The organism is Anaerobacillus alkaliphilus, from assembly GCF_004116265.1.
GTDB lineage: Bacteria > Bacillota > Bacilli > Bacillales > Anaerobacillaceae > Anaerobacillus > Anaerobacillus alkaliphilus.
This window is the reverse complement of record NZ_QOUX01000032.1, coordinates 1-57,671: the sequence shown is the minus strand read 5'-3', so window position 1 is coordinate 57,671 and position 57,671 is coordinate 1. Positions and strand designations below refer to the sequence as shown.

59 protein-coding genes, 1 pseudogene and 3 riboswitches (1 of these 63 running past the window's edge) are annotated in these 57,671 nt (G+C 37.3%); of the genes and pseudogenes, 31 read left to right on the top strand and 29 right to left on the bottom strand.

Translation table 11 applies throughout. The features are described 5' to 3' along the window. The 5 genes in view from DS745_RS09280 to DS745_RS09260 are tightly spaced (at most 15 nt apart) and all read right to left on the bottom strand, a layout consistent with a single transcriptional unit that may run on beyond the window. Nucleotides 1-260, bottom strand: the 5' end (the start) of a protein-coding gene (locus tag DS745_RS09280) for a hypothetical protein (RefSeq protein WP_129077974.1). Its footprint begins 1,726 nt before the window's first position; the window shows 260 of its 1,986 coding nt (coding positions 1-260); it begins with the start codon at nucleotides 258-260; its stop codon lies off the left edge, out of view. Between the two features lie 15 nt (nucleotides 261-275). After that, a complete protein-coding gene (locus DS745_RS09275; RefSeq protein WP_129077973.1) occupies nucleotides 276-2,606 on the bottom strand; it encodes a glycosyltransferase family protein in 2,331 nt (776 codons plus the stop codon). Next, nucleotides 2,593-2,817, bottom strand: coding sequence for a hypothetical protein (locus DS745_RS09270; protein ID WP_241657774.1), 225 nt, complete (start codon nucleotides 2,815-2,817; stop codon nucleotides 2,593-2,595). Before DS745_RS09270 ends, DS745_RS09275 begins: the two co-directional genes overlap by 14 nt. Next, a complete protein-coding gene (locus DS745_RS09265) occupies nucleotides 2,817-4,085 on the bottom strand; it encodes a glycosyltransferase (RefSeq protein ID WP_129077972.1) in 1,269 nt (422 codons plus the stop codon). Before DS745_RS09265 ends, DS745_RS09270 begins: the two co-directional genes overlap by 1 nt. After that, nucleotides 4,082-5,302 (bottom strand): glycosyltransferase family 4 protein, encoded by a 1,221-nt coding sequence (locus DS745_RS09260; protein WP_129077971.1) that lies wholly within the window; start codon nucleotides 5,300-5,302, stop codon nucleotides 4,082-4,084. The genes DS745_RS09265 and DS745_RS09260 overlap by 4 nt, the downstream gene beginning before the upstream one ends. 156 nt (nucleotides 5,303-5,458) lie before the next feature. Between DS745_RS09260 and DS745_RS09255 the strand changes: the two genes are divergently transcribed. Beyond that, entirely contained in the window at nucleotides 5,459-6,064 is a 606-nt protein-coding gene (locus DS745_RS09255; RefSeq protein WP_129077970.1) for a hypothetical protein, read from the top strand. Between the two features lie 357 nt (nucleotides 6,065-6,421). On the opposite strand, the gene DS745_RS25370 is transcribed toward DS745_RS09255, so the two are convergent. Then, the gene (locus tag DS745_RS25370) at nucleotides 6,422-6,547 is read right to left on the bottom strand and encodes a hypothetical protein (RefSeq protein WP_277750913.1); all 126 of its coding nucleotides are present in this window, start codon (nucleotides 6,545-6,547) and stop codon (nucleotides 6,422-6,424) included. A 41-nt stretch (nucleotides 6,548-6,588) separates the two neighbouring features. Further along, nucleotides 6,589-6,677: riboswitch (cyclic di-GMP riboswitch) on the bottom strand. Nucleotides 6,678-6,922: 245 nt separating this feature from the next. Here DS745_RS25370 and DS745_RS09250 point away from each other — a divergent pair. After that, entirely contained in the window at nucleotides 6,923-7,126 is a 204-nt protein-coding gene (locus DS745_RS09250) for a hypothetical protein (RefSeq protein WP_129077969.1), read from the top strand. A 580-nt stretch (nucleotides 7,127-7,706) separates the two neighbouring features. Beyond that, the gene (locus DS745_RS09245; protein ID WP_161568221.1) at nucleotides 7,707-8,579 is read left to right on the top strand and encodes an IS4 family transposase; all 873 of its coding nucleotides are present in this window, start codon (nucleotides 7,707-7,709) and stop codon (nucleotides 8,577-8,579) included. Between the two features lie 328 nt (nucleotides 8,580-8,907). Here the strand turns inward: DS745_RS09245 and DS745_RS25145 are convergent, their stop codons facing one another. The 3 genes from DS745_RS25145 to DS745_RS09235 form a co-directional block, all read right to left on the bottom strand. Beyond that, a complete protein-coding gene (locus tag DS745_RS25145; protein WP_241657773.1) occupies nucleotides 8,908-9,252 on the bottom strand; it encodes a group II intron maturase-specific domain-containing protein in 345 nt (114 codons plus the stop codon). A gap of 199 nt (nucleotides 9,253-9,451) precedes the next feature. Next, the gene (locus tag DS745_RS25140) at nucleotides 9,452-10,231 is read right to left on the bottom strand and encodes a reverse transcriptase domain-containing protein (protein ID WP_241657772.1); all 780 of its coding nucleotides are present in this window, start codon (nucleotides 10,229-10,231) and stop codon (nucleotides 9,452-9,454) included. A gap of 733 nt (nucleotides 10,232-10,964) precedes the next feature. Continuing rightward, complete coding sequence (locus tag DS745_RS09235) at nucleotides 10,965-14,888, bottom strand: M14 family metallopeptidase (protein WP_129077967.1); 3,924 nt, start codon at nucleotides 14,886-14,888, stop codon at nucleotides 10,965-10,967. Nucleotides 14,889-15,295: 407 nt separating this feature from the next. Between DS745_RS09235 and DS745_RS09230 the strand changes: the two genes are divergently transcribed. From DS745_RS09230 to DS745_RS09215, 4 genes are all read left to right on the top strand, one after another. Beyond that, nucleotides 15,296-15,880 carry a DUF5317 domain-containing protein gene (locus DS745_RS09230; protein WP_129077966.1) on the top strand — a complete coding sequence of 195 codons (585 nt, stop codon included), beginning with the start codon at nucleotides 15,296-15,298 and terminating at the stop codon, nucleotides 15,878-15,880. 147 nt (nucleotides 15,881-16,027) lie between these two features. After that, the gene (locus DS745_RS09225) at nucleotides 16,028-17,869 is read left to right on the top strand and encodes a bifunctional diguanylate cyclase/phosphohydrolase (RefSeq protein WP_421721810.1); all 1,842 of its coding nucleotides are present in this window, start codon (nucleotides 16,028-16,030) and stop codon (nucleotides 17,867-17,869) included. 154 nt (nucleotides 17,870-18,023) lie between these two features. Beyond that, entirely contained in the window at nucleotides 18,024-18,398 is a 375-nt protein-coding gene (locus tag DS745_RS09220) for a hypothetical protein (RefSeq protein ID WP_129077965.1), read from the top strand. Nucleotides 18,399-19,087: 689 nt separating this feature from the next. Next, nucleotides 19,088-19,546 (top strand): hypothetical protein, encoded by a 459-nt coding sequence (locus tag DS745_RS09215; protein ID WP_129077964.1) that lies wholly within the window; start codon nucleotides 19,088-19,090, stop codon nucleotides 19,544-19,546. 47 nt (nucleotides 19,547-19,593) lie between these two features. On the opposite strand, the gene DS745_RS09210 is transcribed toward DS745_RS09215, so the two are convergent. Next, nucleotides 19,594-20,109: a DoxX family membrane protein gene (locus DS745_RS09210; RefSeq protein WP_129077963.1), complete on the bottom strand. Its 516-nt coding sequence runs from the start codon at nucleotides 20,107-20,109 to the stop codon at nucleotides 19,594-19,596. Between the two features lie 242 nt (nucleotides 20,110-20,351). Here DS745_RS09210 and DS745_RS24560 point away from each other — a divergent pair, with 242 nt between their 5' ends. The 4 genes and pseudogenes from DS745_RS24560 to DS745_RS09200 all read left to right on the top strand — a co-directional run bounded on the left by DS745_RS24560 (nucleotide 20,352) and on the right by DS745_RS09200 (nucleotide 22,588). Further along, complete coding sequence (locus DS745_RS24560) at nucleotides 20,352-20,516, top strand: hypothetical protein (protein ID WP_161568220.1); 165 nt, start codon at nucleotides 20,352-20,354, stop codon at nucleotides 20,514-20,516. A 251-nt stretch (nucleotides 20,517-20,767) separates the two neighbouring features. Beyond that, a complete protein-coding gene (locus tag DS745_RS09205; RefSeq protein WP_129077962.1) occupies nucleotides 20,768-21,148 on the top strand; it encodes a gluzincin family metallopeptidase in 381 nt (126 codons plus the stop codon). Nucleotides 21,149-21,160: 12 nt separating this feature from the next. After that, nucleotides 21,161-21,295 (top strand): annotated as a pseudogene (locus DS745_RS25365) (hypothetical protein); the annotation flags it as partial. Next, nucleotides 21,278-22,588, top strand: a complete 1,311-nt coding sequence (locus DS745_RS09200; protein WP_161568219.1) for a M3 family metallopeptidase — start codon at nucleotides 21,278-21,280, stop codon at nucleotides 22,586-22,588. The pseudogene DS745_RS25365 and the gene DS745_RS09200, both read left to right, overlap by 18 nt. A gap of 129 nt (nucleotides 22,589-22,717) precedes the next feature. On the opposite strand, the gene DS745_RS09195 is transcribed toward DS745_RS09200, so the two are convergent. Further along, nucleotides 22,718-23,239, bottom strand: a complete 522-nt coding sequence (locus DS745_RS09195; protein WP_129077960.1) for a DoxX family protein — start codon at nucleotides 23,237-23,239, stop codon at nucleotides 22,718-22,720. 257 nt (nucleotides 23,240-23,496) lie between these two features. Here DS745_RS09195 and DS745_RS09190 point away from each other — a divergent pair, with 257 nt between their 5' ends. Next, nucleotides 23,497-24,222 (top strand): N-acetylmuramoyl-L-alanine amidase family protein, encoded by a 726-nt coding sequence (locus DS745_RS09190; protein ID WP_129077959.1) that lies wholly within the window; start codon nucleotides 23,497-23,499, stop codon nucleotides 24,220-24,222. A gap of 272 nt (nucleotides 24,223-24,494) precedes the next feature. On the opposite strand, the gene DS745_RS09185 is transcribed toward DS745_RS09190, so the two are convergent. From DS745_RS09185 to DS745_RS25135, 6 genes are all read right to left on the bottom strand, one after another. Continuing rightward, entirely contained in the window at nucleotides 24,495-25,457 is a 963-nt protein-coding gene (locus DS745_RS09185) for a nuclease-related domain-containing protein (protein WP_129077958.1), read from the bottom strand. 242 nt (nucleotides 25,458-25,699) lie between these two features. After that, nucleotides 25,700-26,812 carry a S1C family serine protease gene (locus DS745_RS09180; protein WP_129077957.1) on the bottom strand — a complete coding sequence of 371 codons (1,113 nt, stop codon included), beginning with the start codon at nucleotides 26,810-26,812 and terminating at the stop codon, nucleotides 25,700-25,702. Nucleotides 26,813-26,824: 12 nt separating this feature from the next. Then, nucleotides 26,825-27,802 carry an FxLYD domain-containing protein gene (locus tag DS745_RS09175; RefSeq protein ID WP_129077956.1) on the bottom strand — a complete coding sequence of 326 codons (978 nt, stop codon included), beginning with the start codon at nucleotides 27,800-27,802 and terminating at the stop codon, nucleotides 26,825-26,827. Nucleotides 27,803-28,046: 244 nt separating this feature from the next. Next, entirely contained in the window at nucleotides 28,047-28,619 is a 573-nt protein-coding gene (locus DS745_RS09170) for a TetR/AcrR family transcriptional regulator (RefSeq protein ID WP_129077955.1), read from the bottom strand. 90 nt (nucleotides 28,620-28,709) lie between these two features. Beyond that, the gene (locus tag DS745_RS09165) at nucleotides 28,710-29,219 is read right to left on the bottom strand and encodes a DoxX family membrane protein (protein ID WP_129077954.1); all 510 of its coding nucleotides are present in this window, start codon (nucleotides 29,217-29,219) and stop codon (nucleotides 28,710-28,712) included. Between the two features lie 475 nt (nucleotides 29,220-29,694). Beyond that, nucleotides 29,695-30,606, bottom strand: coding sequence for a stalk domain-containing protein (locus DS745_RS25135; RefSeq protein WP_129077953.1), 912 nt, complete (start codon nucleotides 30,604-30,606; stop codon nucleotides 29,695-29,697). Nucleotides 30,607-30,952: 346 nt separating this feature from the next. Then, nucleotides 30,953-31,040: riboswitch (cyclic di-GMP riboswitch) on the bottom strand. Nucleotides 31,041-31,241: 201 nt separating this feature from the next. On the opposite strand from DS745_RS25135, the gene DS745_RS24550 reads away from it, so the two are divergent. The 8 genes from DS745_RS24550 to DS745_RS09125 all read left to right on the top strand — a co-directional run bounded on the left by DS745_RS24550 (nucleotide 31,242) and on the right by DS745_RS09125 (nucleotide 39,245). Continuing rightward, a complete protein-coding gene (locus DS745_RS24550; RefSeq protein WP_161568217.1) occupies nucleotides 31,242-31,391 on the top strand; it encodes a hypothetical protein in 150 nt (49 codons plus the stop codon). Nucleotides 31,392-31,581: 190 nt separating this feature from the next. Beyond that, entirely contained in the window at nucleotides 31,582-34,263 is a 2,682-nt protein-coding gene (locus tag DS745_RS09155) for a copper amine oxidase N-terminal domain-containing protein (protein ID WP_129077952.1), read from the top strand. 131 nt (nucleotides 34,264-34,394) lie between these two features. Next, the gene (locus DS745_RS09150) at nucleotides 34,395-35,030 is read left to right on the top strand and encodes a hypothetical protein (protein WP_129077951.1); all 636 of its coding nucleotides are present in this window, start codon (nucleotides 34,395-34,397) and stop codon (nucleotides 35,028-35,030) included. A 5-nt stretch (nucleotides 35,031-35,035) separates the two neighbouring features. Next, entirely contained in the window at nucleotides 35,036-35,860 is an 825-nt protein-coding gene (locus tag DS745_RS09145) for an Ig-like domain-containing domain (RefSeq protein WP_129077950.1), read from the top strand. Nucleotides 35,861-35,872: 12 nt separating this feature from the next. Further along, nucleotides 35,873-36,094, top strand: coding sequence for a hypothetical protein (locus DS745_RS09140; RefSeq protein WP_129077949.1), 222 nt, complete (start codon nucleotides 35,873-35,875; stop codon nucleotides 36,092-36,094). 287 nt (nucleotides 36,095-36,381) lie between these two features. Then, nucleotides 36,382-37,215, top strand: a complete 834-nt coding sequence (locus DS745_RS09135) for a copper amine oxidase N-terminal domain-containing protein (protein WP_129077948.1) — start codon at nucleotides 36,382-36,384, stop codon at nucleotides 37,213-37,215. A gap of 346 nt (nucleotides 37,216-37,561) precedes the next feature. Then, nucleotides 37,562-38,944, top strand: coding sequence for a methyl-accepting chemotaxis protein (locus tag DS745_RS09130; protein WP_129077947.1), 1,383 nt, complete (start codon nucleotides 37,562-37,564; stop codon nucleotides 38,942-38,944). A gap of 136 nt (nucleotides 38,945-39,080) precedes the next feature. Continuing rightward, the gene (locus tag DS745_RS09125) at nucleotides 39,081-39,245 is read left to right on the top strand and encodes an aspartyl-phosphate phosphatase Spo0E family protein (protein ID WP_129077946.1); all 165 of its coding nucleotides are present in this window, start codon (nucleotides 39,081-39,083) and stop codon (nucleotides 39,243-39,245) included. 16 nt (nucleotides 39,246-39,261) lie between these two features. Here DS745_RS09125 and DS745_RS09120 read toward each other — a convergent pair whose 3' ends face one another. Further along, entirely contained in the window at nucleotides 39,262-40,704 is a 1,443-nt protein-coding gene (locus tag DS745_RS09120) for a UDP-N-acetylmuramoyl-L-alanyl-D-glutamate--2,6-diaminopimelate ligase (protein WP_129077945.1), read from the bottom strand. 257 nt (nucleotides 40,705-40,961) lie between these two features. Here DS745_RS09120 and DS745_RS09115 point away from each other — a divergent pair, with 257 nt between their 5' ends. After that, entirely contained in the window at nucleotides 40,962-41,330 is a 369-nt protein-coding gene (locus DS745_RS09115) for a helix-turn-helix domain-containing protein (protein WP_129077944.1), read from the top strand. 196 nt (nucleotides 41,331-41,526) lie between these two features. Beyond that, nucleotides 41,527-42,654 (top strand): S8 family peptidase, encoded by a 1,128-nt coding sequence (locus DS745_RS09110; protein ID WP_129077943.1) that lies wholly within the window; start codon nucleotides 41,527-41,529, stop codon nucleotides 42,652-42,654. Nucleotides 42,655-42,700: 46 nt separating this feature from the next. Here the strand turns inward: DS745_RS09110 and DS745_RS09105 are convergent, their stop codons facing one another. The 5 genes from DS745_RS09105 to DS745_RS25120 form a co-directional block, all read right to left on the bottom strand. Then, nucleotides 42,701-42,955 (bottom strand): hypothetical protein, encoded by a 255-nt coding sequence (locus DS745_RS09105; RefSeq protein WP_129077942.1) that lies wholly within the window; start codon nucleotides 42,953-42,955, stop codon nucleotides 42,701-42,703. Between the two features lie 14 nt (nucleotides 42,956-42,969). Then, nucleotides 42,970-44,232, bottom strand: a complete 1,263-nt coding sequence (locus tag DS745_RS09100; protein ID WP_129077941.1) for a helix-turn-helix domain-containing protein — start codon at nucleotides 44,230-44,232, stop codon at nucleotides 42,970-42,972. 685 nt (nucleotides 44,233-44,917) lie between these two features. Next, nucleotides 44,918-45,070 carry a hypothetical protein gene (locus DS745_RS25130; protein WP_241657770.1) on the bottom strand — a complete coding sequence of 51 codons (153 nt, stop codon included), beginning with the start codon at nucleotides 45,068-45,070 and terminating at the stop codon, nucleotides 44,918-44,920. 42 nt (nucleotides 45,071-45,112) lie between these two features. Beyond that, on the bottom strand, nucleotides 45,113-45,460 hold the full coding sequence (locus DS745_RS25125) for a hypothetical protein (RefSeq protein ID WP_241657769.1): 348 nt from the start codon (nucleotides 45,458-45,460) through the stop codon (nucleotides 45,113-45,115). Further along, nucleotides 45,408-45,704, bottom strand: coding sequence for a hypothetical protein (locus DS745_RS25120; protein ID WP_241657768.1), 297 nt, complete (start codon nucleotides 45,702-45,704; stop codon nucleotides 45,408-45,410). Before DS745_RS25120 ends, DS745_RS25125 begins: the two co-directional genes overlap by 53 nt. Before the next feature lie 239 nt (nucleotides 45,705-45,943). Between DS745_RS25120 and DS745_RS09090 the strand changes: the two genes are divergently transcribed. From DS745_RS09090 to DS745_RS09080, 3 genes are read left to right on the top strand one after another with little or no spacing between them, the layout of a single operon-like run. Further along, a complete protein-coding gene (locus DS745_RS09090; protein ID WP_129077940.1) occupies nucleotides 45,944-46,438 on the top strand; it encodes a sigma-70 family RNA polymerase sigma factor in 495 nt (164 codons plus the stop codon). A gap of 18 nt (nucleotides 46,439-46,456) precedes the next feature. Next, nucleotides 46,457-46,669: a DUF1659 domain-containing protein gene (locus DS745_RS09085; RefSeq protein ID WP_129077939.1), complete on the top strand. Its 213-nt coding sequence runs from the start codon at nucleotides 46,457-46,459 to the stop codon at nucleotides 46,667-46,669. A gap of 39 nt (nucleotides 46,670-46,708) precedes the next feature. Then, nucleotides 46,709-46,927 carry a DUF2922 domain-containing protein gene (locus DS745_RS09080; RefSeq protein WP_129077938.1) on the top strand — a complete coding sequence of 73 codons (219 nt, stop codon included), beginning with the start codon at nucleotides 46,709-46,711 and terminating at the stop codon, nucleotides 46,925-46,927. 256 nt (nucleotides 46,928-47,183) lie between these two features. Here DS745_RS09080 and DS745_RS09075 read toward each other — a convergent pair whose 3' ends face one another. Genes DS745_RS09075 through DS745_RS09060 form a run of 4 tightly spaced genes read right to left on the bottom strand, consistent with a single transcriptional unit; the run spans nucleotide 47,184 to nucleotide 50,735 of the window. Further along, complete coding sequence (locus DS745_RS09075; RefSeq protein WP_129077937.1) at nucleotides 47,184-48,206, bottom strand: SPFH domain-containing protein; 1,023 nt, start codon at nucleotides 48,204-48,206, stop codon at nucleotides 47,184-47,186. Nucleotides 48,207-48,224: 18 nt separating this feature from the next. Beyond that, nucleotides 48,225-49,058: a TPM domain-containing protein gene (locus tag DS745_RS09070; protein WP_161568216.1), complete on the bottom strand. Its 834-nt coding sequence runs from the start codon at nucleotides 49,056-49,058 to the stop codon at nucleotides 48,225-48,227. Beyond that, on the bottom strand, nucleotides 49,058-50,083 hold the full coding sequence (locus tag DS745_RS09065; protein ID WP_129077935.1) for a TFIIB-type zinc ribbon-containing protein: 1,026 nt from the start codon (nucleotides 50,081-50,083) through the stop codon (nucleotides 49,058-49,060). The genes DS745_RS09070 and DS745_RS09065 overlap by 1 nt, the downstream gene beginning before the upstream one ends. A gap of 16 nt (nucleotides 50,084-50,099) precedes the next feature. Next, a complete protein-coding gene (locus DS745_RS09060; protein WP_129077934.1) occupies nucleotides 50,100-50,735 on the bottom strand; it encodes a PspA/IM30 family protein in 636 nt (211 codons plus the stop codon). A 563-nt stretch (nucleotides 50,736-51,298) separates the two neighbouring features. Here DS745_RS09060 and DS745_RS25505 point away from each other — a divergent pair. Both DS745_RS25505 and DS745_RS09050 read left to right on the top strand, forming a co-directional pair. Further along, nucleotides 51,299-51,595 carry a CPBP family glutamic-type intramembrane protease gene (locus tag DS745_RS25505; protein WP_129078150.1) on the top strand — a complete coding sequence of 99 codons (297 nt, stop codon included), beginning with the start codon at nucleotides 51,299-51,301 and terminating at the stop codon, nucleotides 51,593-51,595. 138 nt (nucleotides 51,596-51,733) lie between these two features. Continuing rightward, nucleotides 51,734-51,817: riboswitch (cyclic di-GMP riboswitch) on the top strand. Nucleotides 51,818-51,880: 63 nt separating this feature from the next. Continuing rightward, entirely contained in the window at nucleotides 51,881-53,134 is a 1,254-nt protein-coding gene (locus tag DS745_RS09050; protein WP_129077933.1) for a DUF5667 domain-containing protein, read from the top strand. Nucleotides 53,135-53,322: 188 nt separating this feature from the next. On the opposite strand, the gene DS745_RS09045 is transcribed toward DS745_RS09050, so the two are convergent. Beyond that, on the bottom strand, nucleotides 53,323-53,523 hold the full coding sequence (locus DS745_RS09045) for a hypothetical protein (RefSeq protein WP_129077932.1): 201 nt from the start codon (nucleotides 53,521-53,523) through the stop codon (nucleotides 53,323-53,325). Between the two features lie 29 nt (nucleotides 53,524-53,552). Between DS745_RS09045 and DS745_RS09040 the strand changes: the two genes are divergently transcribed. From DS745_RS09040 to DS745_RS09025, 4 genes are all read left to right on the top strand, one after another. After that, nucleotides 53,553-53,846: a HAMP domain-containing protein gene (locus DS745_RS09040; protein WP_161568230.1), complete on the top strand. Its 294-nt coding sequence runs from the start codon at nucleotides 53,553-53,555 to the stop codon at nucleotides 53,844-53,846. Then, entirely contained in the window at nucleotides 53,825-54,547 is a 723-nt protein-coding gene (locus DS745_RS09035; protein ID WP_129077930.1) for a methyl-accepting chemotaxis protein, read from the top strand. The genes DS745_RS09040 and DS745_RS09035 overlap by 22 nt, the downstream gene beginning before the upstream one ends. A 310-nt stretch (nucleotides 54,548-54,857) precedes the next feature. Continuing rightward, nucleotides 54,858-55,250: a DoxX family protein gene (locus tag DS745_RS09030; protein ID WP_161568214.1), complete on the top strand. Its 393-nt coding sequence runs from the start codon at nucleotides 54,858-54,860 to the stop codon at nucleotides 55,248-55,250. A 354-nt stretch (nucleotides 55,251-55,604) separates the two neighbouring features. Then, nucleotides 55,605-56,213 (top strand): hypothetical protein, encoded by a 609-nt coding sequence (locus DS745_RS09025; RefSeq protein ID WP_129077928.1) that lies wholly within the window; start codon nucleotides 55,605-55,607, stop codon nucleotides 56,211-56,213. Nucleotides 56,214-56,361: 148 nt separating this feature from the next. Here DS745_RS09025 and DS745_RS09020 read toward each other — a convergent pair. Then, nucleotides 56,362-57,671 (bottom strand): S-layer homology domain-containing protein (locus DS745_RS09020; protein WP_161568213.1); only part of this gene is annotated, 1,310 nt, incomplete at its 5' end.

Below are 57,671 nucleotides of genomic sequence, written 5' to 3'. Positions count from 1 at the left end.
AGCCAAAAGTCAACGGTTGCCTCAGGTATCTCCTTAGGAAATAGGATTAAAAAATCATCATTCAAACTCTTCAAAATAGGAATTATTAATCCTAAAAAGATTTCATAATAGGCGGCTAGGTTAATATCTTCAATGAAAAGCCCATCATACTTTATATAAAATTCATTTCTCTTAAACACGTTTGGATTTCTAGTAAAATTCCAATGATAGTAAACAGTATCTTTTTCTATGAGAGGTTTATAGACATATAGTATATTCACAAGTAGTACCCCTTCTTATAACGTAACTGGTGTTTTATAATCCGTTGTAAACATCGAAGACTTACAAATCCTAAGTAATTCATCATCACCTATTTGCCATGTATGATTCGCTTTGTTCTTTCTTCTCAAACAGCAATAGTTATACTCATCATTCGAATAAATGATACTTCCAAATTCCTTAGCACGTGTTAGGAAGTCAGTATCTTCACCTCGGTTTTTATCTAAAAAACCACACAGTTTATCAAAAATAGTACGAGTAAAAACAAGCGTTGCCCCTGCAACGAAGTTAGAATACCGTTCACTCCCAGATCCTATCGTTTTTAATGCTAGTAATTGACTTTCCTCAAAATACAGATAGTGACTACTCTTGCCAACAATGTCAGCATTGGAATATTCCATAGACTGAACCATGTCTAGTAAATAATTGGCCGCATAATAATCATCGTCATCAAACTTCGCAATAACCTCACCGGTTGAGTTTCTAACAGCCTCGTTTAAGCAGTAACCCAATGACCTACCCTCGTCAATCTGTAGGATCTTCACAGGCTTTCCTAGGCATTCAAACCTTTTTTGCCAAACTGAAAAATTCATTGTATTTTTATTTAAGATAATGACTACTTCGAAATGTTCATACGTTTGGTTGCTGATATTTTCAAATAAAGCTTCCATATATTCTTGCCGTTGCGTAGACGTAATGATTGTGACCTTGGGTGTATTCTCGATTTCTTTTAATAAGCCAATCTTTTGGCATATTGTATGTAATCTATGTTTATACGTATGATTTTGTATTACATATCGTAATCCTTGCTTCTCTATCTTTTTTCTAATTAGTGGATTATTTAAATAAAGTTTTAGTAATTTTGTCGTTTCGTCTTCTCCTCTAGAAATTGGAACATAGCCCTTAAAAAATTCTTCAATGCCAAGAGAAGGTCCCGAGATTACGAATGTTTTCGATGCAAGAATTTCATAGACTCGTCTTGCAAACATATATCGACTATTTTGTACGGAGTTAACATTTAGGAATATATCAAAGTTCTTGTAGGCTTCAACCATTTCTGAGTAATCTAGGTGCCCAACGATATTATCTTGATACTGTTTAGGCCATTGATTATTTGGATATTTAGTAGGATCCTTTCCAAAGTACCGATCAAAAATTTGAATCTCACGGCTTAAGGAAGGTTTGATAAGATTTTCAATATCTCCCTTTCTAGTGTCATGTTTGTTTGAATAATAGGAACCCGCAAAAGCTATTTCTCCAAGAAAATTTTTATTTTTATTAATTGGATTATGAAGTTGTGGCTGAGCAGCAAAAGGTAACACATGAATTTGTTGATGCTTTACATTCCTTTGAAAACGTTCAAGATTATTTTCATCCGCTGTGAAAATATAATCAAAGTAACTCGCAGCTTCTTTAAAAAACTCATAGTTTTCAAAGCCTTCTTTGTCCCAAAAAACCGTTGGTAAACCTATTTCTTTACAGTAGGTTACTAAATCCAATAGACAAGTCCGGTGTTTATTGACATGTAAATTAGCAATCTCATATGCCCATTCACCTTTATTTCCTTGCCAGCTTGACTCAACAAAAAGAAAATCTGGTTGAAAATGAAGTATCTCATTTTGCCAATTACTTTTCGTCAATGATACTATTTGACAATCATACGTAAAACAGTCAAAACTAAATTCATCCAAAATGACAGCAAGCTTCAAATCATTTTCCTGTCGTCTCCGAAAATATTTATAGTTCTTAATCTCAGCTTTAAACGTTTCAACTTTACTCTTCTTACAAAGTTGAGTGTTTGTTACATATTGAGCATGAATTTGCTGATTTTCTGCTTCTCTTTCAAATCTCTGTTCTACTTCAAACTTCTGATTTTGGAACTGACCAGTTCCTTCTAACTTAATAGCTACACGGTATGAAACAGAATTTTGTGGACAATGTATTTTTTGAGTCAACCTATCACCTTTATGCTGGAATTTAAAAGTTTTCATTGGTTGTTCTTGGTCATAAAATATAATTGATAGAATACATGTCACACTATTTTTGATAGTAAAATCTGCATCAACCAATAAAACATTTCCAAACAATTTTGAATTAGGTTCAATGGGTTTTTTGGTAAAATTGGTTGTCTTCTCGAATAAAGATAAATAGACCTTTTCATTGTCTAGAGTAAGTACTTGGTGATTGTATTGAAAAAGAATATTTATCGGCTTGTCGATGAAAAAGTCCTTGGAGAACCCTTTGACAGATATCTTTGAAAGGTTATTCAAACTCTCAATATAGGTACGTTTCTCGGCGATATTAGCTAAAGTAGTAGATAGAAAATCCTTAAGTTTATTTTGGTCCATTTTTGAATTTCCTTCTCCTTTCCCAGTACCAAATCGTCAAGCGACCTAGTTTCGAGTTACGTAAGCTTCGATATTTCCTCTCAATATCTTGTTTTTCAATTAATAATTCCTCACATAAAAACACAAGTTTTTCTTTCTCATCTAGTGTTTTTAAGAGCTCGTTTTTTAGTAGACTATTTTCCTCAATAATTCCCTTCATATCAACACTCATCACGTTCCCGTCCTTTGATAAACGTTTAAAAATTGAATTTGCTCCGCTTCCCAATTGTACTTAGTCCGAACAGACAGGCAATTTCTCTTCATCTCTTCATGTATGTAAGTACGTTCTAACAGTATATTTACAGCTCGGGCAATCTCTAGATGATTATGAGAGTCTATACAAAGCCCTATTTTTTCTCCTTCAACAACATGCTTTATTTCCGGAAAGCTGCAGGCTACCACTGGCACCCCGCTCATCATGTACTCAAATAATTTATTAGAGGAAGCTGAAAAATGATTAAAGCAGACATTATTCAAGACCTGAAAACCTAGATACGCATTTTGGGTATAAGAAGGTAAGTCTTCTAGAGGTACCTTGGGGAGAAATTTGACCTTTTTCTCTAGGTTCATCTCTCTAACCAGTTTGATAAGCTCTGGCTTAATTCGTCCATCACCTATGAAAACTAACGTCCCTTCCCTAAACAGCCTGGCTGCCATAATTAACTTATCTAACCCACGCCCAGTTTGAATACCTCCTTGATAGAGGAGGATTTTCTCTTCTTTTGGAAGACCAAGAATTTGATGAAGAAAAGCTTTTTTCACTATTTTATCATCAAGTTTAAAAGGATAGTTGTGAACAACATGTGGATAAAATCCGTACAGGTCCTCATTATACTTTGCACGAGTGTGGTTCTCCACAATCATTGAGTCAACCTTTCTTATTAGAAAAGCTTCTAGTTTTCCGTGAAAAGCACCTTCATACCCTGTTCGACTAGTTTGTACTTCGTGAGAGTCATAGATTAACAGTTTTTTCTTATATCTTAGCTTTGCGCATACAAATCCTTGGGGAAGTGTATTAAGATCATTGGAATGATAAAAGTTGTAATTCTTTAAAAACCCACGAGCAACCATCCTCGTGAAAATACTTCCTCTAATCCATAAAGTGCTTAGTTTCGTCTTAACTAGGAGAAGTATCAATAATGTCAGTAATGGACCTAATGGGTAAACATATGCTAATAATGTTAGTGCTAATACCGCGACAAGCTTCCTTTTAGCGAAGCCCCGATAAACCTTTTGCAACAGTTGCAAAGAAACTGGGTACCTTCTCACTCGATATACTTTAAAATGTGAATTATGTTCCTCATAATTCAGTAAGCCCTTATCACCGATGCAAATTAAATCTACATCAAACCCATTGGCAGATAAGGTGGTGCACTCTCGTAGCACACGAGCATCATTTGTGAAATGGTTCCAAACAAACATACATACTTTTTTCCTCATATGATCTCTACCTTCTCCTGTTGTCCGGCTTCTCCCTCAATTAATTCTACTAGTGTTTCAATATTCTCTTCCCACAGAAAATGCTTTTTTACATAGGCTGTTCCATTCTGAGAGAATTGCTCTCTTATCTTTGGATTGTTAAAAAGATAGAGTATATACTGCATCATTTCGTCGACGCTATTAGATTCAGATGTAAAACCAACTTTCGCCACATCGATGATACTCTTTGCATTTCCTGAAACTGCTGCTACAATTGGCAAACCGCAAGTCATATAATCAATGATTTTGCCTGGAAGTACTGTCCTAAAAACTTCTTTTGATTGGAGAGTCACTAAACCTACACTATACTGGGCTATTAACTCTAAACAGCGGGCCCTAGTTTTTGGCTTAATAAAGGAGATATTCTTTAATTGATATGCTTTCGTTTGCTTTTCAAAATGACTTTGATGAATTCCGTAGCCTATTAAAACAAGTGAAATAGAGTATTCTTCTAATCTTTTAGCCAGTTCAAACAGCAACTGATGATCCTGGGCCATCCCTAAATTACCTGCATATACTACTCGAAAGTCACTTTTATTATGGGATTGAATTGCTAACTCCTTTTTTAAAGCCCCATTTGGGATATAGGATAATTTTTTAGGTGGAACCCAGCCAGTTTTAACGATACTATCAATAAATCCTTTACTGTTAACAACGATTTCATCAGAATTTCGATATATTATCCTCTCCACAAAGCGGAAGACAAAAAGAATAATCGGATGATTTAAGACACCAACACCATTAAGAGATTCCGGCCATAAGTCTCTGATATCTAATATGAATCTTGCATTATATCGAATTTTAGCAACTGCTCCAACAATTCCAATGAAAATCGGTGGCGATGTGACGAAAACAACATCATAGCTCTCTTTATCTTTCAAAATAAATAAGATCATTTTACATGCTACTTCTAAATATTGTAATAATCGGTTAAACATACTTATTGAATTGTTTCTATTAGTAATATTGATACGCTGCACATGATCATCACCTAAACCTTGTTCATCCCAAAAACACTCATCTTTGTATAAATCATGATGAGGATAGGTAGGGTGTGTAGTCAGAACGCTCACATGTATAGATCTTGCCTGTAGCAACTTGTAGATGTTTTTCATCCGATTTCCAGCACTGCCTATTTCCGGATAAAAATTTTGAGAAATAATTAATAGTTTCTTCATATCTGCCTCTTAAAATCGTTTTTTCTGGCCATCTATTATTTCTGGAGCTAGCTATTTTATTCTCTTATTGTTCAAAATATCAAACATTTAAATTCGATATATATGTTATTATAAGGCTAAAATTGATACATATTAATTGCAGAAGGTGACAGTCCTATGAAGAAAAGATATTATTTTTTAATTGGTTTTTTATTAATATTTGTGAGTATTGCTAGTTATTTATATTATGTATTTGAGGTTAAAGAATACGATGTAGCTGATGAAGAGGTAACAAAACTTACAGCTTCCCAATTCGAAATTGAACTCCCAATCTTTGTTATTGATGAACAGACATTGGTCAACTCGGAAAATAGTGATTCTAGTACAAGCTCAGATAAGGTTTCCACTACAAGTAATACGTCCACTATCCCTACCCTAGAAATCATTATTTCTAGCTATCTATCTTCTTTTGAAGAGTTAGAGGCACAAGCAAACGAACGATTAGATCAACTAGTAAAACACGCGTACAATGAATATAAAGAAAAGAAGGCGAAAAAAGAAAGTATTTCTTTCCCCTATTTTTATGGCAAATATAAAACAGCAGGTAAAGCATTAGAAACGCAATCCGATGAAGCTTTTTATTCTCTTTATACTACTCTGCAAAATGACCTCGAAAAGCACGGATATGATAAAGCAACTGTCACCTATTTTAAAACAGAATACGAACAGACCAAAAAAGATAGACAAACAGCATTATTTTCAAAAGTAAAAAATTATTTTTAAATAACATTAAAAGGAATTTCTCAACATGAAATTCCTTTTATTTCACCCACTTAACTAGTTCTTTTTTCCTGCGAAAAATGTCACTAATTATCGAATGTTTTTTATTAAAATAACACTAATGGTGGTATATAATGGTAATAACTAACAAAACGAGAGGGGAAGTAGTAAATATGCCACTAATACAAATGAAAGAAATCTTTACTCCCTTAAAGTTAATTGGAATTAAAATCTTTATCTGCAAGGAGAATAAGGACCTCTACATAAAACTTTGGAATCAGCAACGAAGAAAACTTTTTAACTAGTTAAAATTAAAAAGAGCCAATCAAATCCCGTAGATTTGATCGGCTCTTTCTGGTTTTATAACATACTCACTAGTAAAGACACAGCTACTGGTACACTAACAGCAACTCCTACTAAAAAAACTTTTACTAGCATCTTATTACGTCTTCTTTTCTTATCGACTTCTTCATAAGTTAAATACATAATCTTTCCTCCATCTATCTTTTTCCGCAAGGGAGGCCAATTTTGGCAACTGGCTGATTTGTTGGTGTTACCCAACGAAATCCCTATAGCTTTGCGTCACCACTTTTCAATGGCTTTGCCTTTTTTCATTTGATAATGTAAATTATAGTCGATTCTCGTCGAAAAATTATGGGTAAATACTACTATTTAAACATGGTAAATTGTTCAAAAGTTAGAAAAGGGCGTCTACTATTGATGTCAATCCAGTTAAATAAATTATTTCCTCTTTCCCCTTATACTTATCTATCTGTATGAATGTCATATACAATTGTTGTAAAAGGGAATATTATTAGCTAACATAAACAAAAAAAGTATGTTTACAGGAGGACGACCTATTTGCAAATTTCAATTAATAATAAAGTAATTGAACTCTTTCATGGAGCAAAATTGAAGCACGGTTTATTAAAATTTAATGAGGACTATTTCAGGGCAGTAATGGATGGAAAGGCTACCCTTCTTGACCAATATGGAAATTTGGTTGAAATCAACGGGGCTGCAGAGGATGGAGTTAGTTATACAGTTGTCACGGTAAAAGAGTAGCAATCTTGACGTTAGAATTTTTTTCTGCAACAAGTTAGCTAACAGGAGGTTTAATTCGTTCCGGACATAGGTTCACTAGCATTGCAAATGTTTCCACAGGAGAGACTTTAGTAGTTAACTTATATTTATTTCCTGTACAAAACAAAAAAAATCTCCTATTCTAGAAGCTTCAACCCACGTTATTCGTGACTTCTAAAATAAGGAGATTTTTTCATTAATAACGATAGTATATCAAACCAAAACGTATTAAGTAAATGCTTATCTTTATTACCTTTCGATTCTTTTTCATCTGCTTTTCTGGACTGGGGAGTAAAAAAACTAACTACTCCTAATCTAATGAGGATATGTGTCGCTAGCCAACTTGGGAAATGGAAATCTTACGCTGAAATAGAGGAACAAATTCGAGCTAGAAAAGCTTCGAAAAAATTGTTTGGTGTTTCAGAGATTAGCGGTTCACAAATTTCACGTCGCATGAACTCGCTACCTTCCACATTTGCTCAAGGCCTGTTTTTAATGGCTGCTATGAAACTTCATGACGCCAGAATTTAAAACAGGACACCCGAGATTAGGAAAGCTCCATGTGATAGACGGATCATGCATCCATTTGGGCCCTACATTTGGAAATTGGGCTTATGTCACGCAGAACCGAAATCAAGTAAAATTTCATACTAGGCTTGTCGTGGCCTCTCCAGACGAAGCTTTTCCCGATAAAGTCATTCCATCTACCGGAAATGTGGATGAACGGGAAGTGGTTATGGAACTGGTGACAGATCCAGAAGCGACGTATTTATTTGATCGAGGTTATGTTGACTATGGAAAAATGGATGAGTGGTTAGACAAGGGTATTTCCTTTGCGATGCTCATCAATGACCAGAATAAAGCAAACATCCTGGAAATTTACAATACCGCCAGCGAAAAAGTAATTATTGATGCTAGAGTAGTCTTGGGTACGAAACAAACTCAAATGAGGAATTTCGTTCGATTAGTAGGATTTAAAGATGAGGAAAGTCGTTTGTACAGAATTGTGACGAATCGTTGGGATTTAAGTGCAGATGAGGTAGCTGAGTTATATAGAAACCGTTGGGTTATTGAATTATTTTTCAAATGGTTAAAACTACACCTTCGTGTAGTTAAACTCCAAAGTACTAAACCGCAAGGTATATGGAACCAGATATTCTTCGCTATGACGGCTTATTGTCTCGCATTATATGTTCAAATTATGGAGCAGACCAAGAAATCCACTTGGCGAGTATTGGAACTTCTTCGAATTTACAGCGAACGTTCATGGGACACGTTTTGGAAGGTGTTACATAGAGAGCCGCAACGAGCCTCAAAAGGAAGGAAAAAAAGCCAGCTACCACGAAGTCCAGAGTTACTTAACGATGGTGGAGTAGCATATGTAAAGCCAGTTGGAGAAAAACGTTCAAAAACAGCAAAGTATTTCAAAAGATAACTTACAAAATATGGATAACGGGAGTTGAACAGAAAACCTCCACCGTTTTTTTATTTTATAGGTTGAAACCAATTGGAAAAAATATACTTATTTATAATAAACAGGGATATCAATTGTGATATCCCTGTTTCATTTAATCTATTGTCTTACTTACCTATGTGAGCTTATTTGCAACGCTAGTGACATAGGTTCCGTTATTTCTCGAAAAAACGGCCTTTTTCAATTTTTAGTCGAGTAGGATGGGTCCTCTCCTCTCAGGATTGTGACCCTACCCCCTCACAGATCCGTGCGGGCGCAATTAACGCACACGGCTCTTCCTAAACATCATTCACAAAATATAGCTAATGTGATCTCTTAAATCATAAATGTTAACTTTAACTTTAGGTTTAGGTAGTGGGAATTTCCTGAGTAGTAGGTGAAACTTTTCCCACGTAAATGATTTCCTTTGACTACGGCGGTTCATCCATTTAAAGAACTGTTTCACAATTTCTCTTACGAATTTAGCTACATTGTTTGTGTTATCAGTAATACAATAGTAATTGTAATATCCATTTAAAGAGCGTCTGAGTCGGTCAATAAGCTCCACCATATTCTGATGTCGATTGGTTTTAAACCATTCTTTGCTTTCCTTTAGTTTCGCCTGCATCTTTTTCTTGCTTGTTTTACGTTTCACTCTAAACTTTCCTTGCTTGCTCTTGCCACAATAGTGCGTAAAACCCAAGAAATCGAATATTGGAGGTTTGCTTATACCTTTATCTTTACAGTTACTAGTCGCAAATCTCCCAAAAGGAATTATTTTCGTTTTGTTCTCTGCTATTTCTAAATTGAATTTGGCTAAACGTAGTTTTAGCACGTCATAGAATTGTTCCGCCTCATTCTTGTATTGGAACCAGCACACAATCATCGGCATAACGAACAAGGTAAGCCTGTCCTTTACAATGTTTCTTCACATGTACTTCAAACCACAAATCGAGTACATAATGTAAGTAAATATTCGCGAGAATTGGCGAGATGATACCCCCTTGAGGAGTCCCTCTGTCCGTCTTAAAGTATTTCCCTTGTTCCATATAACCACCTTTAAGAAATCTACCGATTATACGTAGGAAGCTTGGGTCTGCAATACGATGTTCTAAAAACTTCATCATCCAATGGTGGTCTACGTTATCAAAAAATCCTTTGATATCAACATCTACGATGTAACTAATTTTCCGTTCCTCAATATACACATTTAAGATCTTTAGCGCATCATGACAGTTTCTACTTGGGCGAAATCCAAAAGAACAGTCTAGAAAATCACTTTCATAGATTGTATTTAAGATCTTTGCCATCCCTTTCTGAACAATTTTGTCTTCATGTTCTGGGATACCTAAAGGTCTCTTCTTGTTCTTTTCTTTTGGGATATAAGTCCTTCTAACAGGAACTGGTTGGTAGCTTTTCGTTTTCATTCGTGTAATCAGATCTGTTAGGTTTTCATCCACTTTCTCACTGTAATCTTCTTTCGTTGTACCGTTAGTTCCTGTGGCTTTATTACTTGGTAGTTCTTGATGGCAGCTTTTCAGAAATTCGTGATCTAAAAGGTGTGCTAAAGAGGTGAATTTTAATTGTGGATCTTCCTTAGCTAATTCTGCTATCCTAATAAGTTTTGTTTCCATTCTACTTCTACCTCCGAGTGTAGTAAATGTGTCCCTTGTTAGGGTAATGTTCAGGTGACTGTCTTTCCTCGTGCAGAGTTACCCGCATTCATTGGTACTATACAGTCATCCGACTTCCTATAGTCATTTGGTTTCCTTACTTTGTATCGCTTGTTCAACCATACTCTCTTCAAGTGAAGAAAGAACATATAGGATATCCCGAGTTGCCACGTAATCATTGTGAAGCATGCCTGGCTCTTCGACCCCGAGAGAGTTTTATGTTCCTCACCATATCGGTAACATAAGATATTGCCTTCCAGTTGTCCGACACTGTCGGCCTCTCTAAATTTGAACTAATTTCGGGGCTCAATCACTTTCAGGCCTACTACCTGGCTGTCTACGCTTAACCCACGTCGGTTACCCCCGTGAGTCCAAGACTCGCTATTGGCGACTTGGTTAGAGTCTTACCAAGCAGGAGTTCCACCTGCTAAATTACGCAACCTTGCTCGGTCGCTCCGGACATACGTTCCACCTTTTTCTGGGTCAAAAACAGCCGAAATCCACAAAATAAGCGCCTCTGTGTCCGCTAATTTCTAAAAACGGCCATTTTGGCAAAAATAACGGAACTGGTGTCCTCTCAATGGTGGTTCAAGAGGACCCACGGGGAAAACTTGTTTTTCTCATACTCGCGCAGTTTTTAACCGAAAAAAACAACCAACAAAGTTCACCTTTGTTGGTTGTTTCATGCTGCCATCTACCAGAGTTCTTTCAATAAACGTTGAATAACCGTTGCTGCTTCAGCTCTTGATAGTGTAGCTTTTGGTTTAAACGTGCCATCCTTATATCCAACAACAATTTGTAGTTCAGCTAATCTCACAACACTCTCACTTGCCCAAGGCGCAATTTGCTGAGCGTCCTTAAAGCTAGTAACCGAAGTAGGTGCTGTGACCTTTTGATTGTTAACAAAATTAATCGCACGAGTGACCATAGTAGCAGCTTCTTCACGTGTCACGACTTTGTTTGGAAGGAAGTTACCTTCATGTGTCCCTAAAACAAGTCCTGCTTCATGCGCAGCCATTAATTCTCCCGCGAACCACTCATTACCTTGAACATCTTTAAACTGTCCATTGTAGCTCGTACTACTAGCTTCTAATCCAAGAGCACGTACCAATAGTGCAGCTAATTGAATTCTCGTCACATGCTCATTTGGCTTAAATGTACCATTAGTAAATCCTTTAATGATTTGTTTAGAAGCCAAAGTCTCGATATCAGCCTTTGCCCATCCTTTTGTTACATCTGAGAATGAAACTACGTTCTCTACGACAACGTATTGACTGTTTGTCTTACTTCTAAAAATAGCTACGTTCCCACTGAATGTAGTTGGGACTGGCGTATAGGTTCCATCTGTATTTACGCGAACTGCGATGGAATTTTTTTCGTTGAAATCTGAGTCACCAACAATTGAACGCTCTACATACGAAGCAAATTTGTTAAGTTCAACAGTTGTCTCTCCAGCAGATGCAAGAACCTTATACTCTACCACATTGGAAACAGCAGATTTAATAGGTTCAGCTTTTTCAACTTCCATTTCAATTGTAAGTTTCACCGCATTCCCATCAACAGCAAGTTGAGATTTTAAAGCGTCCATATTTACTTCTGCTAAAGGTAATATGTAAGACGCTATTTGTGATTGTACTTCTAGCTTTAATTCTGGATTTGTTTTTAGCAAATCACTGATCGTATTCCCTTCAAAAACAACCACTACTTCTTCGTTCAATTTTTGTTCTATATTTACCACTAACGTAGAAACCTTCTCTGATGATGCTGCAGCTTGAACTAAAGCTGGACCGTTAACAGTTACAGTTGTTTTGTTACCATTCTTCTCAACTACCAGATTATTAGAACCAACTACAATCTTGCCACCAACTACTGGTGAAACTTGAGGAGTATTTACTACTGGTCCCGGAGTTGGTTCAGGTAAAACCTCAGACTCAGTCCCAACTGCATTGAAAATACTATTCGCTAATAAACGATAACTATGTTGCGTATGTCCTCTGAATGCTAAATCGTTTGCAAAAAGAGTAACTCTTGCATCCTCTAACTCTTTCGTAAATGCTAAAGTTTGACCTTTTGCACCACTATGGCCTGGCCACCAACCTGCAACATAAAAATCATCGTCACTACTAATTTTCGCTAACACTTCTGCTCCCTCAGGAATAGCGTTAATCCAACCACCTGTAGTAACATAAAGAAGTTCTTCGCTTTGATAACCAGAAGTTAATTGATGGTCAAATACTTCTGCTTTGATAAGCCCTTCATGACTAACATTTGTAAATTTAAAATCAAATCCTGGTAAAATCGCTCTATTTTTCACGACGTTTAGAGCTCTTACACCTAACCCGATATAGGTTTTCCCAGATAACTGGGCTACATTCAACACTCCTGCATCATCAACAAGAACGTCTGCGTTATCCACAGTTACTAATGAAAATCCTAACTCATTTAAAGAAAATCTACTTTGGGCTGAACCAACACCAGCAACTTTCGGCTGATCTAACTTTATTGTTTTTACAGCTTCAGTAATTACAAGTGGCTTAGCTTCAAAGACAAATTTTGTTACAAACGGAAGAATATCTTTTGTTTCAACTACAAAATCTCCTTTTTGTAAACCAGCCTTATCTTCTACTATTAATTCTACTACTTTGCCATTTGCTAAAAGTTCATTTACTAGTTTTACAGTATCATTGTTGCTGTTAGCAAGTACTTGCTTAGACGAACCTTGGATTACCGGACTAGCTGGAATAGATACCGTTTTAACTACCGTTGTCTTACCAGCAAAAGTACTTGCGACACGGACCTCATCCTGATCAAAGCCTCTAAGAGCTGGGAAGTTAACAACAATCGGATCATACATGGCACCCCAATCTGATACATTATCACCCTTATAAAGAACAGCATTCGCAAAGCCGCGTTTCGCTTGATTCATTGGAACGATATACGTTCCTGCAGGATACGTTTTTCCGTTAACTGCAACAGAGGTATTCGTTTGCTCAACTTTTACTCCGTTACGAAGTAAATAGTTTACAGTATTGTATACTTCTAAAATATTCTTTTGTTGATTCACTGCCGTAGGCAACACATAATAATGAGGGAAAAAGCTCTCGTTGTCACCTCTGACACGACCAATCGGATCCTTAGCTGCGTTTACGAAATATCCATCAACAGCACGGTTATCATTTCCGTCGACACCACGTTTAAAAATTTCTAATTGGTTCTTAAATAATTGATCTTTGTTATCAAGTACATATTTTGTAGCCCCTAGCCCAGTTCCTACCATAGCATAATAAGAGTCCTGACTTAGAGTTGGGACTTCAATTGTATGACCAAGTGAACCATGAAGCATTGAATATATGGCTGTATAGGCTGGCGTCATATCATCCCAACCACTATCCCAACTAAGTTTTGGAATAAAGTAAGAGGTAAGACTGGAATTTGCAACTCCTGCTTTCCCAATTGCATGAGCTTGTCCAATTAAACCGTGATACAGTAAATCGTACTCAAAATTCGGGTTATGCGGTGGTGTCGCAGGTTCAATTAAAAATCCATTTACATATCCATGTAAGTCAAGAAAAGAAAGTGGTGTCCAACGAGCAATCACTTCATTTACTTGGATAGTTTCTACCTGCGTTTGGTACGTATTGTCACGATTTAAGTCAAATCCATTAGCATTGGCCCGTGTGTTCGCCACTCTTCCATCAGGATTACTTGTGAACATAAATAAGTAGATCACATGATCAAGAGTTTCATCGACATTCAGTGTTACTGGAGTTTCATTATCCTTGTTAAATGTAACTTCTTTTTGTAGTGCAAATTTTTCTAACAGCTCTACTTGTGCATCCACGCCTTCTACTTCATCTGGGTGAATATTATTAAACCAAATTGGAACCTGGTAATCTCCCATTGTTCCCGATTGTAACTTTTCAAGTAAATGTGCTGGATTTTCTAACGCTAATGGTAAAGTTTCATTTAAATATTTATCCACAGCACCTTTATCTCGCGCTAATATAACGAAGTGAATATCTCTTCCTTCAACTGAATGACCTACGTTTTGATATTCAAGATAACGAGTATTCGCTTCGTCGTTTGCTGCTTTAACAAAAATACTTTCAATGGCTGGTTTCAACTCTTCATAAAAATGGAATTCATCATACACATTTAACTTAACAGTTGTAGCTGCTTTTATAGCTTCAACAGTATTAACAATTGCTAGTTCATAATTTCCTATTAATGCAGGATACAGTACTCGAATTGTTCTATTTGAGAGATTAGTAGTGTTATATGGTAATCCAAACTCTAATTTCCCTTTAATAATTGTAGTACCTTCAACATAACGTAAAGGCTCAATTTCTTTAATAAAAGACTCATTACTATTTCTCTTTTTCCATTCTGAAAGGCTTTTTCCACCAAATTGCCACTGGAAATTATCTATGTCAACAACTTCCCCAAGGTCAACTTCAACCTCTACAGTTCTCACTTCAGTGATTGAAAATACGGAACGACTTACCTGTAACTCCAATACCTCCTGTTCAACAATTGTCTCATTCGCGAAGACCGCTAGTGGTGAAACTGTTGAAAAAACCAATAAAATCGCTAACAACAATGAATAAAAACGTTTCATTCCTCTTTCTTCCTTTCATTTATAAATATAAGTTAGTATGTATATTAATCTAACAAAATATAATGTAACAGGATTTTCACAATTTGAAAAGTATTTTTATAAAAATACTTTACCTTGCATCAATACTTATAAATAACTTAAAATCAACCACATACTGTTCAATATTTATAAATTTCTACCCTTTTAATTTTTTCAATGTTTCTATTAACCCCTAGCAATTTTACATCATTTTTGATGGATTTTTATACATTGAAAAGAAACATTCATTACAAAAGTAACATTAAGTTTAAGTCTTTAGTCCTATGTAAATTTAACTGTTGTAAAGGCACTAATAAATTGGTAAAATATGTTGGAATAGCTAGAATATTCATCGAATTTGTAAAAAAGTCTGTATTGTAGGTGTATTCATGGTCTTTGATGGTATATTAATTTCAATAATTATAGGTTTTCTTAGAAAAGGTAGTTTACGAGGCATTGCTGAAATAAAGCTAAAGGGTGGTTACATATTCCCTTTACTTTTAATCATTCAATTAACGATCTATCTTCTCCAATCTAAATTTGCATTAATTACAAATATTAGTGGCTATTTATTCATTACTATCTATCTTTGCGGGATGTATTTCTTATGGCTAAATCGCAAACATTGTGGTTTTCTACTTATCTTAGCAGGAGTATTTCTTAATTTCTTAGTAATGGCTATTAATGGAGGAAGAATGCCAGTTTCTATGGAAGCAGCTATAATACTGGACCCTTATTATATTGATGTGTTACTAAATGACGTCTACGGAAAACACATGTTACTAACAGAATCTACAAAACTAGCTTTTCTCGGTGATATTATCCCAATCACAAATCCCTACCCCAAAAGTCAAGTTATTAGTATTGGGGATATTTTCATGAATATAGGGATATTTTTCTTCATTCAACAACTAATGCTTAAACATAAATTAACAAAGATTTCCCACCCTGTATTAAAAAAGGAGGTGAATTAAATGGACAAGCAAAAGATTAAAATGACTATTGTTAATCTCGTTATTATTGGCTCACTTATTATTACATTCACTTCAGGATTTAGGATTTTCTAATATTTTCAAAAGTTGGGGAGCAGAAATGCTCCCTAAAAATTTTATTATAAGAGTGTGATCTTCTTGATTAAACTAACGAGAGTCAATCTGTATATTATTTTTATTGTTATTTTTGGGCTTATAAGTTTTCTTCTCCATATTGATTTTACAATTAAAGCAATTACTGATTGGACAATATTTATTTACCTAGTCCTTTCTATTATCTTTTTAATAAATTGTAAAATCATTCTTCCCCCAAAAGGAAATGCACTTACAATGGAATCAGGGGTCTACTTGGCATCAACATTTATCTTTGGGGTTGAAACCACGTTAGCTGTTTTATTAATTGGTAATATAGCTTTTGCCCTTTTAAATCCAAAGATTAAGTGGTGGAAACATTTATTAAATTTTACCAATTATTCTATTATGACGATTGGAGCTTACTATACATTTATATTAATTGGTGGGGAAGTTGGTTCTGTTCAGCTAGAAAAGATATATATCTATGTAATTACTCTAATTGCCTACTATACCATTAATGTATTTCTAGTAGGGTCTTACTTCTATTTAGCATCCTCTTCAAATGTTTTCAAAGTGTTTAAGACTATCGTCTCTGAAACGCTATTTGGATATTTGTGTACTTTAGTAATGTCAGTAGTTTTGGCAATCTTGATTGTTTCACATGATAAATTCGGCTTGGTTCTCTTTACAGGTGTAGTCGGTCTGCTTTCCGTTGCTTTTAAACAATACTACAATCTGTATGAAAAGGTAGCTAAAAAAGCCAATACAGACTTGTTAACAGGCCTCTATAATCATAGCTATTTTAAAGAAGTACTTACTAACCATCTAAAAAATAACGACAACTTAAAGCTCAGTCTAGCACTTATCGATATAGATGACTTTAAAAAATACAATGATTATTACGGTCACCTAGCAGGAGACGATCTATTAAAGTATATTGGAAATCTCTTAAGTGAAGGCTGTAAAGAAAATAATTTTTTTGTTGCAAGGTATGGTGGCGAAGAGTTTGTCATTATTATGAAGGACGTTGACCGTTCAACTGCGCTAAAATTCCTTAATACTTTAAGAAAGCAAGTTAATGACTCTTATTTTAATGGAGTAGAGATATTGCCACACCGCTGCTTATCTTTTTCTGGCGGGGTTGTTGAGTACGAAAAAGGAATTTACAGTATCAACGAACTAATTGACAGAGCTGATCAAGCAATGTACTTTGCGAAAGCACAAGGAAAAAACAATTGTCAACCTTATGACAGTAAAAATATCTCTCTGACAATACTGGAACACGAAAAAGAACTTGAGCTCTTAGAGCAACAAGTAAAAATATTTCTTTATAAAGATGTGTATACATATCAACATAGTCGACGAGTGTATCAATATGCCAGAGACTTTGCTTACAAACTAAACTTAAGTGACTACGAAAAAAAGTTATTAATCTCCGGTGCACTCATTCACGACATTGGAAAACTAGAAATACCTCGGGACATTATTAATAAAAAAGGGAAATTAGAGCCTTTTGAATGGGAAATCATTAAAAAACATGTTACATGGGGGAAAGAAATAGTCGCTACAAATAAGGACCTACATGACCTTATTCCTTTAGTAGAGCTTCACCATGAACGTTATGATGGTAGAGGTTACCCATATGGGCTGCAGGGTGAGAGTACACCAAAACTTGCGAGAATATTATGTATTATCGATTCTTTTGATGCAATGACGACTGAAAGACCTTATCAAAAAACAAAGACTTTCGACGAGGCTATTGAAGAGCTGAAACAATGTGCTGGAAAGCAATTTGATCCAAACTATGTGCCAGCCTTTATCGAAATGGTTAGAGAACTATATCCTTTAAAGTTTACTGAAAATAGTATAACAAAAGAGAAAGTAACCAATTTCTAACTATACCTGGTGCACTTTTTAAAAATCTTATTTATTAAACGAAGAGCGTTAATTCAAAAAGAATTGACGCTCTTCGTTTGAGCTAATGTAAGCAAAGATAAGGTATTTCAATGGATCGATAAGAAAGCAAAATCAAATGAAAGTAGGACAATTTGTGCCAAAAACAAGCATTAATATAAATGACGCTATTTTCTTTTGGGATATGATTGGATCAGAATACAGTCCAAACTATAAACCAAATCTGTATGGACGTCCACCTTATGCAAAAATATTAAAGGACGTAGAGTCTCATGAAAGAAAAAGATTCCTCTCAATCTATAATGATCTGAAATATCTCTTAACAGAAAAGGAAATAAGCATTTTAGACCAATTATATGGCGTATGCGATGAGAAGTGTTCATCGTTAAAAGAACTGGGAGAATGGTTAGGTGTAGGTCCAGGAAGAGTGAGACAAATTAGAAACAAAGCCGGATATAAGTTGAGTAGAGAAGTTAAACGTACGCTGCACAAAGCAAATGATCTAAAATAGAAGTAGAACTAATACTTTGGTGAATGGCTATGGTATGTATTACAAGAGCTGCAGACTGCAACGAAAAATAAAAGAGGCTGGGACAAAAATTTCTGACACCACGCGGATCCTACTAAGTATAGACTGACAGATATATCATATGTCTATATTCGGTGCCTAGCGGTGTCTGACACTTTGTTTTGTTCCAGCCTCTTTTACTAACTATCTGGTTATTTTTAGAGCAATTTTGCGAATTCACTCGGGCCGAATTTTGCCTCGTTACTTTTTTTGTAGCTTACTATTATGAAATTCGACTCTTTGGAAGAGTTTTGTTTTCATTAAAGGATCTAGACAATCATGATAGAGGGTATAGTTATAATTTTTTTGAATTGTGTGCCAAATAACACTTAATCTTTTTAATAGATACATCATGGTTGTCAGCCCCTTCAATTACCGGTATGAGTTCTTAGCCATATTATACCTAAATTGCCCTGAAAAATAAACGACAACTTTCGACTTATTTTGTCAATTTTCGAAAATATCCTAATACTAAAACCTGTAAAATTAACAAAGGTTGCTATCAACTGATAGCAACCTTAGGGCATAAAGGCGAATATTAACTAACTTACAAAGGTGTACTTTAGCTTGGTCATAAGACAACCTCTACAAAGCATAAATATTACTAAAACTCTTACTAACCGGAGGTCTATTTGAAACAGGGAGCTAGTAAAATTATTTTCTTTGTGTTAGCGATCGTAATTGTATTATTGCTTTTTCTAGTAGGAAAAACTCTCTTCGGTCCCTCTCAATCAGATATCGTCAAAAGTTTCTATAAATATGAACAAAAAATGGATTTTACTCATTCCTACGATCTATTTCACCCCCTCATGCAGGATAAGTTCTCAAGGGAATGGTACTTCAGGCAGCGATACCATGTTTTTTTCGAACACTTTGAGGTGGATACTTTTCAATTTACAGTCGGAAAAGGAAAAAAATTGAGTGAGTGGCAGATGTCTGAAGATAGCCTTCTATTGGAAAATGTCTATATGTTTACTGTGACAAAGAGTTACAATAGCAAACGTTATGGAAACTTTTCTTTGATCCAGGACGTCTTTGTAGCGAAAGATGATGAAACTGGAAAGTGGAAAGTCCTGTGGTCGTATAAATAACAAAATGAAAAGCACGAATTGATTTTCTCAATTCGTGCTCATTACTGTTAAGCCGCGACTGACTTACTGCTCAGTTTATTGTTTTTGAATACTAAACCTTTTAAATATGGCATTACCCAACGATCTCCACCAAAGCGACCTGCATTGTAACCAGCTGCTAAGATAAAGAAGGCAATTAAAATCATCCAAGGGTTAGTTGAGATAGTTCCTGCAAACATGAATGAGAAGTTCATTACTACTCCGAAAAATGCTGCGTAAGTTGTTAATACTCCAAGAATTAGTCCAAGCCCTACTAATAACTCGCCCCAGGCAACCATATGGCTAAAGATCTCTGCATTTGGAATGGCAAACTTCTCTAGGAATGATACATAGTTCGGATAAACCACTTCTCCGTGGCTGACAACTGGATTTGCAGCTGCATTATTTAGATAGCCCGCCGCACTGAATGGTTCTCCAGTAATTTTTCCCCAACCGCCAGTTAACCATTTCCATCCAAGATATACACGTAAGAAAGTTAAAATTCCTGCTGCTATTTTATTGTTTCTTAAAAAGTTCATGACCATAATCGATCATCTCCTCATCGTTTTGATTTGAGATAGTGAGTGATCGAAATGATGCATAATTCTTGTGTTCGATCGAGTGTGTTTGTGATCACTAACTATCTTCACTCATAGTATATAACGCTAACGACTACTACGACCGTCCCACTTGTGAACATTATATTGTGAAACGGTGAACAAAGTGTGAATGGGTGAAAGTATGTTATAATTTTGCTAATGTATATTTTCCAAAGGAGAGGTTCACTGTGCGAAGTAAAAAGAGATTTGGGTTAATAGGACTTATCATTTTCGGAGGACAATTTCTGTTTCACCTTATGATGCAGAACTTCTATATCGAAATCTTAGTTATAGCACTTCTCTTTCTAGGGCTATATCTGTATGGCTCATTTCAAGAGAAGCAAAAGAAGTAGAGTTATGATCGTTGCGGGCTTGCCCGCTTTTTTTGTTGCTTGCATATATACCCAGGCGGGTAAAATGTGCAGTTTCGACTGTAAATGCTTCTTTTTGGACTGTAATTAGCTGAGTTTAGACTGTAAATCATGAATTTCCGACTGTAAGTAGTTGAATTTGGACTGTATTTGTATTTTTTAAAAAAGGAAAACATGACAGAGAAGCGAATAAGGTAGTTAGACTACTGAAATAATTCGCAGGAGGTTATATAATGAGCAAAATTACTCGTGACCAAGTACCAGTAGAGGAAACGTGGGATCTGACGCCTATTTTTGAAAGTGATGAGGCATGGGAAAAATCATATTTAGCGCTTGAAAAAGAGTTGGAAGAACTTGAGCATGAGGTTGTTCTATCCTCTGCCTCAGATGTATTAGAAGCTATTCGTACATTCGACCAATTGCTAGTAAATGTCGGGCGAACGAGTAGTTATGCGTTGTACAAGTTCAGTGAGGATGGTACAGACACAAGTAACCAAACAATGTTGGGTCGTGCTCAATTTTTAAGAGAAAAGACAAACCGCGTTAAAACAAACTATGTAAATGCGTTAATTAGTGTACCGCAAGATAAAATAAACAAATATAAAACTCATTAACCTGAGCTAAACCAATATGAAAAATTCCTATCCGGAGTTGAGAAGGCGCGTAAGTACTCACTTACGCCTGACATGGAAGAAGTCTTAACTGCTTTAGGACACACTCTTAACACACCAGAAAATGTCTACATGACCATTACAGCTTCAGATATGAAGTTTGATCCAGTGAAAAATCAACATGGTGAAGAAGTACCTGTTTCTCTGTTCATGTATATGACCCAAGTAGAGACGTCGCCAGATACAATTTTACGAAGAAATGCCTATGACTCACTGTCAGCCGGTTTGGCAAAATACCAACATGGATTAGCACAATCCTTAGCTGCTGAAATTCGAAAAAATGTCTCATTGGCAAAGCTTAGGGGCTATACTTCAGCACTCGATATGCTCCTACAGTATTCTTCACCGGCTGGTTCGTCGTTTGACTCTGATGATATTAGTGCCGAATTTTTTGAGCAAATATTGGATACTTTTAAAACTGAGTTAGCCCCTCACATGCAACGCTATGCTCGTTTACGTAAAAAACAATTGGGGTTAGAGACCCTACGTTTTTCTGATGTAAAGGCTCCGTTAGATCCGGGGTTTGACCCAAAAATTAGTTATGAAGAAGCTGGCGAAATTATTGTTGCTGCCGTGGGAGTGTTGGGTTCAGAGTATCAAGAACAGATGAGACGTGTGTTTACAGAACGGTGGGTGTACCGAGGTGACAATGTCGGCCGCAGAATGATTGCTTTTGGTGGCGGAGTTCATGGCGTTCACGGCTACTCCTTCTATCCGTGGGGTGGAAATCTATTTGACGTACTTTTATTAGGACATGAGTTAGGACATGCCCTACATTTTACATTCGCTCACCAAAACCAACACTTAATTAATAACTCAATGTCATCGTTTTTTGTTGAGTCACCTTCCACCTTGGTTGAACACTTAATTGTTGAGTATCTTCGGAAAACTAAGGAAGATCCGCGACTACATCGCTGGTTAAACATGTACTTAATGATGAGCTACCATCATAATTGCGTGACTCATATTTTAGAAGCCGAATTACTCAGAAGGCTTTACAAAATGGCAGAAGCCAAGCAACCGTTAACAACCACAACCATCAGCCGAACAAAGGGAGATATACTCTCAGAATTCTGGGGCGATACAGTTGAAATTGATGAGGGCGCAAAGCTTACTTGGATGAGACAGCCCCATTATTATATGGGTCTTTACCCATATACGTATTCCGTTGGGATTTCTGCGTCAACAGTGGTGGCAGAAAGGATTAAACAAGAAGGTGTCGCTGTTGGTGAGCAGTGGACCGAAGTCCTTAAATTAGGTGGTTCAAAGAAAGGGATGGAATTATATGAGGTTGCAGGACTTGATATGTCATCAACAAAAATTATTAGCGATGCCATTGCGCTAGTCGGCCAAATCGTTGATGAGTTGGAAGAGAGTTTTTAAGAGGTGACTTTATGGGTAAAGTCTAAACTCCGGATGTCGCTCCGGACATATTGGTGTCCTCCAGCGTTCATACGATGGCTCAAGTCATTAAAAAGGCAGGCTCGTATCACACTAGCCTGCCTCTTGTAATTATGCTGCGAATTTTTTATTATTAGTAGCTTCAACTTTATTTTTGAAAATAAGTCCTTTTAGATAAGGCATTACCCAACGATCTCCACCAAAGCGACCTGCATTGTAGCCTGCTGCTAAGATAAAGAAGGCAATTAAGATCATCCAAGGGTTAGTTGAGATAGTTCCCGCGAACATGAATGAGAAGTTCATCACTACGCCGAAGAATGCTGCGTAAGTTGTTAATACTCCAAGGATTAGTCCAAGTCCTACTAGGAATTCGCCCCAAGCAACCATAAAGCTAAAAATATCGGCACTTGGAATAGCAAACTTCTCTAAGAATGATACATAATTCGGATAAACCACTTCACCGTGACTCACAACTGGATTTGCCACTGCATTATTTAAATAACCTGCTGCGCTAAACGGTTCGCCAGTAATTTTCCCCCAGCCTCCAGTTAACCATTTCCAACCAAGGTATACACGTAAGAAAGTTAAAATTCCCGCTGCTACTTTATGATTTCTTAAAAAGTTCATGACCATAATCGATCATCTCCTCAACGTTTTTTTGTGATAGTGAGTGATCGATAAGGCGCATGTTTCTGGTGTTGATCGCTGTTCGATCGTGTGTGTTTGTGATCACTAACTATCTTCACTCATAGTATATAATGCGTGAGACCGTTACGACCGTCCCACTTGTGAACATTGTATTGTGAAACGGTGAACAAAGTGTGTATAGGTACTAGCATAGACATGATTACATAACCGTGAATAAATTACCTTGAAAGGATGTGATCCCCTTGAAGATAGTACTAGATGCTGGACATGGACCAGATACACCAGGCAAACGAAGTCCTGACGGTAGTCTAAGAGAGTATGAATTCAATAGTGCTGTAGCTGACTTAGCACGGGAAAAATTACTGCATTACTCAAATGTAGAAGTAATGTTTACTCATGAAGACGGACGAGACGTCCCCCTGTCTGAACGGACAGACAAGGCAAACGACTGGGGGGCTTACGCATTTATTTCTATTCATGCTAATGCTTTTGGAAGCGGTGAATGGAACGATGTCAATGGAATTGAGACCTTCACCTATACAAATGCTTCTGAAGAGAGCGTTGAGTTGGCTAGGCTTGTTCATGATGAACTGATTAGTACCACTGGCCGGAATGATCGAGGATTAAAAACCGCTGACTTTCATGTATTGCGCCACACCGTAATGCCAGCAATACTTGTGGAATGCGGATTTATGACCAATAGAGAAGAAGCCGAACTGTTAAAAACTAATTCATATAGAGAACAATGTGCAACTGCAATCGTTACGGGATTAGCAAATATGTACAATTTAGAAGCAGAGGAGGATGATCCTGTGAGTCAGAATAATGAGCCGAGTGATTGGGCGCAAGAAGCATGGGATAAAGCAGTTGCAGCAAATATTATTGACGATACTAATCCGAGAGAGACACTTACTCGTGAACAGCTTTTTGTTGTTTTAGATCGCTTAGGATTGCTTGATGATAATTAATATAGTTGGGTCAGACGCCACTGGTGGTGGGCTGACCCATTTGTTTTTGCTAGTCGCAATATACCCATCGGAGTAATATTTGCAGTTTGGACTGTAAATGTTGATTTTTGGACTGTAAATGGTCCATTTCCGACTGTAAGTTGGCTGCTTTGGACTGTAAATGGTCCATTTCCGACTGTAAGTTGGCTGCTTTGGACTGTAAATGGTCCATTTCCGACTGTAAGTCAAAAATTAGTCTCAAATATTAGGCCAGCTTGTCGATATTACTCCTACTATTCAAGCTGATAGTAACTACCTTTCATAATTCCAGACTTTTTTAACGATAATGAAGATAATATTTTTGAAGCAACGGATGGAGATGGTAGGTGGAGAAAATTCCGTAGTTGTTGATTAGTAATCGTTGGGCCTAGTAAAACTGAGTAATTGTGTATTGCTGCTAGATGAGCGTCTTTTGAGGAGTGCTGGCAGGAATGGCAATACCAATACCCGCGCTTTCGCTGCATCGGAATCTGTCGACAGTTAGGGCAGTGCACACCAGTTAAAAGGTCTGAATGAGCAATTTTATACTTTTCAAGATAATCCGGCTTTAAAGGTTGATGGTGTTTTATTAGTGTACGAGATATCTTCTTAAGTTCTTTCGGTGTAAGTTTGTCTTCATCAAAATTTGCTTCTATTGTATTTATTCTTTCAGGAATAGCTGCTGATTGGATAACGTATTGATTAGCTTTTTTAAAATTGGGGGCAATTTTAATAACGGTATTGGGATGACTACTAACAACTAGGACAAAAATGGGCACTTCGGGTAACTGGAGACTTCGGAGGAAAGCTTGGAGTTGAAGACGTTGGCGTTCGACTTGCATGATTGGGCATTGATAGGCCTTTTCTTCGTTGTTCAACGTTTGAACTAACTGCTGAGGGTTATTGTTGAAGAACAAAGTACCTGCCATATTCTTTACTTCTAGTATGACATGGTATTTTTTTGAAAGTAGGATCGTGTCAATTTGAAAAAACCGCTTTTCATTGTCTTCAAGCCGTAAATCGTGCAAAATTCGATACTTTTCCTTTGGAAGGAATGTGAGATAGTAGTCAATGGCTTGTTCGCCACGCCACCCGGCTATTGCTTTGCCAAGTTCACCTTCAATATAGCCCCTATTCGGGTAGTGCACTGACAATCTTGCTAGTAAAACCTCTAATACCATAACTTTATAAGGTATTTTTCGTTCTTTATCTATCATTTTATCACCTCGGGGATAGAATTCTCTTCTCACATGGAAAATCCTCTTGTATTTTTTATGAACAAATTCGATTTACAGTCGAAATTGACCCCATTACAGTCCAAACTGCCTCATTTACAGTCCAAACTAAGAACTTTATGAGCCAAACTGAGCAACTTACAGTCCAAACGCAATTCCGCCCTCCCTAAATTGACTCGCCCCCCGGTACACCACCGCAAAAAAATAACCGCCCCTCTCGGCGGTTACTCCTTCTCCAATACCTTCATCCGATCATTCTCAATTCCAACCCGAAAAGCGACCTGGTAGCTACGACCAACAAACTCACCATCGACCGTCAGTTCTACAGCTTCAATCTCAGCTAGGACAATAGCGACATCATCCTCAAGCTTCACTTCAAGGTCTAGAACTTCAGCAGTGTACAAGCTTTGATAACTAGCCCGAAACTCCTCATACACTACACTAGTCTGCCAATCACTTCCTAACAGAGAGTACGCAGTCACATAATCAAAATTAGAAATACTTTCGTAATAATAACGAACTAGATAGCTAGCTTCCTCCTCACTCAGTCGCATTCGGTAGTAGCTTCTTGGCTCCTCAACATGTTCCCCTTCTGACCAAGCGTTCACCAACGACCAGACATTTTTTATAGGAATTGAAAAACCAATCACTTCCCCCTGATAAGCTGCCGAATTAATACCGATAACTTGGCCGGTCGTTGCCAATATTAACGGCCCACCGCTACTCCCTGGAGCAATTGGTGCAGATATCTGATACGCTTTATCAAATTGATAAGGAGGCAAAGCAAAATCGCGATTTTTTGCACTTACAATCCCTGTTGTTACGGTATTTTGAAAGCCACGAGGACTCCCCATAGCAATGACGCCATCGCCTACTTCAGCTTCAAAGTCAAAAGCGACACTCATCGGCTCTGTGCCCTCAAGCTCCGGAACACGAACAACCGCAACATCAATAACCTCGCCAACACCAATGACTGTTCCATAATACGTTTGCGTATCTGGCATCCGCACGAGTACTTGCGTTGCGCCCTTGACGATATGGGCATTGGTAATAATGTCACCTTTGTCATTGTACAAAAAGCCCGAGCCTAACTCGCCATCTTCTCGTTCAATTTGAACAACCTTTGGCTGGTTTAGCCTGATGATTTCTTTTATATCAACGCTATTCTCAGTAATCATTTCTCCAGCTACTTCAACTGCTTCTTTTTCTTTCACTGGTGCTAGCGTTGATAACCCATCACCTGAGTAGATGCTAAAATTCTTGTCGAGATACCAACACGTGATCGCAGCACCAACTACAATCAGCAACGTCAGTACTATACTCCAGTGCTTATTCATACGTACGCCTCCCTATTCCACCGTCCAAAAACAATCAACAATTTCAACAGCCCCGACCATTTCAGAGATTACTAGAGTCTCCTCAAACCTACCCCTCTCATTAGGCATAAGTACAAAGGGCGTGACGTTCGTGAAACTCATGGTCAGCTCCCTACCGTCTTCGCCGAGAACTTTATAGTGAATGTCAATCTCGCTTATCGGCCGCGTCCCCACATTTTTAACTTCTCCCGAAACAACTAACTTCTCTTCATCATAGGAAAAATAAATTCCTAACGGCTTACCTGCTTCTGTCCAGTTAAAATTGTCTTCTTCTGCCGCTCGAGACATTGCCCTCTCTATACGGTTTTGCTCTTCTTCTTCAAAATCAATCCGTGCCGTCTTCACTTTTTCCAAATAGTTTAATAGCTCTGAGTTTTTTGGATCATAGGTCAACCCTAAATTAAATTCCACTTCAGCTTCCGTAAACTGATTTTTCTCTAAAAACCCAAGCCCCTGAACGATAGCTAGATCAACAATCTTCTCTTTAATAACCTCGACAAGTTGAATCGTTTCTTCGTTACTTGACTCCCAGGTCTTCTCATATAACTCAACCAAATCCTCCATCGTTTGCGCTTCGGATTGAATGGATAGTGTTGCAACGACTAGCCGGTATTGCTCTTTGATCATTTCAAAAAAAGGGCCTTCTTCCTGTGCTAATTCATACTCTAATTTATCAAGATCCTCTCCGTTTAACAGAGCCATATACTCTAAACCGCGTTCAACAACTTCTAAGTTAAAAGCCGCTGCAGTATGATTAGGTCGCTTCACGAGCACTTCTTCAAATGTTGCTTTTGCTTGCTCGAGCTCTCCTTCAAGTGCCAGAGCTTCCCCTTCCCTAACCAACTGCTCAACTTCACTATTAACCGTCGACTCATAGAAAAAGAAACTTCCAAGTACCACAATAGCAGTAAAAAGGGTCATAGTTGGCACGAGCCAAAATCGTTTTGACACGCGATTCCCACCCAGTTTAACTCCACAGTTCGAACAGTACCGACTTTCTTTATGTATACTTGCTCCACATTTATGACAATACAAAATTCACACCTACCTCTAAAACACCTATCTATACGATACTAACTCCTATTTTCAGACGGTTAATTTACTAATTGTCTCATAGATCGACTTATTTTTCATTTCCTAAATATAGTAAAAGGTGCAAGACCCTGCAGTTCACCTGCAAATCTTGCACCTTCTTCTATGATACAAATAGTTTTACACTACTTTCAATAAACTCATCTAATCCAACAGGCGAGACTTCATTGCCCGCTACAAATTGTGCCATGAAAAAGCCAAGGTTCATCCAGAGAAATGTCATCGCCGTAGCTTCTAGGTTCGTACCATTTATTTTTCCCCGCTCCTTCATTTCTGTTAAATACCGCAGCAAATACTCTTTTAATTGTCTTGGATTTTCAGCAGTTTTCTGACCAATTTCCGGGTGGAAATGTCGCTCTTGAAATGCAAGCATCACAATCTTTCTGTTTCGGTTCATATATTTTTGATAGGTTCTAGCAATCAATGCTAAGTCATGTTCAATATCGTAAGTGATCTGTTCCTCAAAAATCTGTTTCATACAATAATTGTACGAGTACTTCTCAACCGCAGCATCTAAAATCGCTTTTTTCGAGCCAAATCTTCGAAATAAAGTCATTTCACTAAAACCGGCTACTTGAGCAATTTCCTTAATCGTTACTGCCTTATAGCCCTTTTGTTCCATTAGATCAATCGCTGCTGATAGGATTTTGTCTTCTGTAGTTTGATTTTCAACCATAACCTCTCCTCCAAACTCAATTTTTATAGGAGCAACTTACACGAAAGGCACGAGTTCACTAAATCGACTCGTGCCCTCAAAGCAACGACATTACGCTGCTATCTTATTAGGAGTATTATTTTTGAAAATCAAACCTTTTAGATAAGGCATTACCCAACGATCTCCACCGATGCGACCTGCATTGTAACCAGCAGCTAGAATGAAGAAGGCAATTAAAATCATCCAAGGATTAGTTGAAATAGTTCCTGCGAACATGAAGCTAAAATTCATCACTACGCCGAAAAATGCTGCATAAGTTGTTAATACTCCAAGAATTAATCCAAGTCCTACTAATAACTCACCCCAGGCAACCATAAAGCTAAAGACATCTGCACCCGGAATAGCAAACTTTTCTAAGAATGCTACGTAATTTGGGTAAACTACTTCGCCGTGACTGACAACTGGATTTGCCACTGCGTTATTTAAATAACCTGCTGCACTGAACGGTTCGCCAGTAATTTTGCCCCAGCCCCCAGTTAACCATTTCCATCCAAGGTATACACGTAAGAAAGTTAAAATCCCTGCTGCTACTTTATTGTTTCTTAAAAAATTCATGACCATAATCGATCATCTCCTCATCGTTTTGATTTGAGATAGTGAGCGATCGAGATGGTGCGTGTTTCTTGTTTCGATCAGTGTGTTTGTGATCACTAACTATCTTCACTCATAGTATATAATGCTCAAGGTCGTCGCGACCGTCCCACATGTGAACATTGTATTGTGAAACAGTGAACAAAGTGTGAAGTGGTTTTGACTAAGCCCGAATTAATGATATCAGCTCACTTTTAATTCCGTAAAATTGTCATCTCTCAATAGATTAAGGTTGATTAGACCTGTCAAATATCCCTTTCCGCGAGAATACCTACCCAAGTATAATTTGCTTCTTCGCTCATAAAACATTTGATTTGGACTGTAAAATAGTCTGTTTGGACTGTAAATTTGATTTTCTGACTATAAATCACCGAGTTTAGACTGTAAACCATATTTTCGAGTGATTTCACTTAAAAACGGTCCCAAAAGGACCGTTTTCCATTACTTATTTCGTTAAAAACATCTGTGTATAGTATGATCGGTATTCGTTAGCACCATAATAATAACCGACTCCAATTCGCTCAAATCGGGAGTTAAGAATGTTCTTCCGATGACCTTCACTGTTCATCCAGCCTGTGACAACAGCTTGGGCACTTTGATATCCAGCTGCGATGTTTTCTCCAGCACTTCGATAAGTAATACCAAAATGAGTTAACATATCAAATGGTGAACCATATACAGGTGAACGATGGGCAAAATAACGTTGATCATGCATATCCTGTGATTTTTTCCTAGCTACTTGATTTACTTCTAAATCTAGGATTAGAGGCTTAACTCCATGTTTTACTCTTTCTGCATTCGTTAAGAAGAAAATATCAAACTCCATCTCTACTAATTTTTCAGACTCACCAGAAACTGGATACTGCAAATCGCCTGCTATAGGTTTTATTGAAGGATTTGATTTTATGGTTACAGTCCAATCCTTTTGAGACCATTGAACGGAGTAACCCATTGACTCTGTTGTTGAACGAAGTGGGACCATCGTCCTGTTTTGTACTAGTTTTGCTGGCACATCAATTTTTTCAACCATCTGCTGTTGCTGATTTCCATTTTGATAATGTTGAAGCACATATGGAGAATCAATTTGATAGATCAACTTAGTTTGTTGAGATCCTTTATCTTTAACACTAGTAATCATTCTCGTTTGTTGGTCCCAGTTAATATTTGAACCAAATCCTTCCTGAACCGCACGTAGGGGAACTAACACTCTACCATTTTCAATGATTGGCATCATATCTGAAAAATGAATTTTCTTACCATCTACAAATACTTGAATTGTGTTTGCTGATGCCGTTTGTGTTTGAAAACCTATCATTATGAACAACAATAATGACCCAAAAGTTACAAATTTACCCACCAAAAACACCTCCTTACTATATTTTTATATATACTAGATGACTTATCAACTGTTAAATGTTGGTTGCGATTATTAACTGGGAATTTAAATGCCAGAAAATTCGATCTAAAATACAGAAAAAGACTGTCGCTAGTTTCTGAAGCGACAGTCTTTTTCTGTATTAATAACTTGACTTCTCCTTGTGAAAAAAAGCCCTTTCAAAAAAACGCTCTTTCATTTCAGGATTAAGGCAATCCTTATAAAGAATATAATTATAATTCATTAAACACTTGTGCCATCTTTTGGCTAAAAAATTCATCATTACAAACTCCTCCTTAATTTAAATTAACACGTCGAAGGTAGAAATTTCGGTATCTGGCTGGCATATCAACGAATGACTTAGCCCCTATAGTTTTGCGTACCAACATCTTTCAATGAGGTTGCCCTTTCGTACGTAATTATGTAATATGAACCTTTATTTTTTATTATACTTGATGATGATAAAAATATAGTAAGCCAATATATCTAATTTCCTGTCTACTATCCCATAAAATATATAAGACTTTTTTACCATTACCGACAAAATCTAGCAAAAATATATTGGAAAAATGCCAATTCTTGTAATATACTATTCATATATTAATAGGGGGGTCATAATGGGAGCACAGATTAGTCAAGAGAAACTGCTGTCAATCCTTAAAGAGATACAAAAATTAGGTGATAGCAACCATACACTAACGTCAAAAGACTTAGTAAAAGAAATAGAGAGATTGTTGTTACATATAGAAGAGATCAATTACTCTTAATAGAAATCATAACCGATGGACTTAAAATTCCATTGGTTTTTTTAATGTAACTTCAAACATATGTTAATTATCTGCTAGAAGCAGTAACTCTAGTTAAAAATCTCCTATAATTAAATTTTAGTGTTAACAATTACGCGCATTTGTCGAAATATTATATAAGAGCAAAAAATGGTAGGAGGAAAATAATACAGTGAAAAAAAATATCATTACATCTTTGTTACTTATCTTACTCTTTTCATCAGGATTTCCTAATCTTGCATTTGCGAACAGTAGCACCATCAAGGTGTTTGTTAACGGAGTAGAAATTCAGACAGACCAACCACCAATCGTTAGAAATGGTAGAACGTTGGTTCCATTAAGGGCTATATTTGAATCACTTAATGCCAAAGTCGTATATGAGGAAGGCACAAGGAAGATCACCGCCACAAGAGGTGATACGAGAATTATCCTTTACATAGGATTTAACCAAGCAATCGTTAACAACAAACAGGTGACCTTGGATGTCCCTTCTCAGGTTATAAATGGTAGAACTTTAGTGCCGGTTCGTTTTGTAAGTGAAGCTTTAGGTGACCGCGTTTTCTATGATGCAGCGAAAAGAGAAGTTCGAGTAACAAGAGCTCAGAGCCCAATGTCTGGAGTAGCAGCAAGAGATGTGGAAAACTTTGGTGACGGCCGCGATTTAGAGGTTAGCTTTAAAAGAGCGGAAAACGAAGCACCAGTAAGTGAGTACCGAGTCATGGTGGTGAAAACCTCCCAAGCAACAAATTTCAACTTAAACACTGCGTTAAGTATTTCGCCAAGTAACTATACAGTAATTACGAAATCCGGTCAGGACATTCGCCAGGTATTAACTTCGTCAACCCGAGATACGGATGGTGCATTCGTAGAAAATGATATTAATTATACAGTGTTTGTTTTACAGGTTGGGAATGGAGCTAGCCCACAACACCACTTAGCAAAAAGCACTCCTGTCACACTCACACTACCAAACCGAGTAGCAGCAGTCACTAACGTAACAGTTAGAGATGTTTATGACTACGGGGATGGTCGAGACCTTGAAGTAAGCTTTAATAGACTTGCAGATGAAAATCATCTCTTGTATTACCGTGCCATTGTCGTCCCTAATAGTGAAATAAGTCAATTTGACTTGTCTGCAGCAAAAGAAGTAACAAGTGGAAATTACACAACGATCTTTAAAACAGGGGCAAATCTCGTTCAAAATCTCACGAGTACTCGAGACTATAAAGGGCGAGTTATCCAAAATGGAACGACATACCGTGTGTACATCCTAGCTATCGGTAATGCTAGCACAGGTTTCGGAAGTTCTTTATCTGCGCCATCTGCTCAAATAACGCCAGCCAGCAGGCCTAACGATATTAGAGCTACAAATGTTGTTGCAAGAGACATATCTGACCATGGTGATGGTCGTGATCTTGAAGTCACCTTTAAAATTCCGAGTCAAGAAATACGCGTCGCTAATTATCGGGTGATGGTTGTTCCCGCCAATGAAGTTAATAGTTTTACATTACAAAAAGCCAACAGCGTTTCCAGTTCTAACTATACAACTGTTTCAAAAACGGGTCAGGATCGTACAGTAACTCTAGCATCAACGACTAGAGATGTTAACGGAAATTTGGTACGTTCAAATCTAAATTATCGATTATTTGTGTTATCAGTAGGTGGTCCTGCCAACGGGTTTACAAACTCGCTTTCGTCGCCTTCACAAACGATCTCGTTAACGGATAATTTCAGACCTGCGTCAGCAACAAGCATACGAGCGTACGATATAAGTGACCATGGAGATGGACGAGATTTACAGGTAACATTTAATCGAATTACTGACGAATCTGTTCTATCAGAATATCGGATTATGATTGTAAAATCAGCTCAAGCAGGTGGATTTTCATTAACTGATGCCAATAATGTCCCACCATCTAATTACACGGTTGTTCCAAAAACCGGAGCTAATCTATCAAGGACACTAACGGCTAGTACGAGAGATGCATTTGGGGCACTCATTCGTGAAGGGGTAGAATACCGTGTTTATGTTCTCTCTGTCTCTAATGGAGGTAACAGTAAGAACAACTCATTGTCTGGAGCTTCAGCAGCTATTACTTTAAGAGTTAATTCAAGTGCTCAAGCAGTCATTAGTGTAACAGCGCACGATATAGCTAACGCTGCAGACGGTAGTGATCTAGAAGTTCGGTTCGTAAGAGTAGGAAATGAGGCTTCCATCGCCGAATATCGAATTATGGTAGTAAAATCGCACCAAGCATTTAATTTAGCTCAAGCGAATGCAGTAACAGCTGGCAATTATACACCAGTTGCAAAAACAGGTAGTAACATCGTGCATCGATTAAGTCCAACCGCACGAGATGTTCAAGGTGACTTAATAAAGCCGGATATTGAATACAAGGTATATGTGATGAGTGTATCTAATGCAGCATCTTCTAATGCATTATCAAACCCTTCATTAAACATAACCTTATCGAACCCTTTTGCTGGAAGCGTTTCTAACATTACAGCATCAGATATTGCTAACAACGGCAATGGCCGAGATATGAGAATAGGTTTTACGAAACCAACAAATGAAGCTAGCATTGCTTACTATGCCATATTGGTTGTCCCAGAGGCTGAGGCAAGTACCTTTACCTTAGCTGCTGCCAATCTAGTACCTAAAGAATATTTTACGAGAGTAAATAAAACTGGAGGTAATCATGTGGTAACTTTAGATGCTGCTACCACCGATGTTAGAGGTAATCTAATAACGAGTAACATTACTTACCGAGTATTTGTGTTATCAATTGCCGACGGTATTAATGCAACTATTAATGGCCTAGCCTCCTCACTAGGAACAATTACTTTAGACTAAAAAATAGGCAAGCTGTGATGTTCATAGCTTGCCTTTTCTATTAATTTATTAAATACCCCTTAACAATATAGCAAAATATGTCGATATAAGAGATAAACTACAATAAGGCATGAGAGGATGAACAATTGAACATGAAGAAAAAACATATTATCACACTACTACTATCAACTGTAATTGCAACAGCTTTATTGCTACCAACAAATGTATTTGCCAACACATTTGTATTTAAATTCAAAGAATTTTTACTTAATGAAAACAGTGCTGCTGAAAACTACCTAGATTTTAAATCAACAAGGGAGATTACAGTAAATGCTCCAAAAAAATATATCGAGCAAGTTGAAGTGCTCCATAAAAAAGGCAGCTCTCTTGCTGAAACAGATGTATCAATTACGAACGTAGATATTTTAACAAATGGTGAAGAAGTTAGCTTTATCAATGTGTTTGTAAATGGTAACCGTAGAACGATTAATAGACCATTTGAAACTGACGGGATCAAAAAGAAATTTGAAATCGGTTATGCAACGTTAAATGACAATTTCGACTTGCGAATTGAAGTAATCAGTGAGAACAATGAAATGCTTGAAGTGATGAATTTTAAAGTACCAGAAGGAAGTAGCGATATCTTTAGAATTAATCAAAAGTTTACTTACAAGACTGCTGGTAAAAGGTATTCACTGTATGATTTATTAGCTGGTAGAAATGTATTTACTGATTTATTAGTAGAACACAAACTAGAAGACATTGATGCAGAATTTAAGTTGGATTGATCGTAATGAAGAATAGTTTAAAAGCTCTAATTTTACTTATTTTCGTCTTTTCTACTATGCCTGCTTCACTTGCAGAAAATAACCATGAAGTACTTGTACAGAGGGTGGCTAATGACATATACAAAGTCTGGACTATAACGTTTAATGAAGCATTAGATCCAAGCACAGTAAATGAAACAACTGTCCTGGTAAAAAACTCATTTAACCGCAATTTAGATGTAACGGTTAGTCTTTCAGCAGATGGAAAAAGTATTTCTGTAAATCCCAGTCAAATGTACGTTCCAGGGCTAGAATACGAGCTTTTTATTGAAAATGTAGCATCTATTACTAATGAAGTTCTCTCCCCTGGAGTAAGAATGCCATTTGTAATCGAAGAAGTGAAAGAAGAAAAGGTACGAAACAGCACAAGCCCAAAATCGCAAGGAACAACGAGCCAACAGAGTAACCAAACAACGAATAACAACCAGGCAAATAATAGTCCATTTACAAACAACAATAGTTCGAGTAGTAAACCGACTACAAGTCAACCATCGACGAAACCTGCTACAAACCAACAAACCAATACAACTCAACAACAGGCTGAGAAAAAGCCTGTACATCTAACGAATGTCAAAGTAGATGTGAATTCAATGGTATCCAACGTGACGGTGAAAACTAGTAACTTTGTTGCTGTTGTCAGAGTTGATGGTAAGAAAATGCACTACCAAGGTAATAACGTCCACGAATTAGCTGTACCGGGCTTAAAGCGAGGAAACACGATTAAAATAGACGCATTCTCTTCCTACGAAAGAGGTTCTCTAATAGAAACGATTAACCATAATGTAAAGTAAGGTGATTACCCTATGTTAAAAAATATAATGATTAGTTTTATGAGTATTGTAGGTGTATTCCTCCTACTTGGAATTGCTGGTTTATTTCTTTTAAGCAATGAACCTACCGAAAGTAGTAATCAACTTCAAGAAAAAGAGACTACACAAATTTCTGCTGAAATTGAGGAAGAAGAAGCTGAACCGATGAACACTGAGTTTTTTAGAAGTAACTTAAAGATTATTAGTATAGATTAAGATACTGAGATACCCAACTCTATTATTAAGGAGTTGGGTGTTTTTTTGGTTGTTCCTGAGGTAACCTACCGGCGTATATAACTCAGTTTGGATAATAAACTGGTGATTCTGGACAATAAACGCTTCAGTTTGGACAATAAATTAGGTAATTACAACAAAAGGTTGGCAAGTTAGACTTGGCATTCCTCATTCTCAGCAAAACACCAGTAAATACCACTATCACAATTGACATTGACCAATTATATTTAAAAAGTTACAAATATTTTATATCCAAAAGGAGCACTTATATGTACACAAAACTAGCATCTAGAATGACCCTTGTTTTTATTTTGTTTTTTACTAGTTTAGCTATTCCCTCTACTGGAGAAGCATCTACCTCTATTAAGGTTGAAATTGATGGTGAAATTATTAAGTTTGACCAACCGGCGACTACTATTGCTGGACGTACAATGGTACCTATGCGTAAAATTTTTGAAGAGTTAGACTCTACTGTCCACTGGGATGCGAAAACACAAACCATCACAGCTAGCCGTGGTTCGAAAAAAATCACTCTAAAAATCGGTAGCAAAACAGCTACTGTTAATGGACAAAGACTTACATTAGACGTAACCCCGCAAGTAGTAAAAGGGAGAACGTTAGTGCCACTTCGCTTTATAAGTGAAGCATTAGGGGCAAAAGTAGATTGGAATAGCCAAACAAAAACGGTTAGTATTGTAACTTTTGAATATATAGAACGTTACTATTATGTAGATCGTGTAACGCTAAATATTTCAGAACACATCTCTGAAGAACGTTTTTACGAAGATTTCTACAGAATTCATCAGACACGTGAGCTAGTAGCTGATACAATTTTTACATCTTTTTTAGATAATGCTAGTTACTTTGAGTCTGATCATACAAGTATGGTTTTCAATGGGGATAAATTCGATGCCCAAATGATTATAGAGGGAACTGTAATTGATGGAAAAGCTTCAGGTAGTTATGTTATTGATCTTTACGATCTTAAAATTGGCAGACGTGCTCGCACCTACAATGGCACTTTTAAAGACGTACCATATAATCGAAATTTAAAAATTTCAATTCAACGGTTGCTAGATAGTAATCATTCAGTAATTAGATAAAAATAAAGACATAGAAAGGTATCTCTATGCTTTAAGAATTCTTAACTTTAACCTGTTCATGCCCTTCTTCACTTGATTAAGGGCATGATTTTTTGTTTATGTCACTGATACCCAACAGGGTATAAACTTCGACTCAGACTATAAGACGCTTAGTTTGGATTATAAACTACTGATTTTGGACTGTAAATTTTATTTTCCGACTGTAAACTACTAGTTTTGGACCGTAAAACGATTTACACCCTTCAAGCTATAGTTCAAAACACCCATTCTTTACCCAAACGCTGTATACATATGTCGTTTCTTGTAATAAAATGTCTAAGTACAACAAATACAACGAGGTGAAGTCATGAAAAATTTAAAAATAAGGTACAAGTTAATCGTCGGGTTCTCTGCGGTAATTCTTACATTTGTATTGGGCATGTCTTTTTTGTTACTTGAATTGCAAACGATTAATAATGATTTTGATCGCATTAAATCCGATACGACAGTTGTAGTTAATAACTTTGATGAAATCGGCAAAGAAATTGGACAAGGAATTATTGTCAATATTCAGGACGGGCAAACTAATGTTCAAAGAGCAATTACAACCTTATATGTCATTCTAGGATCTGCGCTAACTTTTGCTATTATCCTTACTTTTATTATTACTAGATTAATTACCAAACCAATCTCGGAAGTTATTAGAGTAACAAGTAGCGTAGCCGAAGGAAATCTGTTGATAAATGAATTAGATGAAAATCGTCGTGACGAAATTGGTCAATTATCCAAAACGATCAACTATATGGTGAAGAACCTTCAAGCTGTTATTAAAAATATGAATGGTCTAAGTAAACAAGTTTCATCATCATCGGCTGAGCTTGAAGCTACTTCTCAACAAGTACATAGAGCAACAGAAGAAATGGCAAGAGTAATGAGTGTTGTTTCTAGTGGTTCAGATAACTTAACAGTAAGTGCCGAAGAAGGTGCGAGAGCTGTTGAAGAAATGAGTATTGGTATCCAAAAAGTCGCGGCAACAACTTCTACAATTGCTGATTCTTCATATGAAACAGAAAAATCAGCTAGAAGTGGTGCCGATGCTATTAACAATGTTATTAATAAAATGAATATCATCATCACTTCGGTTAATGAGACAGCTGGCGTCATCTCTGAATTAGATAAGCGTTCAAATCAAATTGGCGATATCGTTAATGTAATCAATGGCATCGCAGAACAAACAAATCTATTAGCTTTAAACGCTAGTATTGAAGCAGCTAGAGCTGGCGAACACGGGAAAGGCTTTTCAGTAGTAGCAAGTGAAGTAAGAAAGCTAGCTGAAGAATCTAAAGGGTCCGCGGAAGAGATTACTGGTCTAATTCAAAGCATACAGCAGGATTCACAAAATTCAATTACGAAAATGTCTCGAACACAAACAGAGGTAGAAGAAGGCAAAACAGTGGTTGAGGTAGCAAAAGCCTCCTTTGAGAAAATCCTAAAAGAGATTGAGGCAGTTACCTCAGAAATGCAAGAAGTTTCAGCGATCGCAGAACAGCTTTCAGCTAGTACAAATCAGGTCAAGGCTTCTATCAATGAAACAACTAAAATCTCAGAGCAGTCTGCTGCAAGCGTCGATCAAGCAAACTCTTTAACCCAGGAAACGTATGCTTCTATCGAAGAAATTGCTAAAGCGGTATCTGATTTAAATTCTCTAACACAGGATTTAGAGGATTTAATTAAAAACTTTGATATATAAATAAGATGGTGTCCCCAATATAAAGGGGACACCTCATTTTTATTTATTTCGTTCACATATTAGTCACAAACTTCCAATACAAAAATGTATATTTATAGGATAATTAATTTATAACCTTATTTTGGGAGAATTTCTAATGCCTACAAGCCTTCTAATTCAAATTGAAAAAAAGCGTAAGGAAATGACAAAAAAAGCAATAAAACACGGCTTTTCAGCAGCAGTTACTGTTAGATGTAGCCAAGAACTTGATCGTTTATTAAATGCTTTTGACAAAACACATCCAAAAGCAAAAAAATCTTAGCTTAGTCTATTTCACACTAATCTAAGATTTTATTGCTTAAATGCAACATCTTAATGTATTCAATTGTTTCACGGTCTGATCTACTTGGCAATAAAAAAGGGTGTTGATAGCACTCTGGTCCTTTACCGGTTACTAATACCGTATCTTCCTTTTCACTTGTATCCCATGCATACTTTATCGCTTCTGTCCGATCTAAGATTACTTTACATTTTCCTTTTCCCACTCTCTCAATCAGGTCGTAAATATCTCTTGACATCCCTTCTAAACTCTCGCCATTTAAATCATCTAATGTAATGATAACTTCATCACTAAATTCAACTGATGCCTCTAACATTGGCAAACGTTTTTTGCGGTCACGTTGACCACGGAAACCAAATATATGAACGACTTTTCCTTTTGTTAATTCCTTGGCTGTTTGTAAACAATAGTTGATGGAGTCTGGACTGTGAGCATAATCAACAATAAAATTTGCTTTTACGTCATTCTGGTATTGTTCAAAACGACCAGCCACACCTGGAAACGTTTGAATAGCCTTAACGATATCCTCTGCTGGGATACCAAGTCTCTTTGCTAGCAAATAGGCTTGCAAAGTGTTCCAAATATTATGCAGTCCCGGTAATGGTATCGAGAGCGTTAGATGGTTAGGACCGTCCTTAACTAGAACTTCTAATCCATGAATAGAAAGTAATTGAACGTCATCTAACCCCATTTCCCCAACTGAAAAGACATGTTTTTGCTGCTTCAATAGCTTTGTTAGCTTTTTTCCCCATGAGGTATAATTGCCGATAATTGCTTCTCCATGGACGTTTAGTAACCCAAATAGTTGAGTTTTTGCATGGAAATAATTAGTCATATTCCCATGATAATCAAGATGATCATGACTCAGATTTGTAAAGAGTGCATAATCTACTCCTGTTCCAGCAAGACGGTGTTGATCAAGTCCATGTGAGGATGCCTCCATAACCACATAACGATCGTTACTTTCAAATAATAATTTTTGTAACTGTAGAGCATCAGGAGTGGTATGGCTCGATTTTATTTTTTGACCATTAATCTCGTACTCAACTGTACCAATTAACGAACAACTCTCCCCTACATAGTTTAGAATATGTTTGATTAAATGAGAGGTTGTCGTTTTCCCGTTTGTCCCAGTAATAGCAATTACCTGGTGCTTTTTTGAAGGATTTCCATAGATACTTGCAGCTAATAAACCGATTGCCTCCCGACTATTTTCAACTTGGAAGTAAGGCACAGAAGCTCCTGTCAATGGTTTTTCCCCAATTACTGCACAAGCTCCATTACTAATGGCATCTTTTATGAAAAGATGTCCATCAACTGCTGTTCCATCAATAGCTACAAAAACATTTCCTGCTTCAACCATTTTTGAATTTGATTGTATACCAGTATAGCTTAGTTTATTTACTTCGTTTATTAACTTATGTATGGGAATATGGTTCATTTGTAAACGTCCTTTAAAGAGAGATAATTCTATTTTTTCCCAAACCAATTGTTTATAAACTTATAGTAATTGATGTCGAAAACGTTAACTATCTTAGAAGTACTTTTTTCTCATAAAAATTATTTGAAGAATATTACGATTGAGTTAGATATATATTTGGAGCTAAAAGAAAAAATCTTTCCCCCCATAAAAACGAATGAAGCTACGTATAGAAGTTTAAGAAGGTTTGGAATATAAACACTAAAGGTGGGACATATATGATTGGTAATACAATGAAAGAAATGCGCATCAACAAAGGCTTATCTCTAACTGAATTAGCGGAGATTGCAGGAGTAGAGGAAAGTTGCCTTCGATCGGTTGAGGAAAATCATATTCTGTACCCAAGTTTTGAATTTTTGTATCAAATTTCTCCAGTACTTGGTGTTTCCGCAGATACATTTATTTTTGAGGGTGCAAAACACACATATGATACTCATTGGGACAGTATAATTATGAAGGCCCTCGACCAAGGATTATCAACGGATGAGTACTTAACATTACTTAAATTCACCAGAAAACAAGAAACGAATAAGTTACAACGGCCAATTAGCCATAAGCTAAATAAAACCGCTAAAAAGATTATTTAGTTCACTTACATGCGCAGCATCATTTAAATATGATGCTGTTTTTTTGATGTACGTATTGAAAAAAAACTTTTATTTAAACCCTATTACACACCCCTATTTTATCAACTTTCCCAATAAAACTAATCTTCAAAGTGTGTTACGATTTTTATAGATCCAGTTAGTAGCTGGATAAAAATAAATAAAAGGAGGCATTAACATGAAATCAAAACTGTTAGGAATGTTTCTAGGTTTTATCCTTGTATTTACAATGGTGTTTTCAACAGCATCTGTAAGTGCGAACAATGGTAATGGCAAAGGAAACGGAAATGGAAACGGTGTTGAAAAGCTAGATTACTTAATTGGTTTTCATGAAAAAGCAGACTCAGATGTCGTTACAATAGCTGGTGGTGAAGTACATCACGAATACGAATATATGCCTGTTTTACATGTTACGCTTCCTAAAAAAGCAGCTGAGGCATTAGCTAAGAACCCAAATATTGCTTATATTGAAGAAGATGCACCAGTAGAAGCAACTGCACAAACTACTCCTTGGGGTGTATCTCATATTCGCGCAACGACTGTACATTCTTGGGGCAACTATGGATCTGGTGTTAGAGTTGCAGTACTAGATACTGGGATTGCTAGTCATACAGATTTAAGAATCTCAGGCGGTGCAAGCTTTATCAGCTCTGAGCCGAGTTACCAAGATTACAATGGTCACGGAACGCATGTAGCTGGTACAATCGCCGCACTAAACAACAGCTATGGAGTGATCGGAGTTGCACCATCTGTTAATCTTTACGCTGTTAAAGTTTTAGATAGAAATGGTAGTGGTTCTCTAAGTGGTATCGCCAAAGGTATCGAGTGGGCTGTAAATAATAACATGGATATCGTTAACATGAGCCTTGGCGGATCTTCTGGTTCTACTGCCTTACAACAAGCAGCAGATAACGCATATAACAGAGGTGTTTTATTAATTGCTGCAGCTGGAAATACAGGTTCTAATGGGATACAATTTCCTGCAAGATATAATTCTGTTATCGCTGTAGGTGCTGTAAATTCTAGCAATCAACGAGCATCATTCTCAACATACGGTAGCCAATTAGAGTTAATGGCTCCAGGTGTTAATGTTCAAAGTACTTACCTAAATAATACCTACTCGAGCCTAAACGGTACATCAATGGCAGCTCCTCATGTTGCGGCTGTAGCAGCTCTAGTGAAGAGCGAGTATCCGTGGGCTTCAAACGTACAGATTAGACAGAGATTAAGAGATACAGCTACTAATCTAGGGAGTTCTACTTATTTTGGTTATGGTCTAGTCGACGCTTTACGTGCAGCTTATTAAGAACAAAAAATCCCTTACAGAAATTCTGTAAGGGATTTTTTATGTATTAGTTAAACTTCGGATGTTCCTCGTCAGTACCTGGCTCTGAATTGAATTTCGGATGCTCCTCGTCAGTACCTGGCTCTGAATTAAATTTCGGATGCTCCTCGTCAGTACCTGGCTCTGAGTTGAATTTTGGATGCTCTTCTTCAACCCCTGATTCCGAATTGAATTTTGGATGCTCTTCTGCTAGTACAGCACTCGGAAAGATGATTGCTCCAACTAAACTAAAAACTCCTAACCCCTTTAATAATTTGTTCATGACCAAAAACTCCTCTACTTTTTATTTTTTACAGTCAATGCTAGTTTATAATACTTACTACTAGCTTTATATTTAAACTCCTGAGAGTATAAATCACCTAATAATTCGTAGCAGCTGTAAAGGTTATTAATGTCATTCTTTTCCTTATAATAAGGAATGGCCTCTTCCTCAAGATATACCTTATGTTCGTCACTGTTTTTTGAAATCGAAAATTCTAATATTTTTAGCTTAATTGAATAACTGGAAGGGCTTTTTACCAGTGCCAGACTTCTACTTATCCAATTTCTGGCTTGCTCGAAGGCCTTTTCCTTTATTAACTCTTTGGCTAAAAAGTAGACTGTATTTAGATAAACAGGCGTATTTTCTTCTTTTAACTCAATACTTTTCAGGTAATAATTGATCGCTTGTTTACTCTCCTTTTTTTCCGAGTATAAAAACCCAATGTTGTGATAAACCATTGCGATCAGATCAAGTTGATTTAATTGGCTTACTACTTTTAAGACATTATGATAATGCTCTAATGCTCTCTCAAACTGTTTCACCCTCGTATAATTAATGCCAATTATAATATGGCAATCTACTACACGCATATAATTAAGCTGTTTCTCGAAGATGTGTAATACATCTAAAGCGAATTGAAGAGCAAGAGCTGGATTATGGATATTACTATATGCTAATGCAGTATGATATAACAGAAAATGATCCTCAAAAGGAAGTGTATCCTGAAGTGTCAGTGCTTCTCGAAAACTTTCGATACCATCGAGAAATTTTTGATCTAAACAGTGATATATACCATTAAAATAATGAAAATAAAATAGCTGTGCATTTGTTAAGGTTTTTGAAAGGAGAAGAATCTCTTTTCGTATATTCTTAGCACTACCTAAATCATCTTTTCCTAAAAAATAGCGATAAGAAATTAACAGATAATAAACGTAAAGACTAGGGTCCTCATTATTAGTGATGCTTTCTTTTAACTTCAACCACTCTCGGTCAGCTAACTTTAAATTTTTTTCATTAATTGCATCATAAATGCTACCAATCTTATCTTTTATTACTTTTTGTTGATCGGATAACGCACTAATTGTAATATTCAATCTTCCTAACAATAGGTCTATCGTCTCTAAATTTGGTTGATCAAGCTTACCATTTTCAAGTTTACTTAAATATGTAATTGAACATATTCCTCTGGCTAACTCATCTTGCGTCATACCCTGCTTTAATCTGTTTAATGCGATGATTTTTCCATATTCTATCGTGGTTTTTAGCTCTATTTTCATTCTATTGAACTACAACTCCTTTTTGTATTGAAAAATAAACCCCATTTTAATGCCTCTTATACCTTTAAAAAACTTTCATTTTTTCAATAAGGAAACATCCAATTAATTTAGAGATAAGCTATTTTCACTAGAACAAGAAAAAAATTTGATAATTATTAATATTGTAAAAATTCAATCGAGATTTGGGAAGAGTAATAAGTCTATAATATTTACCCAATATTTGATTCCTTTAACCATCTTTACTACTTTTTATTTCTATTCTAATTAGTGCTAGTTATGCGTTGTAATAAAGGAAGAAAATTCTAGCACAGAGAGATTTTCTGTATAAAGGCATGAGCTATATTCGATTTTTTTAGCACAGTTCATTATTGAATTCAAATCTTTTAGAGTTTCGCTCATAAACGATTGACTTTGGACTGTAAATCTTTCAGTTTGGCACGTAAAATGTAATTTTGGACTTAAACCCCTCAGTTTGGCACGTAATTGCAATTTTGGACTGTAAACTGCTTAGTTTGGCACGTAAAATGTATTTTGGACTGTAAACCCCTTAGTTTGGCACGTAAAATGTATTTTGGACTGTAAACCCCTTAGTTTGGCACGTAAAATGTATTTTGGACTGTAAACCCCTTAGTTTAGCTCGTAAAATTTGATTTCGGACTGTAAATTGCCCGGTTTGGCACGTTAGTTAGTTAAAAATGCTTGTTGAACTTAAATAACGAGTTCCTTCCTCGTCACTACTGACGATTTCATCAAGATCTCGATGGGATTCTTGCTCAAATTTGCTAATCACAACCGAATAATAGTAAGCAATCGGCTTTTTCACATTACTTAGCTTCATTTTTCGGATCGTCTGTTTAAATGACTGAATGGCAACGTCTAACTATAGGTCGTGATCCTTCTCAAAGACGTATTTGTAGGCGGCAATCTCGGTCATTCTCCAGTATTCTTCTATCTTTTGAAAGCTATCAAAAAAGCATTTGGCTAATTTTACAAATGGTTGAGGGATTTTTTCACTGGTGTAGGTGTGGTCGAGTTCATTACGATTCTCTATTTCTTTTATAGTTTTTAAGGAAATAGTTTTATTAGGGCGATTAAATTTTTCAGGCTTGGGTGGTTCAGATCGGCGCATAAAAACGTAGAGATTGCTAGACTGACCACCATTTTCACGGGCAAGTTCATGGGTGATGATCATTCCCACCTGCCTTGCTTTCACAAACATTCGTTTCATTGTCGATCTCGAAATTCCACTGCCGTTGTATTCTGAGTGAATTGTCTTTAACACCGTACCTATTTTCACATTGGCGACTCCTACGATTTACAGCATAGCGGCTCAAGAACTTTAACGCGATTCTTTCACTCTTGGAAAATTCGTGTCCAACCTCATCTAGCCATCGATTTAGATGCGCATTAAACTCCTCCACATTTTCAAACTGCGAAAACTTCCTAAACTTTTCAATTTGTCCATTTTTCATTTTTTTGAACTCCCCTTTCACCTATAGATACCTCTAAATCAAAAAAAGGGTGAGAAATAAAAATCCATGTAGTGTTTCAAGCTTGTAACTCTAGGGTTTAAATCTTCACCTAGTAAAGCTTTTAGTATAGAGCTTCCTAAGCTACGTATAACGATATGACACTCTCAGTCCGAACCGCAATAATAAAGGTAACCGCGGAATATTTGGAAGGCGCGCTTTCCGCCGGAGTGTTCTAGAAAATGGAGTTTGAGGAGTTAGTTGAAAGATTCGAACCGATCATTAAGAAACAAATCAAAGTGCTACGAGCTTACCAATACAATGAAGAACTTTACCAAATTGGCTTACTAGCAATGTGGGATGCGAGTAAAAATTACGAGGAAGGCAAAGGCTACTTTCCTAGTTATCTGAAAAAGTATATTCGTGGACGAATGCTCAATTTTTTGCACAAGGAACGTAGTTACTATGCGAGATTTTCCGGACCTAGATCAATTGAGGAAACTCCAGCGGGAGTAACTTCTACTTGGGTGACGATCTCATTGCGAACCGTTCTCCCCTTTTTTTCAGAAAGAGAGAAGTTTTGGCTAATGGAGTACCTTGAGTTTGGGAAAGGTCCGAGTCAAATTGCAAAGGAACAAAACGTCTCGATCAACACGGTAAAGTCATGGCGATTTGAGGCAATCAAAAAAATAAAGTTACACCTCCCCACCCATTTAACTTGCGACATGTATGTATAGAGTGAAGGGGGTGATGAGATGAGCGCAAACATTTTACATTCGCGGTTAACGTTGCACCTGTTGGCTGGCTACGACGAAGAAGGGAAGGAAATCTTCAAAACGAAGAACTTTTCCAATATTAACAACACAGCTACAGACGCGCAGCTGCGCACGACGGCTGAAGCATTGCTGTCATTGCAGGTTCACACAGCACAAATTGTGACACGTACGAACCAGTATGCAGTTTCTTAATTAAGTGTTTGATTAAATCAGGAAAGGAGGTAAATACAAATGGCGAAGAAAATTGAACTAATTTTTAAAAATGAAATTGGCAGAAACGTAATGATTTCGTTAGATGACCCGATTGAACCGGTGGACTCGGCGAAGGTGTCATTGGTCATGGATTTAGTGTTAGCAGAAGGCGCGTTCGTGTCAAACGGCGGTTTCTTAGTGAGCAAGGTCGGCGCGCGAGTTGTTGAGCGCAATGTTGAGCAGGTAGGGATGTTGTAGGTAGACGTTAGGGAGGCGCGTGGTGCCTCCCTTTTGCATGTATATGGAGGCACTGCCCCAGTGCGTATAATTCTTTCAATGGACAATAAATCCCTTGTTTCGGACAATAAACCGGTGTGCGCATCCAACATTATAGAAAAACCAGCCCAATATGAACGATTTATCTGCCTAAGATAGTTAGATAACTTCAAAATATTCACTAAACAAACGTACAAAAGCCAGTTCATCCTAAAATGAACTGGCTTTTACGTCTACTCTACACCAACTTAAACCCACAATTTGAGCAGAAGTTGCCGTCGCCTGTTTTCGTGCCGCAATTCGGGCAGAAATTTGGGCGTGTTTTGTTACCTTCTTGCGGTGCTGGTGCGACACCTTGATTTTGAGGTTGCCCTTGGTTCTGATTTTGCCCCTGACCTTGCCCCTGATTTGGCTGATTATTCTGGTTCATATTCTTCATCATCTCATTGGCGATATTCATGCCCATCATCATGCCGGCCATGTCGGAGGCTGTGCCGCCACCTTGAACTTTACCAGAAGCCATGCCGTTAACCATTTCAATTTGCTGATACTTACCTAGATCACCAACCATTGTGTGTGATGCCGATTTCGTAATCATCTTTTGAATTTCTTCAGGGTAATTAAAGCTCATCACCGTAAACTTCGTGATCGATAAACCGTCATTGGTTACGCTCATATCGAGGTCTTCGCGAATACCATTTGAAATGGCAAACGCATTGGCTTGAAGGTTAAACATATCCTTACCTTCTCTTGTGATCCACTCCATCAACAGCTGATCTAACACTGACGTAATTCTTAGTCGAATATCCTCTACATAGTAGCTCGACTTAATTCCAGCAATCTTGTCAATCAAAGCGATGTAATCACTAACCTTCACATTAAATGTTCCGTTCGCTCTGATTGGTATGCCTCCAGGAAGTTGTGGATGAGGAATATTGATCGCGTTCCGTGTCCCCCATTTTACAATAAACTCCTTCGTATTGACGAACAGCACTTCCGCACGCATCCCACTGTTAAAGCCAAACTTGAAGCCTTTTAATGTCGATAAAAAAGGAATGATTTGCGAGTCAATATCGTAATCGCCTTCTTCACGAAAGATACCCTCAACTCTTCCTCCGTGTAAAAAAATCGCATCCTGACCGGCACGAATGATCAGCTTACTACCTTTTTTAATTTCTTTATTGCTCCATTTCCAAAAGATCATATCATCTCTGAATTCTTCCCACTCAACTACATTGGCAAATTGATTTCGAAAAAACATGACGTTCTCCTCTCTATATTAAAATTTCCCCTTACTTCCGCTAAATGAACGGCCTCCGCCGGTAAATCCTCCACCACCACCGCCGCCGAAGCCGCCGCCACCACCTTTGTTGTTACTCGATGGCTTCTTCGTTTTGGTAACAGTCTTCCGAACAAATCGATCATAACTTGCGGTTACCGCGGATCGTCCTACATCTAAATACGTTCTGGCGTTAGTCGTCTTTCTTCCGCTCGAATAGTAACCCATGATCCCAACTGTCACACCTCCAACAACTACTGAGGCCAAAAGCTGAAACCATAGTTCGAAAAAGATATTGTCTTGTGCAGGCTGATAATTTCGATTATAGTTGACGTCACTGTTGTAGCCCGGACTTGGATTGGGACTAGGGTTAGGCGTTGAACGCACTTCTGGTTCGACACCCAAGTAGTAATTCGCCTGTTCAATAAATTCTCGAAACGCTCCAAAGAAGTTTCCATCTGAAAGATATGGAGTAATCTCTTCAAGAATGATATCGCCTCGATAATTGTCTACATACTTTTCCCCTTTACCAAATCCTGCGACCATCACGTCACGCTCTAACATATCAATGGTTATAATAACTGTGTCATCATATCCCTGTTCATCAACAAAATCTCCCATGTATTGTTCAATCGATTTTCCGTCGGTTTGATTGGTTGTTAAGACGATGATATCAACCCGGTGTTGATCACTATAAGTCGTAGCTAAGCTTTCAAGCTGGCTAACTTCATCGGGTGTTAACAGCTCGGCATAATCAAAGATTTTCTGGGGAGCAGCTAGTGCTTCAATCGGTAGCAAGAGAAAAATGAGAATAAATAATAGCCATTTCTTCACTAGATGCCACCTCCCATCATCCAGGCAATTGACTTAATCACCACGAACGTACCACCAGCAACTCCAGAAAACCAGGCCGCCACTCTTCCCGAACTAATCGGTGGCTTGCCAACAATTTTCCCTGTCTGCCCGTTCATCGCAAACATATGAAGCTTCCCGTTATAATCGTAGCTTACCATCCATACAGGTATGAGCGTATAATATGCATTCATTGGCTTCGTATTAATCGTTTTGTGCTTAATCCTTGTACTTGAATAACCCGTAATTGTCGATCGAATGTAAGTATCTACGTACTCATCAACTCTCGATTTCACTCTCGGAAACAGCTGTTTGTCGTCATAATTATATTTTTCCGCAAGGTAGCCGGCAAGATATGGCGTGTTAAAATCTTTTAACTCACGGTAATCGTATGGCTCTAGTTTATCCATGAGTTCGTCATCCATTTTCTCCGAGGCATCGACTGGAACTTTCACGTATTTGAGATCGACCTTTCGATGCACATCATAAAAACTTGTCTCTGTATAATTGTAGTCGCCTTGACTGTAAGTCCGAACTCGGGTACAGACCGCATCTGCGGCTCCAATACTACGCAAATCATATAGCCAAAAAGGGACATACATTCCGGTGACACTTTGAACTCGGTCGGCCGTCATAAATCCTTTTGGTGTTAATCGTCCTTTCCGACACCAAGCTTTAAACGCCTCTTTCGCTTGATCCTTGCTAATGGTAAAAGGGATTACCTTCATCGGAGCCAGTTTTCCCGACAATCGATCAGCCATCACGACTCCTGCTCCGCAGAAGCAACAAGTTGTTGCCACGGTGTCAGCATCACTTAACACAACCGCCCCGCAGTTGTTACATTGATACTCAACCGTTTCCCCTTCTGCAAACTCATGGGTTATAAACTCTTTTGGGTATTCCTCTATATTATCCTGTCTGCCACAGCTATCACAAGCAAGGTTCCCCGTCTCGCTACTAAACTTCATATCATTCCCACAGTCTGGGCACTTATAATGAATAAGCATTTTTCCACCTCCCTAACTACTTGCCGTTTAACTTTTTCTTTAACGCTTCTAGTTCATTGTCAACGCTAGAGCTATCCTTTTGAGTATATTCCTCTAGTAGGCGGTCTAGCTCATTGTCTGGTGAATTTAGTTCGGCCAGAGCTTCTGCTTCAAACAACGTACGTTCCGCTTTTTCCTCCAACTCAGAACCTCGATTTATCTTCTGTTGGACTTTTGCTGCAGAAAGCTTGCCCTTCAACTCTATTTGACGAGTTTCTAACTCTTGAATATCTGATTGAAACTTTTCATGGATCTCCCGTAGCTTTTTCGCATTGGCGGCCGCTTGTTCATACACTTGCTTCAACTCAGCTTCCTTTACGGCAACCTGTGCTTTTCTATCTAAGAACTGCCTTGCATCCGCTTCATTTCCCATTTCTAACGAGCGTACTGCATAACGCTCGAATTTATTGATCTCTGCCAAACACTCATCGAGCTGCCGTCTTGCTCGCTGCTCTGTTGCCATCATTGTTGCCGCTTCAGCCTTAGCAGTTCCTAGCTGACTGCGTAGTTCACGCAAATACTGGTTAAGCATTTTCTCAGGATCTTCAGCCTTATCGATCGCTGCATTCATATTACTCGCCATAATATCTCGAAATCTTTTTAGTAAACTCATGTCAGACTCCCTCCACTCTACCTAATATTCCCATTATTCATTATAAATGTAATACTACTTTTACGAAATAGGTCAGGAAAAGTTTCAGGGAGTTTGTCGCTCTGCATACCCCATGCTGTATTTTTGTCGGTTTGGACTGTAAATATTTTTTTTCGACTGTAAAATGCTCGTTTTGGACTGTAAATTTTTATTTTGGACTGTAAACTAATCGTTTCGGACTGTAAATTAATTTTTTCTAAAAAAAATTGTATAACTAGAGTTTAATAGTTTCATAACCTGGCAATACTATGACTAGAAACTTAAAAAGGAGCGTGTTTAACAAATGAGTTTACAAGAATACATTGAAACGATTAACGAAATGTTAGAGAACGCCAAACAAGAAGCATTAGACAAGCAATAATTACGATACGTACTCGGTTTTATATTTGATATAAAAATAAGGCTGACACACGGGACTCCCCCTTCCACGTGTATCAGCCTTATTTTTTCTATGTAGTAAAATATCACCTTATGGTATAATTTACCTATTAAAAGGAGGTGAGTCATATTTCTAAGAAAAATAGATTTCTTGTTCTACTGGGTTACTATTAGATGCTGGTGGAAATTTACCTAGATGGCTCAACATTACCTACTCTACAGTCTTCTTCGTATTAAGCCACCCGCTTATGTGGGGCGTCTTCTCCATCGCCAACAAATCAACTCATATGTATATCTCACTTTTCCTAATGGGCGTGGTTTGGTCACTTATTCGCTACAAGACAAGAAGCTTGAGATGGTCCCTTTACTCACATATGCTTGTCGATGTAGGGAATTTATCAGTATTTATGTTTTTAAACTTGTACATTCCTCCTGGTATGTAAATTTCCATTCGACAAATTTCGGGTGGTGACAGGCACCGGTAGACAAAAGTACTAGGTGTAATTAAGTAAAAAAGTGCATGATTTCCCTAATTGCCTAACGTATAATTAAGATAATGGTGAACAAACATTTAGTTCTCAATTTGAAAAAGGCAAATCTATTGAAAAATAGAGACGCAAAGTCACAGGCCTACGGTACATTACTATGGTGGCTGGACCGCTGAAGAATGGTGAATGGTCCCCAGTTCATTCCGACTTCTTCCAAAAAACATCTTGGAGGGATTTTTTATGTCAAAGTTTTTTAGGACAAGTATTATTGCAACAGCTCTCATTTTCAGTTTAGGTACATTGCAAGTAGCAGCTGACAATGATCAAGAAACGATCGAAGAAGAAGTTGTTGTAGAGACTGATGTTCAAACAGAGGAAGTTGAAGAAGAGACAGCAACCGAAGAAACAGCAGAAGTTAGTGAAGATTTAAAAACTGACGAAACCGAAGCTGAAACAACAGCTGAAGAGGAAATCATTGCTGATACCCCAAAGCTTCTACCAGGAGATTTTCTATACTTTATAAAAAGTTTAATGGAAAATGTTCAACTCGCTTTAACGTTTGATACGGAAAAAGAGGCGGAGTTACTTGCTTCTTTTGCAGAAGAACGAATTAGAGAAGCTACAGCATTACTTAAATTAGGCGAGGAAGACCGTGCCAATGAAATCATACAAAAAGCAATTGAACAACAAGAGCTTGCACTAGCAAAGTATAAACAGTTACAAGCAGTTGCTGAAGAAGACACGGAAATAGCTGAAAGTGAAATTACTGATGGTACTGTATCCGAAGATCAAGAAGAAACGGCTCTTGATCCAGAAACAACACTAGCCGCAAACATCGTTGCCTTAACTGCCGCGTTAGAAAAAGTTGGTAATGACCGTGCGAGACAGGCTCTTGAGAGAAATATTGCAAGAGCATTAGAGAAAGACAAACGCCAGCAGGTTAAAACAGTTGTAGAAGATACGGAAGTGGATAATAATGAAACTGATGAAGTCCCTGTAACATCTGATGAAGTAGTTACTACTGCATTACTTACTACTCAAAATAACGTCCAGAAAGTTGGTTCAAATGGGACTCAAAAGCAGAATGTCGGTCTAGAAAAGGTGGCAACAAACAAACCTGCTGTAGCTAATAAGCAAGCGGATATAGAGAACAAAGCTGAGCCCAACACCAATAAACCAAATAAGGCCATCGTTCAGAAAGAAGCTTCAAAACCTGCTGTAGTCTCTAACCAAGTTGAAACGAAAAATATTGCGTCAGCTAACAAGGATGCAAACGATAACAAACAAAATAAGACTAACAGTAAAGCTGATAATAGCAAACCTGCTAACTCAACTAAACAAGCAGAAATTGAAGAAAGCAAGTTTGATAGTATAACTGAAGAAAAAACAGTTGAAGTAGAAAAAACTGCTCTTCCTAAAACTAATAATGGAAAATCTGAAAAGAAAAACGAGAACAAAAATGAAAATGAAAATAACCCTGGTAAAGGTAAATAGGAATAAACATAACTCCCTCATTTCGAGGGGAGTTATGTTTATTTTCTTATTAAAGTAAAATTCCACTTTTATCCACTAATGTTACAGAACAGTGTATTCAGCTAATACTCTAAACAGTTTTAAGCCTTGTACCGATATTATTGTAGAATAAAGTAGGTAATGGTTGTTCTGGCTATCACTCATAAAAATTATCTTATTGTAAAGTGAAGCTGATTCCCTTGATAAGTGCGAACTTGTTCACTAGTCTCTGTTATTCTTATTGTTAATACATTTCCTCGCTCACGCATTAGTTTTGAAATCTCATCTACTTTATTTTGCTTTTTATAGGAAATAGAAAGCTCAGCAATCTCTTGATATTCCTTTGCTAAATTTACTAGTTCTTCAACCATAAGTATGGACTTTTCAGTGTTGTTGTTATATAAAAAACAAGGATGAAATTGGTGATTTAGCCCTTTCCTTCAATAAAATGAGATTAAGTTTAAGAGAATTAATTAATGATGTTAGTAAAACTTCAGAACACGTCGCTGCATCTGCTGAAGAGTTAATGGCAAGTGCTGAACATACTACTTCTGCTGCCAACCAAGTTGCAACAGCTATTCAGGAAGTTGCAAGTGGCTCTGAAATCCAAGGTAGTAATACTATAGAGTCCGCCAATGCGGTTAGTCAACTAGCAATAGAATCCAATGAGTGGTGGAAACCACTAATGTTGTAGCAGAAACCGTAGAGGAAACAACCGTACAGGCCAATGAAGGAAATGAACTCTTGCAGCAAGTCATGAAGCAGATGGAGTCAATCTATCAATCTGCAAGTGAAACTAGTGGAGTTATTAATGATTTAGATCATAACTCAAAAGAGATTAATGAGTTTGTAGCTGTAATAACTAGTATTGCTGATCAAACGAATCTTTTAGCTTTAAATGCTGCTATCGAAGCTGCCCGAGCTGGTGAGCATGGAAGAGGGTTTTCAATAGTCGCTGATGAGGTCAGAAAACTAGCTGAACAATCTAAAAAATCTGCTAGCAAGATTGCTAATTTAATTGAAATCGTTCAAGCAGGAACTTCACGTGCTGTCCAAGTAATGAATAATGGCGCAAATGAAGTCCATAAAGGATTAACCCTAGTAAAAGAAACAGGACAAATCTTCCATATGATACTAGAGTCGGTTGAAGGTGTAAATTCTGAAATTCAAGAGGTGTCTGCGATTAGTGAAGAAATGGCTGCAAGTGTCGAACAAGTCAATGCAACCCTTGAGGAAGTCGCATCAATTTCACAAAAAGCTGCAATAAGTACATCTGAAGTAGCTGCTTCATCTGAGGAACAATTAGCCACTATGGAGGAAGTATCCTTATCTTCGACATCGTTAGCTAATTTAGCTGAGGACCTAAGCGTTAAAGTGAGAAAGTTTAAGGTATAGGTTTTTAAAATAGCCCAGGAGTCTGGGCTATTTTTTACTACCTCTCAATTTTTTTTCATTTGGACTGTAAAACACACAGTTTGGACCGTAAATTGGTGGTTTTTGGACTGTAAATTTATTGTTTCGACTGTAAATTACTCAGTTTGGACCGTAAAATAATTTATTAGCTAATGAAATTTTAAACCTTCACTTTTCATCATCCCAAAATCCCTTTAAACTCTCCAAGACTAGCAATACCGAGGTTAACTTCAAAATAATTTGTCCTAACACACCTTTTTGATACATATCTATGAACATAGGGGTGAAACGGATGTCTTACCAAGTACAGATTATTATTCAAATTGTCGTTGGCTTCATTTTTATTCAGAATGGAATTTTCAAATTTATTGTTCCTGAGTTTGGCTACGAAAGATTTGCTACATTAGGTTTGCCATTACCATTCGTTTTAGCACCTCTGGTTGGCTGTTTGGAGATCTTGAGTGGAGGTTTGCTTCTTTATAATTTACATATTAGGAAGGCAATTACTGCTCTACTTTTTGTAATGTTCGGTGCATTCTTCTTTACAAAAATTCCGATTCTTATGAATGACGGAATTGTCGTAGCGCTCCATCAAGCTAGGCTAGAGATTGTTTTAACGACACTTCTATGCCTGCTTTTAGTCATCAAAATTAGACAAATAGAAAATGAAGAGATGTACGTTTAGCCAAGCTACCCAATTATAATTCGGGGTGTCACAGTGACAAAAATGTATCTGGATACCCCAACCGTAAAGAAACCTTTTGGACTTTAAACCACTGATTTTACACCGTATTTTCTCATTGTTGGACTGTAAATTGCCTAGTTCGGACCGTAAATCAAATCTAGCTTTCGTTTGACACCCTCTACACCTTCTTAAACCACCTTCACTGCGTATTTATATACCATTTTTAGCGCTCATCCAACATAAATTCTGTTCATAGGACATTTTCCTACATACATACCTTTGATAATAGCCTCTATTCGCAGCTGGTAATTTTTATTCTGAGGCTAAAAAACTAACTAAGGGAGGATAGCTATTTTGAAAAGGTTGTTAATGCTCATATTAGCAATTTTTCTGGTGGGGTGCAGTACCCCCGATGATAACGCTAATGAAAATGAGCAGGATTTAGAGATTGAGTCCCTGAATACGGACTCACCACAGGAGTCTACAGAGGAAGATGATACTAAGGAACCTGCAGAAGAAAAGGTGGTTTTTCCGGATAGTCAAGCGTTCGAAGACTATTTAGCCCTACTTATACCAATTTTTGCTGATATGGGTGAACTAGCACAATACTACGAGGAGGCAAGAATGGCTTCTGCCAATGCAATAATCTCTGACTGGGACTTTGCTAATATAATTGCTATAGAACTTATCCCGGCATGGGGAAGTTTATTAACAGAGATTGAAGCGATACGCCCCGACAGAGAATTTCGAGAAACCCATGAAAAACTTAATCGGATGGTCTCTGTAAACATCCAGGGAATGCTTGAAATTGTCGCGGCTGTTGAACAAGAAGATACCTCCAAAATTACAACAGCCAACCAGTTATTGACTGAGGCTCGCCAACTAGAAAGAGAAGTACTTTATGCGTTGGAAGATTTTGCTGAGGAATATGGGGTTTCATTGTACGAAGATAAAACATTCTAAATAATCAATAGCAGCCCTGATGAAATCTTTCTTCATCAGGGCACGATAAATTTCGGAGTGTTTAGCTTCGGGTGGTGACAGGCACCAGGCAACATAAAAAAAGTGCCCAAAAGCATAGCTTTTGGGACACTCTCTGTTTTTGTTAGTACTATTTTGCAGTCTTATCAAGAAGGTTAGCAATTACTTGGATGCTTTCCGCTCTCTCAGTTAAGCCTTGTGGAGCGAAGCGGTTGTTGCCTCGTCCGTTTACTAAGCCTAATTCTGCCGCTTTACTAATGTATACTTTTGACCATGCACTTGCATTTGCCATATCAGCGAATGTAGCGTTCGTTGCATCTGCTACTTTTTCGCCTGTTGCGAATTCGTACGCACGTACAATCATCGCTGCCATTTCTTCGCGTGAAATTGTTTCTTCTGGCGCAAAGCGAGTGGCGCTCTTACCATTTACAATTCCTGCTTCTGTTGCGGCAGCTACAGCTGATGCATACCATTTCGTTGAAGCTACATCTGTAAACGTTACAGTGTCAGTTGTTGCAGTTAAACCTAATGCACGAACGATTAATGCTGCGAATTCTGCTCTTGTCACATTACGTTTTGGTGCGAAGTTGTTTGCATTTACACCTTTTGCAATGTGTTTTGCAGACATTTCTTTAATCACATCATACGCCCAATATCCTTTTTGAACGTCCGCAAATTCTTTATTGAACTCAAGAACTGCATACGTACTAAAGTGTGATACTTGAGCAGTTAACTTACCATCTTTATACGTTCCACCTACATATTCAAGTGTTCCATCAGCCTTCACATAGTAAACGCCAATTAACTTCTTGTTTGCATTCTCAGAAACTGTTAATGAGATTGTAATCGGTTGTGAGAACGTTGATAGTTTTGTTTCTTTTCCGTCTTTATCGACTACTGCTAACGCAAAGTCATACACTTCTCCAGCAGCTTTAACATTCGCATTTGCTTTCTTAGAAGCTTCGTTTGTTAATGTTGCCACGTTGCTTTCACTAACTTTGTTGAATGAGAATGAAATGTTTGCATTCTCTTTTCCTTTTGCTAGTTCTTGCAATTGTTTCAACACTTCAGCTGGAATACTTGCCGTTACTTTTTCACCTGTTACTTGAAGTGAATTCTTACCGTCAATAGCAGCTGCATTTGCTGGTAATAACACTTCTTTTGTTCCTTGAGCAATAGGAACGTTGATCGCACCATTCGTCACTTGCGGGTTAGTAACAACGACTTTTTCGCTTGGTGCCGGTGTTACAGGAGTTACTGGTGTAACTGGTGGTGTTGGTTGTTTTGGCTGTTCGAAATTAAACTTATACATAGCCCAACCATCTGCACCTTCACCAAGATACGATACGAACGTTAAGTTATTTGCTTCAATATACTCTTTTCCTTTCGGAGAGCTTCTGAAGACTACATTTCCTTTTGTTTCTACCGGAACGATTGACC

Bases quoted from the DNA above. Each gene is read 5' to 3' on its own strand.
- DS745_RS25120 (WP_241657768.1), bottom strand. From the start codon at position 45,704: ATGAAAAATGGACAAATTGAAAAGTTTAGGAAGTTTTCGCAGTTTGAA.
- DS745_RS09260 (WP_129077971.1), bottom strand. From the start codon at position 5,302: ATGAAGAAACTATTAATTATTTCTCAAAATTTTTATCCGGAAATAGGC.
- DS745_RS09180 (WP_129077957.1), bottom strand. From the start codon at position 26,812: ATGAATAAGCACTGGAGTATAGTACTGACGTTGCTGATTGTAGTTGGT.
- DS745_RS09185 (WP_129077958.1), bottom strand. From the start codon at position 25,457: ATGATAGATAAAGAACGAAAAATACCTTATAAAGTTATGGTATTAGAG.
- DS745_RS25130 (WP_241657770.1), bottom strand. From the start codon at position 45,070: ATGAAGCTAAGTAATGTGAAAAAGCCGATTGCTTACTATTATTCGGTT.
- DS745_RS09080 (WP_129077938.1), top strand. From the start codon at position 46,709: ATGGCGAAGAAAATTGAACTAATTTTTAAAAATGAAATTGGCAGAAAC.
- DS745_RS09230 (WP_129077966.1), top strand. From the start codon at position 15,296: ATGGTCTTTGATGGTATATTAATTTCAATAATTATAGGTTTTCTTAGA.
- DS745_RS09045 (WP_129077932.1), bottom strand. From the start codon at position 53,523: ATGGTTGAAGAACTAGTAAATTTAGCAAAGGAATATCAAGAGATTGCT.
- DS745_RS09165 (WP_129077954.1), bottom strand. From the start codon at position 29,219: ATGGTCATGAATTTTTTAAGAAACAATAAAGTAGCAGCAGGGATTTTA.
- DS745_RS09265 (WP_129077972.1), bottom strand. From the start codon at position 4,085: ATGAGGAAAAAAGTATGTATGTTTGTTTGGAACCATTTCACAAATGAT.
- DS745_RS09275 (WP_129077973.1), bottom strand. From the start codon at position 2,606: ATGGACCAAAATAAACTTAAGGATTTTCTATCTACTACTTTAGCTAAT.
- DS745_RS09060 (WP_129077934.1), bottom strand. From the start codon at position 50,735: ATGAGTTTACTAAAAAGATTTCGAGATATTATGGCGAGTAATATGAAT.
- DS745_RS09065 (WP_129077935.1), bottom strand. From the start codon at position 50,083: ATGCTTATTCATTATAAGTGCCCAGACTGTGGGAATGATATGAAGTTT.
- DS745_RS09195 (WP_129077960.1), bottom strand. From the start codon at position 23,239: ATGGTCATGAACTTTTTAAGAAATCATAAAGTAGCAGCGGGAATTTTA.
- DS745_RS09235 (WP_129077967.1), bottom strand. From the start codon at position 14,888: ATGAAACGTTTTTATTCATTGTTGTTAGCGATTTTATTGGTTTTTTCA.
- DS745_RS09255 (WP_129077970.1), top strand. From the start codon at position 5,459: ATGAAGAAAAGATATTATTTTTTAATTGGTTTTTTATTAATATTTGTG.
- DS745_RS09105 (WP_129077942.1), bottom strand. From the start codon at position 42,955: ATGAACAAATTATTAAAGGGGTTAGGAGTTTTTAGTTTAGTTGGAGCA.
- DS745_RS09110 (WP_129077943.1), top strand. From the start codon at position 41,527: ATGAAATCAAAACTGTTAGGAATGTTTCTAGGTTTTATCCTTGTATTT.
- DS745_RS25125 (WP_241657769.1), bottom strand. From the start codon at position 45,460: ATGAAACGAATGTTTGTGAAAGCAAGGCAGGTGGGAATGATCATCACC.
- DS745_RS09075 (WP_129077937.1), bottom strand. From the start codon at position 48,206: ATGTTTTTTCGAAATCAATTTGCCAATGTAGTTGAGTGGGAAGAATTC.
- DS745_RS09200 (WP_161568219.1), top strand. From the start codon at position 21,278: ATGACCATTACAGCTTCAGATATGAAGTTTGATCCAGTGAAAAATCAA.
- DS745_RS09270 (WP_241657774.1), bottom strand. From the start codon at position 2,817: ATGAGTGTTGATATGAAGGGAATTATTGAGGAAAATAGTCTACTAAAA.
- DS745_RS09135 (WP_129077948.1), top strand. From the start codon at position 36,382: ATGTACACAAAACTAGCATCTAGAATGACCCTTGTTTTTATTTTGTTT.
- DS745_RS09050 (WP_129077933.1), top strand. From the start codon at position 51,881: ATGTCAAAGTTTTTTAGGACAAGTATTATTGCAACAGCTCTCATTTTC.
- DS745_RS09125 (WP_129077946.1), top strand. From the start codon at position 39,081: ATGCCTACAAGCCTTCTAATTCAAATTGAAAAAAAGCGTAAGGAAATG.
- DS745_RS09145 (WP_129077950.1), top strand. From the start codon at position 35,036: ATGAAGAATAGTTTAAAAGCTCTAATTTTACTTATTTTCGTCTTTTCT.
- DS745_RS25370 (WP_277750913.1), bottom strand. From the start codon at position 6,547: ATGTATTTAACTTATGAAGAAGTCGATAAGAAAAGAAGACGTAATAAG.
- DS745_RS09205 (WP_129077962.1), top strand. From the start codon at position 20,768: ATGAGCAAAATTACTCGTGACCAAGTACCAGTAGAGGAAACGTGGGAT.
- DS745_RS09170 (WP_129077955.1), bottom strand. From the start codon at position 28,619: ATGGTTGAAAATCAAACTACAGAAGACAAAATCCTATCAGCAGCGATT.
- DS745_RS09130 (WP_129077947.1), top strand. From the start codon at position 37,562: ATGAAAAATTTAAAAATAAGGTACAAGTTAATCGTCGGGTTCTCTGCG.
- DS745_RS24550 (WP_161568217.1), top strand. From the start codon at position 31,242: ATGGGAGCACAGATTAGTCAAGAGAAACTGCTGTCAATCCTTAAAGAG.
- DS745_RS09150 (WP_129077951.1), top strand. From the start codon at position 34,395: ATGAAGAAAAAACATATTATCACACTACTACTATCAACTGTAATTGCA.
- DS745_RS09115 (WP_129077944.1), top strand. From the start codon at position 40,962: ATGATTGGTAATACAATGAAAGAAATGCGCATCAACAAAGGCTTATCT.
- DS745_RS09030 (WP_161568214.1), top strand. From the start codon at position 54,858: ATGTCTTACCAAGTACAGATTATTATTCAAATTGTCGTTGGCTTCATT.
- DS745_RS09140 (WP_129077949.1), top strand. From the start codon at position 35,873: ATGTTAAAAAATATAATGATTAGTTTTATGAGTATTGTAGGTGTATTC.
- DS745_RS09090 (WP_129077940.1), top strand. From the start codon at position 45,944: ATGGAGTTTGAGGAGTTAGTTGAAAGATTCGAACCGATCATTAAGAAA.
- DS745_RS09120 (WP_129077945.1), bottom strand. From the start codon at position 40,704: ATGAACCATATTCCCATACATAAGTTAATAAACGAAGTAAATAAACTA.
- DS745_RS09100 (WP_129077941.1), bottom strand. From the start codon at position 44,232: ATGAAAATAGAGCTAAAAACCACGATAGAATATGGAAAAATCATCGCA.
- DS745_RS09085 (WP_129077939.1), top strand. From the start codon at position 46,457: ATGAGCGCAAACATTTTACATTCGCGGTTAACGTTGCACCTGTTGGCT.
- DS745_RS09210 (WP_129077963.1), bottom strand. From the start codon at position 20,109: ATGGTCATGAACTTTTTAAGAAACAATAAAATAGCAGCAGGAATTTTA.
- DS745_RS25140 (WP_241657772.1), bottom strand. From the start codon at position 10,231: ATGGAAACAAAACTTATTAGGATAGCAGAATTAGCTAAGGAAGATCCA.